This is a genomic window from Amycolatopsis sp. FU40 (assembly GCF_021903635.1).
Lineage (GTDB): Bacteria > Actinomycetota > Actinomycetes > Mycobacteriales > Pseudonocardiaceae > Amycolatopsis > Amycolatopsis dendrobii.
Map to the genome: position 1 here is coordinate 8,919,984 of NZ_CP091381.1, position 56,560 is coordinate 8,976,543.

54 protein-coding genes, 2 tRNA genes and 1 other RNA gene (1 of these 57 running past the window's edge) are annotated in these 56,560 nt (G+C 68.5%); 35 read left to right on the forward strand and 22 right to left on the reverse strand.

The window, feature by feature from the left end; genetic code table 11:
- Positions 1–172 carry the beginning of a sodium:solute symporter gene (locus L3Q65_RS42290; RefSeq protein WP_237598123.1) on the reverse strand. The gene continues 1,334 nt to the left of window position 1, outside the view, so 172 of the gene's 1,506 nt are visible here — the first part of the coding sequence; it begins with the start codon at positions 170–172; the stop codon falls past the left edge of the window.
- A 4-nt stretch (positions 173–176) separates the two neighbouring features.
- Positions 177–395, reverse strand: a complete 219-nt coding sequence (locus L3Q65_RS42295; RefSeq protein ID WP_182895361.1) for a DUF3311 domain-containing protein — start codon at positions 393–395, stop codon at positions 177–179.
- A 173-nt stretch (positions 396–568) separates the two neighbouring features.
- On the opposite strand from L3Q65_RS42295, the gene L3Q65_RS42300 reads away from it, so the two are divergent.
- The 4 genes from L3Q65_RS42300 (at position 569) to L3Q65_RS42315 (ending at position 4,859) form a co-directional block, all read left to right on the forward strand.
- Positions 569–1,705 carry an aminotransferase class V-fold PLP-dependent enzyme gene (locus L3Q65_RS42300; RefSeq protein ID WP_182895360.1) on the forward strand — a complete coding sequence of 379 codons (1,137 nt, stop codon included), beginning with the start codon at positions 569–571 and terminating at the stop codon, positions 1,703–1,705.
- Entirely contained in the window at positions 1,702–2,940 is a 1,239-nt protein-coding gene (locus tag L3Q65_RS42305) for an amidohydrolase family protein (RefSeq protein ID WP_237598124.1), read from the forward strand. The genes L3Q65_RS42300 and L3Q65_RS42305 overlap by 4 nt, the downstream gene beginning before the upstream one ends.
- 34 nt (positions 2,941–2,974) lie before the next feature.
- Entirely contained in the window at positions 2,975–3,646 is a 672-nt protein-coding gene (locus tag L3Q65_RS42310; RefSeq protein ID WP_237598125.1) for an HAD family phosphatase, read from the forward strand.
- Between the two features lie 70 nt (positions 3,647–3,716).
- A complete protein-coding gene (locus tag L3Q65_RS42315; RefSeq protein WP_237598126.1) occupies positions 3,717–4,859 on the forward strand; it encodes a TetR/AcrR family transcriptional regulator in 1,143 nt (380 codons plus the stop codon).
- On the opposite strand, the gene L3Q65_RS42320 is transcribed toward L3Q65_RS42315, so the two are convergent.
- From L3Q65_RS42320 to L3Q65_RS42335, 4 genes are all read right to left on the reverse strand, one after another.
- Entirely contained in the window at positions 4,856–6,067 is a 1,212-nt protein-coding gene (locus L3Q65_RS42320; RefSeq protein WP_237598127.1) for an oxygenase MpaB family protein, read from the reverse strand. The two genes, L3Q65_RS42315 and L3Q65_RS42320, sit on opposite strands and share 4 nt — an antisense overlap.
- A gap of 256 nt (positions 6,068–6,323) precedes the next feature.
- Entirely contained in the window at positions 6,324–8,333 is a 2,010-nt protein-coding gene (locus L3Q65_RS42325; protein ID WP_237601008.1) for a hypothetical protein, read from the reverse strand.
- 66 nt (positions 8,334–8,399) lie between these two features.
- Positions 8,400–8,591, reverse strand: a complete 192-nt coding sequence (locus L3Q65_RS42330) for a hypothetical protein (RefSeq protein ID WP_220508330.1) — start codon at positions 8,589–8,591, stop codon at positions 8,400–8,402.
- Between the two features lie 351 nt (positions 8,592–8,942).
- Positions 8,943–9,407, reverse strand: coding sequence for an ArsI/CadI family heavy metal resistance metalloenzyme (locus tag L3Q65_RS42335; RefSeq protein ID WP_237598128.1), 465 nt, complete (start codon positions 9,405–9,407; stop codon positions 8,943–8,945).
- Between the two features lie 83 nt (positions 9,408–9,490).
- Between L3Q65_RS42335 and L3Q65_RS42340 the strand changes: the two genes are divergently transcribed.
- The 5 genes from L3Q65_RS42340 to L3Q65_RS42360 are packed head-to-tail and all read left to right on the forward strand — an operon-like array spanning position 9,491 to position 12,493.
- Positions 9,491–9,853, forward strand: a complete 363-nt coding sequence (locus L3Q65_RS42340; protein WP_182895353.1) for a metalloregulator ArsR/SmtB family transcription factor — start codon at positions 9,491–9,493, stop codon at positions 9,851–9,853.
- A complete protein-coding gene (gene arsB, locus L3Q65_RS42345) occupies positions 9,850–10,932 on the forward strand; it encodes an ACR3 family arsenite efflux transporter (RefSeq protein ID WP_237598129.1) in 1,083 nt (360 codons plus the stop codon). The genes L3Q65_RS42340 and arsB overlap by 4 nt, the downstream gene beginning before the upstream one ends.
- Positions 10,929–11,327 (forward strand): arsenate reductase ArsC, encoded by a 399-nt coding sequence (locus L3Q65_RS42350; protein WP_237598130.1) that lies wholly within the window; start codon positions 10,929–10,931, stop codon positions 11,325–11,327. The genes arsB and L3Q65_RS42350 overlap by 4 nt, the downstream gene beginning before the upstream one ends.
- A 51-nt stretch (positions 11,328–11,378) precedes the next feature.
- Entirely contained in the window at positions 11,379–11,711 is a 333-nt protein-coding gene (locus tag L3Q65_RS42355) for a helix-turn-helix transcriptional regulator (protein WP_237598131.1), read from the forward strand.
- Positions 11,708–12,493, forward strand: a complete 786-nt coding sequence (locus L3Q65_RS42360) for a methyltransferase domain-containing protein (protein WP_237598132.1) — start codon at positions 11,708–11,710, stop codon at positions 12,491–12,493. Before L3Q65_RS42355 ends, L3Q65_RS42360 begins: the two co-directional genes overlap by 4 nt.
- Before the next feature lie 11 nt (positions 12,494–12,504).
- Here the strand turns inward: L3Q65_RS42360 and glnA are convergent, their stop codons facing one another.
- Positions 12,505–13,929 (reverse strand): type I glutamate--ammonia ligase, encoded by a 1,425-nt coding sequence (gene glnA, locus L3Q65_RS42365; RefSeq protein ID WP_182895348.1) that lies wholly within the window; start codon positions 13,927–13,929, stop codon positions 12,505–12,507.
- Between the two features lie 172 nt (positions 13,930–14,101).
- Here glnA and L3Q65_RS42370 point away from each other — a divergent pair, with 172 nt between their 5' ends.
- Positions 14,102–14,590 (forward strand): RDD family protein, encoded by a 489-nt coding sequence (locus L3Q65_RS42370; RefSeq protein WP_237598133.1) that lies wholly within the window; start codon positions 14,102–14,104, stop codon positions 14,588–14,590.
- Between the two features lie 65 nt (positions 14,591–14,655).
- On the opposite strand, the gene L3Q65_RS42375 is transcribed toward L3Q65_RS42370, so the two are convergent.
- Complete coding sequence (locus L3Q65_RS42375; protein WP_182895346.1) at positions 14,656–15,384, reverse strand: DUF4191 domain-containing protein; 729 nt, start codon at positions 15,382–15,384, stop codon at positions 14,656–14,658.
- Positions 15,385–15,448: 64 nt separating this feature from the next.
- On the opposite strand from L3Q65_RS42375, the gene L3Q65_RS42380 reads away from it, so the two are divergent.
- The 7 genes from L3Q65_RS42380 to L3Q65_RS42410 all read left to right on the forward strand — a co-directional run bounded on the left by L3Q65_RS42380 (position 15,449) and on the right by L3Q65_RS42410 (position 21,314).
- Positions 15,449–17,548: an ATP-dependent DNA helicase UvrD2 gene (locus tag L3Q65_RS42380; RefSeq protein WP_182895345.1), complete on the forward strand. Its 2,100-nt coding sequence runs from the start codon at positions 15,449–15,451 to the stop codon at positions 17,546–17,548.
- A 208-nt stretch (positions 17,549–17,756) separates the two neighbouring features.
- Positions 17,757–18,035: a hypothetical protein gene (locus L3Q65_RS42385; RefSeq protein ID WP_182895344.1), complete on the forward strand. Its 279-nt coding sequence runs from the start codon at positions 17,757–17,759 to the stop codon at positions 18,033–18,035.
- Positions 18,036–18,188: 153 nt separating this feature from the next.
- Positions 18,189–18,536 (forward strand): WhiB family transcriptional regulator, encoded by a 348-nt coding sequence (locus tag L3Q65_RS42390; RefSeq protein WP_067592977.1) that lies wholly within the window; start codon positions 18,189–18,191, stop codon positions 18,534–18,536.
- Positions 18,533–18,796 carry a hypothetical protein gene (locus L3Q65_RS42395; RefSeq protein ID WP_237598134.1) on the forward strand — a complete coding sequence of 88 codons (264 nt, stop codon included), beginning with the start codon at positions 18,533–18,535 and terminating at the stop codon, positions 18,794–18,796. Before L3Q65_RS42390 ends, L3Q65_RS42395 begins: the two co-directional genes overlap by 4 nt.
- A gap of 302 nt (positions 18,797–19,098) precedes the next feature.
- Positions 19,099–20,145, forward strand: a complete 1,047-nt coding sequence (locus L3Q65_RS42400; protein WP_182895343.1) for a class I SAM-dependent methyltransferase — start codon at positions 19,099–19,101, stop codon at positions 20,143–20,145.
- A complete protein-coding gene (locus tag L3Q65_RS42405; protein WP_182895342.1) occupies positions 20,142–20,324 on the forward strand; it encodes a hypothetical protein in 183 nt (60 codons plus the stop codon). The genes L3Q65_RS42400 and L3Q65_RS42405 overlap by 4 nt, the downstream gene beginning before the upstream one ends.
- A gap of 186 nt (positions 20,325–20,510) precedes the next feature.
- Positions 20,511–21,314, forward strand: a complete 804-nt coding sequence (locus L3Q65_RS42410) for a maleylpyruvate isomerase family mycothiol-dependent enzyme (protein WP_237598135.1) — start codon at positions 20,511–20,513, stop codon at positions 21,312–21,314.
- A 251-nt stretch (positions 21,315–21,565) separates the two neighbouring features.
- Here the strand turns inward: L3Q65_RS42410 and L3Q65_RS42415 are convergent, their stop codons facing one another.
- The 3 genes from L3Q65_RS42415 to L3Q65_RS42425 all read right to left on the reverse strand — a co-directional run bounded on the left by L3Q65_RS42415 (position 21,566) and on the right by L3Q65_RS42425 (position 25,085).
- A complete protein-coding gene (locus L3Q65_RS42415) occupies positions 21,566–22,504 on the reverse strand; it encodes a hypothetical protein (protein ID WP_182895340.1) in 939 nt (312 codons plus the stop codon).
- A gap of 90 nt (positions 22,505–22,594) precedes the next feature.
- Positions 22,595–23,896, reverse strand: a complete 1,302-nt coding sequence (locus L3Q65_RS42420) for an ABC1 kinase family protein (protein ID WP_370648240.1) — start codon at positions 23,894–23,896, stop codon at positions 22,595–22,597.
- A gap of 103 nt (positions 23,897–23,999) precedes the next feature.
- On the reverse strand, positions 24,000–25,085 hold the full coding sequence (locus tag L3Q65_RS42425; RefSeq protein ID WP_182895338.1) for a ThiF family adenylyltransferase: 1,086 nt from the start codon (positions 25,083–25,085) through the stop codon (positions 24,000–24,002).
- Positions 25,086–25,301: 216 nt separating this feature from the next.
- Here L3Q65_RS42425 and L3Q65_RS42430 point away from each other — a divergent pair, with 216 nt between their 5' ends.
- Positions 25,302–25,811 (forward strand): M48 family metallopeptidase, encoded by a 510-nt coding sequence (locus L3Q65_RS42430; RefSeq protein WP_237598137.1) that lies wholly within the window; start codon positions 25,302–25,304, stop codon positions 25,809–25,811.
- Positions 25,812–26,218: 407 nt separating this feature from the next.
- Here the strand turns inward: L3Q65_RS42430 and L3Q65_RS42435 are convergent, their stop codons facing one another.
- Positions 26,219–27,655 (reverse strand): zinc-dependent metalloprotease, encoded by a 1,437-nt coding sequence (locus L3Q65_RS42435; protein ID WP_237598138.1) that lies wholly within the window; start codon positions 27,653–27,655, stop codon positions 26,219–26,221.
- A 191-nt stretch (positions 27,656–27,846) separates the two neighbouring features.
- Here L3Q65_RS42435 and L3Q65_RS42440 point away from each other — a divergent pair, with 191 nt between their 5' ends.
- Positions 27,847–28,866, forward strand: a complete 1,020-nt coding sequence (locus tag L3Q65_RS42440; protein WP_182895400.1) for a PDZ domain-containing protein — start codon at positions 27,847–27,849, stop codon at positions 28,864–28,866.
- Between the two features lie 89 nt (positions 28,867–28,955).
- Here L3Q65_RS42440 and L3Q65_RS42445 read toward each other — a convergent pair whose 3' ends face one another.
- Positions 28,956–29,510, reverse strand: coding sequence for a PPA1309 family protein (locus L3Q65_RS42445; protein ID WP_182895336.1), 555 nt, complete (start codon positions 29,508–29,510; stop codon positions 28,956–28,958).
- A 149-nt stretch (positions 29,511–29,659) separates the two neighbouring features.
- On the opposite strand from L3Q65_RS42445, the gene L3Q65_RS42450 reads away from it, so the two are divergent.
- The 9 genes from L3Q65_RS42450 to L3Q65_RS42490 all read left to right on the forward strand — a co-directional run bounded on the left by L3Q65_RS42450 (position 29,660) and on the right by L3Q65_RS42490 (position 38,453).
- Positions 29,660–32,647: a UPF0182 family protein gene (locus L3Q65_RS42450; protein WP_370648154.1), complete on the forward strand. Its 2,988-nt coding sequence runs from the start codon at positions 29,660–29,662 to the stop codon at positions 32,645–32,647.
- Positions 32,648–32,714: 67 nt separating this feature from the next.
- A tRNA-Met gene (locus L3Q65_RS42455) sits at positions 32,715–32,788 on the forward strand.
- A gap of 522 nt (positions 32,789–33,310) precedes the next feature.
- Positions 33,311–33,384, forward strand: a tRNA-Met gene (locus L3Q65_RS42460).
- A gap of 239 nt (positions 33,385–33,623) precedes the next feature.
- Positions 33,624–34,124 carry a PadR family transcriptional regulator gene (locus L3Q65_RS42465; protein ID WP_067592944.1) on the forward strand — a complete coding sequence of 167 codons (501 nt, stop codon included), beginning with the start codon at positions 33,624–33,626 and terminating at the stop codon, positions 34,122–34,124.
- A 64-nt stretch (positions 34,125–34,188) separates the two neighbouring features.
- On the forward strand, positions 34,189–35,292 hold the full coding sequence (gene prfB / locus L3Q65_RS42470; protein WP_182895335.1) for a peptide chain release factor 2: 1,104 nt from the start codon (positions 34,189–34,191) through the stop codon (positions 35,290–35,292).
- Between the two features lie 98 nt (positions 35,293–35,390).
- Positions 35,391–36,080, forward strand: a complete 690-nt coding sequence (gene ftsE, locus L3Q65_RS42475) for a cell division ATP-binding protein FtsE (protein ID WP_009073292.1) — start codon at positions 35,391–35,393, stop codon at positions 36,078–36,080.
- Between the two features lie 51 nt (positions 36,081–36,131).
- Positions 36,132–37,025, forward strand: a complete 894-nt coding sequence (gene ftsX, locus L3Q65_RS42480) for a permease-like cell division protein FtsX (RefSeq protein WP_009073294.1) — start codon at positions 36,132–36,134, stop codon at positions 37,023–37,025.
- Between the two features lie 52 nt (positions 37,026–37,077).
- Positions 37,078–37,560, forward strand: a complete 483-nt coding sequence (gene smpB / locus L3Q65_RS42485) for an SsrA-binding protein SmpB (protein WP_067593092.1) — start codon at positions 37,078–37,080, stop codon at positions 37,558–37,560.
- Positions 37,557–38,453: an amidohydrolase family protein gene (locus tag L3Q65_RS42490; protein ID WP_237598140.1), complete on the forward strand. Its 897-nt coding sequence runs from the start codon at positions 37,557–37,559 to the stop codon at positions 38,451–38,453. Before smpB ends, L3Q65_RS42490 begins: the two co-directional genes overlap by 4 nt.
- Here L3Q65_RS42490 and L3Q65_RS42495 read toward each other — a convergent pair.
- The 5 genes from L3Q65_RS42495 to L3Q65_RS42515 form a co-directional block, all read right to left on the reverse strand.
- Complete coding sequence (locus tag L3Q65_RS42495; protein WP_237598141.1) at positions 38,443–39,744, reverse strand: acyltransferase; 1,302 nt, start codon at positions 39,742–39,744, stop codon at positions 38,443–38,445. The genes L3Q65_RS42490 and L3Q65_RS42495 overlap by 11 nt on opposite strands.
- A 145-nt stretch (positions 39,745–39,889) precedes the next feature.
- Positions 39,890–40,108: a hypothetical protein gene (locus L3Q65_RS42500; protein ID WP_009073301.1), complete on the reverse strand. Its 219-nt coding sequence runs from the start codon at positions 40,106–40,108 to the stop codon at positions 39,890–39,892.
- An 85-nt stretch (positions 40,109–40,193) separates the two neighbouring features.
- Positions 40,194–40,835 (reverse strand): response regulator transcription factor, encoded by a 642-nt coding sequence (locus L3Q65_RS42505; RefSeq protein ID WP_009073303.1) that lies wholly within the window; start codon positions 40,833–40,835, stop codon positions 40,194–40,196.
- Positions 40,836–40,892: 57 nt separating this feature from the next.
- Positions 40,893–42,026: a sensor histidine kinase gene (locus tag L3Q65_RS42510; protein WP_237598142.1), complete on the reverse strand. Its 1,134-nt coding sequence runs from the start codon at positions 42,024–42,026 to the stop codon at positions 40,893–40,895.
- Complete coding sequence (locus tag L3Q65_RS42515) at positions 42,023–42,715, reverse strand: sensor domain-containing protein (RefSeq protein WP_237598143.1); 693 nt, start codon at positions 42,713–42,715, stop codon at positions 42,023–42,025. Before L3Q65_RS42515 ends, L3Q65_RS42510 begins: the two co-directional genes overlap by 4 nt.
- Before the next feature lie 165 nt (positions 42,716–42,880).
- On the opposite strand from L3Q65_RS42515, the gene ssrA reads away from it, so the two are divergent.
- Positions 42,881–43,255, forward strand: a transfer-messenger RNA (tmRNA) gene (gene ssrA, locus L3Q65_RS42520).
- A 406-nt stretch (positions 43,256–43,661) separates the two neighbouring features.
- On the opposite strand, the gene L3Q65_RS42525 is transcribed toward ssrA, so the two are convergent.
- From L3Q65_RS42525 to L3Q65_RS42540, 4 genes are all read right to left on the reverse strand, one after another.
- Positions 43,662–44,402: a class I SAM-dependent methyltransferase gene (locus L3Q65_RS42525; protein ID WP_182895330.1), complete on the reverse strand. Its 741-nt coding sequence runs from the start codon at positions 44,400–44,402 to the stop codon at positions 43,662–43,664.
- 14 nt (positions 44,403–44,416) lie between these two features.
- Positions 44,417–45,094, reverse strand: coding sequence for a tRNA-dependent cyclodipeptide synthase (locus tag L3Q65_RS42530; protein ID WP_182895329.1), 678 nt, complete (start codon positions 45,092–45,094; stop codon positions 44,417–44,419).
- Positions 45,091–46,698, reverse strand: a complete 1,608-nt coding sequence (locus tag L3Q65_RS42535; protein WP_237598144.1) for a class I adenylate-forming enzyme family protein — start codon at positions 46,696–46,698, stop codon at positions 45,091–45,093. Before L3Q65_RS42535 ends, L3Q65_RS42530 begins: the two co-directional genes overlap by 4 nt.
- A 507-nt stretch (positions 46,699–47,205) precedes the next feature.
- On the reverse strand, positions 47,206–47,991 hold the full coding sequence (locus L3Q65_RS42540) for an IclR family transcriptional regulator (RefSeq protein WP_237598145.1): 786 nt from the start codon (positions 47,989–47,991) through the stop codon (positions 47,206–47,208).
- A 180-nt stretch (positions 47,992–48,171) separates the two neighbouring features.
- Here L3Q65_RS42540 and hutH point away from each other — a divergent pair, with 180 nt between their 5' ends.
- The 6 genes from hutH to L3Q65_RS42570 all read left to right on the forward strand — a co-directional run bounded on the left by hutH (position 48,172) and on the right by L3Q65_RS42570 (position 56,367).
- Positions 48,172–49,698 carry a histidine ammonia-lyase gene (gene hutH / locus L3Q65_RS42545; RefSeq protein WP_237598146.1) on the forward strand — a complete coding sequence of 509 codons (1,527 nt, stop codon included), beginning with the start codon at positions 48,172–48,174 and terminating at the stop codon, positions 49,696–49,698.
- Positions 49,699–49,700: 2 nt separating this feature from the next.
- Entirely contained in the window at positions 49,701–51,362 is a 1,662-nt protein-coding gene (hutU, locus tag L3Q65_RS42550; RefSeq protein ID WP_182895326.1) for a urocanate hydratase, read from the forward strand.
- Positions 51,359–52,555 (forward strand): allantoate amidohydrolase, encoded by a 1,197-nt coding sequence (locus L3Q65_RS42555; protein ID WP_237598147.1) that lies wholly within the window; start codon positions 51,359–51,361, stop codon positions 52,553–52,555. The genes hutU and L3Q65_RS42555 overlap by 4 nt, the downstream gene beginning before the upstream one ends.
- Complete coding sequence (locus tag L3Q65_RS42560) at positions 52,552–53,856, forward strand: formimidoylglutamate deiminase (protein ID WP_237598148.1); 1,305 nt, start codon at positions 52,552–52,554, stop codon at positions 53,854–53,856. The genes L3Q65_RS42555 and L3Q65_RS42560 overlap by 4 nt, the downstream gene beginning before the upstream one ends.
- The gene (gene hutI / locus L3Q65_RS42565; RefSeq protein ID WP_237598149.1) at positions 53,844–54,989 is read left to right on the forward strand and encodes an imidazolonepropionase; all 1,146 of its coding nucleotides are present in this window, start codon (positions 53,844–53,846) and stop codon (positions 54,987–54,989) included. Before L3Q65_RS42560 ends, hutI begins: the two co-directional genes overlap by 13 nt.
- Positions 54,990–55,173: 184 nt before the next feature.
- Positions 55,174–56,367, forward strand: coding sequence for an NAD(P)/FAD-dependent oxidoreductase (locus tag L3Q65_RS42570; protein WP_182895322.1), 1,194 nt, complete (start codon positions 55,174–55,176; stop codon positions 56,365–56,367).
- Positions 56,368–56,560: the final 193 nt, after the last annotated feature.

Genomic DNA, 56,560 nt, shown 5'->3' on the forward strand with positions numbered 1-56,560 from the left:
GCGCGAACGTGGTGAACGTTTCGCCGACCAGCAGGAACCAGAACAGCCAGGTGCCGAACCGGCGTCCGCCCACGGACCATTCCTGCAGATTCATCGCCCGGCCGCGCGCGGCGGCGACGGTGCCCCAGACGATCGAACCGACCGCGATGAGAAGAGCGAGCGCCAGTGCCATCGCGCTACACCCGGTCCAGGTCGCCGCGGCGGCGGTCGATCGCGTAGACGAGGCCGATCGCGCCCGAACCGACCAGCACGCCCGCGGTCATCCACACCAGCAGGAAGGGGATCGAGCCGAAGACGTAGCCGATCCGGTTGACCAGCGGGATCGCCGCGACGCACCACGCGAACGGGACGACGAGCAGAAGCCAATGCCAGCGGCGCTTTCTGGGTGGGGCCATGATCGCTCCTCAGCTGCCCGGGTCGCCATGTTCAGCCTGGATGAATTCGCATCAGTGTGAGCGATGAGTTGTGTCGCGTCAATGACGACAATCGGGGCAACGCGAGAGAGGCTTGCGCAGTGGAAGTGCTCGCTGTTCACTGTGGCTGACGGCAGCTCTCGCGGAGGTGACTCGTGGATCCCGACCGGTTCCGTGCCCAGTTCCCCAGTTTGGCCGACACCACGCACCTGGCTTCGTGCAGCCAGGGCGCGGTTTCCGTGCAGGTCGCCGCGGCGTTGGGGGAGCTGGCGTATTCGCTGCGCGACCAGGGCGCGCCGTGGGGCCCGTGGATGGCCGAAGTCGAGCGCTTGCGCACTGCTGCGGCGGGTTTTCTGCACGCGCGACCGGACGAAATCGCTTTGGTGCCCTCCGCGTCGCACGCTGCTTTCCAGGCGGTCAACGCGGTCGGCTTCGACGACGGCGGCGTGATTGTGTCGATGGCGGCGGAATTTCCGAGCGTCGGGCAGGTGCTGCACGCGCAACGTCCGGCGCGCGAGCAGATGCGGTGGGTCAGCCAGGACGCGATGCGTTCGCTTGGCGTGATCGAGGCTTACCGCGCCCAGATCGACTCGTCGACTCGGCTCGTGTCGATCCCCTTTGCCTTGTACACCAACGGTTCCTTGCAACCAGTAAACGAGATCGCCAAGCACGCGCGAGCCGTCGGCGCCCGAGTTCTGGTCGATGCCTACCAGGCCGTCGGCGTCGTCCCCGTCGACGTCGCGCACCTGGACTGCGACTACCTGGTCACCGGCACCCTCAAGTATTTGCTTGGCCTGCCCGGAATCGCGGTGCTGTTCGCCCGCTCCGGAGTCGAAGACCACCAGCCGCCGCGGATGACCGGCTGGTTCGGCCGCGTCGACCCGTTCGACTTCGACCCCGCTCTCCTCGACGTGCCAGCCACTGCCCGTCGCTTCGAGTCCGGCACTCCCGGAATCCCCGCCGCCTACGCCGCCCGAGCAGGCATCGAAGTCCTCAGCCAACTCGACCCCGAGGCGGCTTGGGCGCACGTTGCACGCCTGGTCGCGGAAACGACCGAACGCCTCGCCGCCGCAGGCGAAACCCTGAACGGACCCGCTCCCGACGCTCGTCCCGGTCCACAAGTCGCATTGGCCGACGCCGATCCCGTTGCGCTGGCGGATTTCCTGGCCGCGCGCCGGATCGTCACCGCGCCACGCGGGTCGAACCTCCGGATCTCCTTCCACTGCTACAACACCACCGACGACATCGACCGCCTGTGCACGGCGCTCGCGGAATACCGGAGGCACGCATGATCCTCACCGCCGCACGGCTCTTGACCGATGCGTCCGCCCCGCTGATCCACGATGCCGCTGTCGCCGTCTCGAATGGCGTGATCACCTATGCCGGACCGCGGAATTCCGCTCCGGACGGCCCGGTGACCGCTCTGGGCGACGTCACCCTGATGCCCGGATTGATCGACTGTCACGTCCACCTTTGCCAAGACCCGGGTTCCGGCGAAGTCACCCTGGAAATGTCCAGCGATCACGACGCACTGAGCCGCCGGATGACCGCCAACGCGCAGCGATTGCTGGACGCCGGAGTCACCACCGCACGCGACCTCGGCGCACCCGGCACGCTGGGCACCCGCGTCCGGGACCTGCTCGCCGCGACCCCGAACGCCACCCCGCGAATCCTCGCCGCGAACGCCCCGATCACCGTCACCGGCGGCCACGCCGCGTCCATGGGCGGCATCGCGGACGGCGTCGACCAGGTCCGCGCGATGGTGAAACAACACGCGGAGGACGGCGTCGACCTGATCAAAGTCATGACCACCGGTGGTTTCATGACTCCCGGCAGCCATCCGTCGGAAGCGCGCTACACCGTGGCCGAGCTGACCGCTTTGGTCGCCGAAGCACACGCTCGTTCATTGCCGGTGACGACACACGCGCTGGGCGTCGAAGGCATCGAACGAGCCGTAATCGCCGGAGTCGACTGCATCGAACACTGCGGCTGGGTCACCCGTACTGGCACGGAATTCGATCCGCGAATCGCCGAGATGATCGTTTCACGGGGAATCGCCGTGAGCCCGACCATGAACACCGCCTGCACCGCAGCGGACTACATGTGCCCGTGGGACGAACGCGACGCCGTCGTCGGCAACCTGCGCGCGCTGATCTCCTTGGGAGCCATCATCGTCGCCGGAACCGACGCCGGAATCCCGCTGGTGCACTTCGAACGCTACGCCGACTGCCTGGACACCTTCGCCGAAGCCGGAATGACGCCGCGCCAATCGATCGCCAGCGCCACCTCAGTCGCCGCCGACGTATGCGGCCTGGCAGACGCAACCGGCCGGTTGGCCCCCGGCCTCCGCGCGGACGTCATCGCGGTGGACGGCGATCCGACCGAGTCGCTGGCCTCTCTGCACCACCCGCGTTTCGTTCTGGCCGACGGTCTTCAGCACGAAATCCGCAACACCGACCTGGGCACCGGCGATTCGGCCGCGCGGGAGCGAATCCGCCGGAACCTCGAACAGGGCGCCGGACGATGACAGACTGAGGACACGCTGACCGGGAAGGGATCCGATGCTTTTCGACTGGACACCACAGGCGGTCGTCTTCGACTGCGACGGCCTGCTGATGGACACCGAACCTTGCTGGTCAGTCGCCGAAACGGAGCTTTTCGCCCGCCGCGGCCTCCCGTTCGGGCCGGAGCAGAAGGCGCTGGTCATCGGCAAATCGGTCGCCGCGGCGGCCGACACCATGGCCGACGTGTTCGGCGAACCCGGCAGCGGCCCCGCGATCGCGGACGAGCTGCTGGCCATGGTGACCGACGTGGTGTCCGCCAAAGCCGAAGCGATGCCCGGTGCCCACGAGCTGGTCGATCTGGCCGCGGCCGCGGTGCCGGTCGCCGTGGCCAGCAACTCGCCCCGCGCGCTGCTGGAAGCCGCGTTGGAGCGAGGCGGCTTCGAGTTCTCGATCAGCGTGGCCGGCGACGAGGTCACTGCGCCGAAGCCGGCTCCGGAGATCTACCTGACGTCCTGTGCCCGGCTGGGCGTGGCTCCGGCGTCGGCCCTCGCGTTCGAGGACTCGATGACCGGCCTGCGGTCGGCCCGCGCCGCCGGCGTGCCCGTGGTCGGCGTCCCGACCTTGTCCGGCACCGAATTTCCCGCCGACGTCGTGGTCTCGTCCCTGCGAGACGCGGGTCTCCTCGCCTGGCTCCGGCGCTGGCGACAACCACGCCTCCCGCTCGCGTGAAGACCCGCCCGTCTCGTGATTGACTGGCCGGCATGGCCGTACTTCCGCATCCGAGCGTCCGGGGTCCGCAGTGACCTCCGAATCGGCTGCGGCCACCCGTCCGCGCAATCGCAAGCAGCTCATCGTCGAAGCGGCGGGCCGCGCCTTCAGCGAGCGGGGCTACCACGCGGCGTCCATGGAGGAGATCGCCGCCGCCGTCGGCATCACTGCGGCGGCGCTGTACCGGCATTTCCCGAACAAGTACGCCCTCTTCACCGAGTGCGCCAACGTGATGGCAGACCGCCTCGTCGCCGCCCTCGACGCGGTGCCTTCTGCCGCACCAGCCGAAGCCGTATTCCGTCCACTGGCCCAGGTCACGGTCGCCCACCGCGAGTCCGGCGGCCTGTACCGCTGGGAAGCCCGCTACCTCGACCGAGCGGATCGTCGCGTCCTGAGCGCGAAATTCGCCCAAGTCGTCGCGCGCGTGACCGACATGGTGCAGCCGTCCCCGGACGCGGGCCTCCGCGCCGTAGCCGCACTCGGCGCGATCGGCTCGATCACTATGCACCGCACATCGATCGCCCACCACCGCGCGGAGAACTTGCTGACCGATTCCGCCCTCCGCCTCGCCACCGCAACGACCGCCCCGACCGCGCCCTCGGTGGAGTTGCCCGCCCAGCCCGTCGCCCGAACCCGCCGCGCGCAAATCCTCGCCGCCGCAGTGCCGTTGTTCGAACGCGACGGATTCGCGAACGTCACGAACGCACGTATCGCCGAAGCCGTGGGTTTGGTGCCTTCCGCGCTCTACCGCCATTTCCCGAACAAGGCCGAAATCCTGGCAGCCGCCTGCCTGCAAGCCGCAGGACTCCTGTCGCAAGCCGTAGAACAAAACCTCCACGGCACCACCGGCGCGCAAGCCCTGCCCGTACTGGCCGCGACCTATGTGGCGTACAGCTTCGAACACACCGCTCTGACCAACGTCGCCGCCGCCGAACTGGGCGGCCTTCCCGCCGCGTTGCAACGCCCGCTGATCCTGGCGCAACGCGAGCACATCGCGGTCTGGGAACAACAACTCCGGCTGGCCCGGCCGGAGTTGGACGCGCACCAAGCCCGCGTACTGGTGCACGCGGGCTTCGGCGCGGTAGTCGAAACCGGCCGGCGGCTGCGGTGGGAGGACACCCCCGGCCACCGCACCGCCGTCACCGCCTTCCTGCTGAGCGCGTTGGGACTCTAGGCGCCCGGCCGATTCGCCGCGGGGAGCGTGATCGGCGTCTGCGTGGGCGAGGTCCCGTTGTTGAGGTACAGCATCGAAATGCCGCGCACGAACTGATCGAAAAGGTAGAAACTGCCGGGCATGATCTTGGTCGCCCCTTCCCGGAACGCCACATAGGCAGGCCATTCGAGGCGGACCAACGCCGCCTGCGCGTAGTCGCGGGGGAGTCCGAGCCAATCGCCCATCTGGTCATTGAGCAGATACCGAACCAGTTCGTTGACGAACCCGGAATCGAGTCCGAGCGTCGGATTCTCGATATACCCGAGCAACGTCTTCGCCAGGCTGACCCCTTCCTCGGTCGGCCCGAGCACCGGCCACAACATCTGCTGCGCCTGCGCTTCCGCGTCCGCCCACGTCTGCGGGATGAACTGCTCCTGCACGCCGAGCAGATGCAGTGCGACCTGCCAGGCATGCAGATCCGCTTCCTGCTCCGCCGACGACAACGCGATGTTCCACTTGAGCATGTTGCTGCGCGCGAACGTCGCCACGGAATGGAACGTCCGCAAAATGTCCCCGTTGCTGATCGGCTTGGGCTGATCCGCGCCCGACTGATACTTCGCCGACGTCGGCAGCAAATTCCGCACCGCCGCGTGCACCAGCCGGGTCTTATTGGCCGTCACCACGAAATGCCCGTCCGGCGCCCAAGCTTTGGAATTGTGCAAGTCGTAGCCGAAGGTGAACGTCTTGGCCGCCCGCTGCTTCATGTCCGCGCCGCCAGCCGACCAGTAGACCGCCCGCGCCTCTCGCGGAATAACGGTGCTCATGATCCCGCTGCCGAGCGTCTCCGAGACGAACAGATAACTGCTCAAGCGGGTATAAAGCTTCTCCGACGCGGCAAGCTTCGCCGGATCCGCCCACGACGGCAGCTTGTTGACCTGCTGCAGATACGCCACCAGGTAATCCGGCAGGCCGGCGGGCAACGGCGCGTTGTTGTCGATCCAGCTCTCCCAGGCTGTATTGACCGCCGCCACCTTGCCCTCGGCCAGCAACGCCTTGGCGACCGCGTCCGCGGTGTCGTCCCACACCTGGAACGGATCGGCCCCGGTTCCGCTCCCGGCGATGGACCCCTTGCCCGACCACGCCCACGCGGTGCCGGTGGTGCCCGCCATCCCCGCGATGCCCAACGCCGCGCCGAGGGTCAGCACCTTCCTTCTGCTGAGATTCTCCATGTACTTGTCTGCCTCTCTGGTAGGCGTCGTTGCCATCCCATCACCGGCCAGGGGCTGCTCGCCGCCCCCTGTCGACAGTCTCGGAAGAAGTGATTTCTCATTAACATAACGGCGCCGGTCGGCTGGTGGCAAGAGGTGTCGCCGCTCCGGATCACCGAGCCGGTGCGAGGACCTGCGGTTTCTGCCGAGGCCGAGGAACGGTCCCCGGCGAAGATCGACCGGCACCCGGGGCCGGGGCGGACGGGGCGAGCCGGGCTCAACCCCGCCGCTTCTTGCGGGCGTTCTTCGGAGACCGGGAAACCCCGGCCAGCGGATGCACGGTCGCGTGCCCTGGCCCGCGCCGGGTGAACACTTCCCGCAGCTCCGCGACGCCCGTTTCGTCGGGATGGCCGCAAGCAAGCAGGTTCGCGGTCAACCCGCGAGCTTCGTCGGGAGGAATCGTGGCGAGTGCGGCCGCGACCTCGTCGGGTCCGCCGACTTCGAGCAGGTGAATGAACTGCTCGACCATGCCGCGCAGGGTTTCCTCGTCGCTGAGGCTCTCCATCGCGAGCTCGCCGTTGTCGACGAGCAGTTGCACGGCGAGCGGTCCGAGCCGCTGGTCGTGGCGCAACTCCCGGAGCATCGCGGCACCGTCGGGAACAGCCTGAACGAGTACGTCGAGCATCGCCCGTGCGCGAGTGCGGAACGGGGAACGGCGAACAGCGTCCAGCAGCAGCGGCAGTCCGTGTTCCCGCCCGCCGTGGGCGGCTAGCCAGCCGGCCAGTTCCGTCTCCGCGGTCTCCGTGCTGTAGTGCTCGACGAGCAAGCCGAGCAATCCGTCGGGCTCAGCGCCGGCCAGCTCACCGACCAGCGGTGCGTGGCGACCGGCGGCGATCAGCCGGTCGCGGACCGCCCGGGTCGCCAACGGGGTCAGGGCCACCAGTTCGACGGTTCCGGAGGAAAGCGCGGCCCGCAGGCGGGCATCGGTGTCCGGCGGGAATCCGACAGGTCCGTCCGGGCCGAGATCGGCGCGGAACATCGGATCGGGTACGCCGGTCGTGAGCGTGACCGCGCCGATGTCCGCGAGCGTGGCGAACACCCGGCGCAAGTCCGCGCCGACTCCCTTCCGCCACTCGGTTTCGGTCGTCTCGTCCAGATCCGCGAACCACACGGCTTCGACGAAGGACAGCCAGACGGTTTCCTGAAGCCGGACCACCGGCATCGGTAGCGGAAAGCCGTAAAGGGTGTTGAGAACGTCGGGCAGCACCACGTCGATGATGTCGCCGAACAACACGGTGTGCTCAGGCGCCCAGTGGTTTCCTTCAGTGACGAGTTCCGGGGAGGGAAGCGCGTCGAACGCCGCGGTCCAGAGGGCGAGACTGTCCCGGAGCAACCGCGCGTTCTTCGCGACGCGCACCAGCTTGCCCTTGACCACCCGGACGACGCGGATTTCTTTCGCCAGCTCGACCAGCCCGGCCAGCACATGCAGATCGGCGCTGCTCTGGGTCTGGTAGATCCGGTCGCCGATCGCCGGATCGATCTCGTCGCCGGTGTCCAGCAGATTCACCAGTTCGCGCGCGTCGGCCAGTTTCAGCTGACCGGTCGAGGTCAGCGCCCGGCCGTCGCCGACCCAGTCGACCAGTCCGCGCAACCGGGCGACGACCGGTGTCCGCTCCGCGATCGCCGCGAGTTCCGAGTCCGGGGGCAACGCCACCGGCAGTTGCGGCACCGCACGCTCCGGCTGGCCGCCGTCCAGCAGGTGCCGCGTCGCGATTTCTTCGAGTACCTGCTCGTCGTAGCTCACCTTGCCCGCGCGGACGTCGTCGAGAAAACGCTCCATGACCGCGTTGTCCGTGGGATCGAGGCCGCGCCGGAGCGCGTTCGTCACCCAGAACTTGGCCACGCCGAAATTCCGTTCGTCGGCCATCGCCGCGAGGAAACCAGAACTGGCTTTCGTCACCGCCGCGTCGAGGTCGGTGAGCGGATCGCCCGTGGGATCGGCCAGTCCGTTCGCGTGCAGCCAGCGCAGGAACAGCCGCAGATCCTCCGGGACGTGGCCCGCGTCGTCCGGGTCGGCCGACAGCGTTCGCGGCGTGTAGGACAACAGGAATTCCTCGACCAGGGCGGCGGTCCAGTATCCCAGCCGCCCGTCGATGCTCTGCTGCCGGAAATTCAGCGCGGATTCCGCCACCAGCGGATCGAGGCGCCCGAAATCGGCTGCGCAGCGACGGATCAGCAAGGCCTTGACCGCCTCGAACTCGTCGGCGTCCTCGGGCTCGAAATACATGCGCACGGCGGTTCAGAATCCTTGACGGAAGTCGGGGGCGAGCACGTGAACAGCGTAGGGGACAGCTCAGGCTTGCTGCCGGGGATGCGGCCCCACCCCAGGAACCCGCGTGATCTCCTCCGCGAGAAAGTCCCGCAAAAGCCGTACCCGGGTCAGCTCCGCCCGCTCCGGCACGACGAGCAGATTCAACGGCAACGGCGCACAGCCGTACCCCGGCAGCACCGCCTCCAGCACCCCGTCCCGCAGCAGGTCGTCCACCAGCCACCTCGGCACCGGCGCGATCCCGCGTCCGGCGAATCACGTCGTGCGCCGACAGATCTCCCGGCATCTCAGGCGTCCCACGCTGGGTGAGACAGTCGGGTGACGCGACCAGAATCTGGTGCGCCACCCCGAGCGGCCGCAGGCGCAGTTCGCTGTCCGGATGCCGGTCCTGGAAGGCGAAGATCAGCTGGCTCAGATGCATGACCCCGAAGAAGGCCGAACACGAGATCCGCACTTTCCCGGACGCGCCGGTCTTGGCCTCCTCGACCTCCTGCCTCGCCTGCTCGTGACCGCTGCGTCGCCGCATTCAGCTCGGCTCGTGCCGAAAACGGCTGGCCAACGCTGTGCTCAGGCGCAGCAGCCCTCCGGCCGGGCGTCGTGGCCGGTTTCCGAACTGCAGCACGTTGCCGCGGTGGTGAGTGCGGCGCTGTCAGTGCCGAAGGTCTGCGAATCGGCCTTGACCGTGTAGACCTCCCAGGCTTCCTGGCCAGGGCCGTGCACCCACACCTTGTCCTGGACCGCGTAACAGCAGGTCGTGTCGTCTTCGGTCAGCGTCTCCAGGCCCTCGCCGGTGAGGCGCTTGCTGGCCTCGCTGACCTGGTCGGTCGACTCCACCTCGACTCCGAGATGGTCCATGACCGTCGCCTGGCCCGGCTCGCCTTCCAGGAGCACGAGCTTGAGCGCGGGCTCGGCGATGGCGAAGTTGGCATACCCGGGCCGGAGTTTCGCCGGTTCGGCGCCGAACAGTTTCGAGTAGAAGTCGATCGAGCCCTCGAGGTCCCCGACCCGCAGCGCGAGCTGTACCCGTGACATCCCGTCCTCCTTGAATAGATGTTTGTCGAAACAGTGTCGGGGCTTAGATTGTCCTCTACTTAGAAGTCTGTCAAGATAGACGTATGCCGAAACAGTTGCCGGTCGTCGCGATGGACGCCTGCTGCTCCCCGCTGGCTCGTGAACCGCTGAGCGAGGACCAGGCCGTCGAGTTGTCCAAGCTGTTCAAAGCGATGGCCGACCCGGTCCGGCTGCGGCTGCTTTCGCTGATCGCCTCCCATGCCGGCGGCGAAGCGTGCGTGTGCGACCTGACCGACGCGTTCGACCTGACCGGCCCGACCATCTCCCATCACCTCAAGGTGCTGCGCGAGTCCGGCCTGATCACCGGCGAACGGCGGGGCACTTGGGTGTACTACCGCGTTCATCCCGAGGTGCTGGCCCGGTTGTCGGCAGTGCTGGTCCCCGGCGACGCTCCGGTCCCGGCATGACCGGCACGCGCACCGAGGTGGTCGGCAAGCTGTCCACTTTGGACCGTCTGCTGCCCGTGTGGATCGCGGCCGCGATGCTCGCCGGGCTTCTCGCCGGCCGATGGATTCCCGGCCTGAACACCGTGTTGTCCGCGGTGGAAGTCGACGGGATTTCGTTGCCGATCGCGCTCGGGCTGCTGGTGATGATGTACCCGGTGCTGGCGAAGGTCCGCTACGACCGGCTCGGCGCCGTGACGGCCGACCGGCGGCTGCTGTGGCCGTCGCTGGTGCTGAACTGGCTGATCGGCCCGGCGCTGATGTTCGCGCTCGCCTGGCTGCTGCTGCCCGACCTGCCGGAGTACCGCACCGGGCTGATCATCGTCGGCCTCGCCCGCTGTATCGCGATGGTGATCATCTGGAACGACCTGGCCTGCGGGGATCGGGAAGCCGCCGCCGTGCTCGTCGCGCTGAACTCGGTGTTCCAGGTCGTCATGTTCGGCGTCCTCGGCTGGTTCTACCTGACTGTGCTGCCCGGCTGGCTCGGCCTGCCGCAAGCGGACCTCAGCGTTTCCGCCTGGCAAATCGCCAAGAGCGTGCTGGTGTTCCTGGGCATCCCGCTGCTCGCGGGCTACCTTTCGCGGAAGCTGGGCGAACGCGCGAAGGGCCGCACCTGGTACGAATCCCGGTTCCTGCCGAAGATCGGCCCGGTCGCGCTGTACGGACTGCTGTTCACCATCGTGGTCCTGTTCGCCTTGCAGGGCGACCAGATCACCAGCCGCCCGCTCGACGTCGCCCGGATCGCACTGCCGCTGCTGGTCTACTTCGGACTCATGTGGGCCGGTTCCTACGCCCTCGGCAAGGCGGTCGGCCTGTCGTACGAACGAACCACGACCCTCGCGTTCACCGCCGCCGGCAACAACTTCGAACTCGCCATCGCGGTCGCGATCGCCACTTTCGGCGCGACCAGCGGCCAGGCTCTCGCCGGGGTGGTCGGCCCGCTCATCGAAGTCCCGGTCTTGGTCGCCCTGGTTTACGTGTCTCTCGCGCTTCGGCGCCGATTCACCGCCGGCTCCCCTGCGACCGCGGAGGCCGCATCGTGACCAGACCCGAAGTTCTCTTCGTCTGCGTCCACAATGCCGGACGCTCGCAAATGGCGGCAGCTCTCCTGCAGTACCACGCGCGGGGCCGGGTCGTCGTCCGCTCCGCCGGATCCGCCCCGGCTGACACCGTCAATCCCGCCGTCGTGGCGGTCATGGACGAACTCGGCATCGATCTCTCCCGAGAGTTTCCCAAGCCCTTGACCACCGAGGGCGTCCGATCGGCCGACGTCGTGATCACCATGGGCTGCGGTGACGCCTGCCCCGTGTTCCCCGGCAAGCGCTACCTCGACTGGAAACTCGACGACCCAGCGGGCCTTCCCCCTGAGCGGATTCGCCCGATCCGCGACGAGATAGACCGGCGGGTCCGCGCTCTGCTGGCCGAACTCGTCGCCTAGCTTCTCCTCTCTTCATCGTCTATCGTCGATGGACGATGAAGGAGGTTCGCCGTGCTGGATCGCACTACCGCGGAGACCTACGCCAGCTGGTTCCGGGCGCTCGCGGATCCGACCCGCGTCCAGATCCTGCACCTGATCGCCTCGGCGGGCCGCCCGCTGGCGGTCGGCGAGATCGTCGAGCAGGTAAGCGTCAGCCAGTCCACCGTCTCGGCGCATCTCAAGGTCCTCACCGAATCCCGGTTCGTCCTCGTACAGCCTCAAGGCACCGCACGGTTGTACCGGGTCAACGAGCAGTGCTTGTCCTGCTTCCCCAGCGCGGCCGACGTCGTCATGGGCCGCGCCGCTGTCGAGTTCGCCGACGTCGCCTGCGAGGTAACGCGATGAGACCAGACCAAGACGCGATCCGCGACCGCTACGCCGGCGCGGCTCGGCGAGCGTTGGCAGGCGAAGCGACCGGCTTGCTGTCCGGAGCAGGGGACACCGAGCGGCTCGGAGCCGTGCACTACGCGGACGACGACGTCCCCGAAGCAGTGGCCTCCACTAGTCTGGGCTGCGGAAACCCGCTCGCCGTCGCTGATGTGCGTCCAGGCGAGACCGTCCTCGACCTCGGCTCTGGCGGCGGCCTCGACGTGCTGCTTTCCGCCCGTCGCGTCGGACCCTCCGGCCGCGCCATCGGCCTCGACATGACCGACGAGATGCTCGCTCTCGCCCGTCGGCATGCCGCGGAGGCGGAGCTCGGCAATGCCGAGTTCGTCAAAGGCACGATCGAAGCTATTCCCTTGCCGGACAACACCGTCGACGTCGTGATCTCCAACTGCGTCATCGCCTTGTCACCAGACAAACCGGCTGTGTTCGCGGGAATCGCGCGCGTCCTGCGCCCTGGCGGCCGGTTAGGCGTGACGGACATCCTCGCCGACGAAACCCTGACCGACGCGGAGCGCGCTACCGCTGACGGAGCCGTCGAATGCCTCGGCGGAGCACTGACGGCGGACGATTACCGCGGCTTGCTTCACGCTGCGGGGCTCGTGAACGTGGAGGTCCGGCGTACCCATGAAGTCGGGCCGAAGCTGTATTCGGCGATCATTCGCGCCGAGAAGCCGGCAAAAAACGGGACGGCGGCCGAGGATTTCCCTCGACCGCCGTCCCGTGTCCAGCAGGGGATGTAGCCCCGCGCCGATCACACGTCGTAGTAAAGCGAGAACTCGTACGGGTGCGGGCGAAGCCGCAGCGGGTCGATCTCGTTCTCGCGCTTGTACTGGATCCACGTCTCGATCACGTCGGGCGTGAAGACGCCGCCCTCGAGCAGGTAGTCGTGGTCCTGCTCCAGGGTGTCCAGCACGGTGCCCAGGTCGCCCGGGACCAGCTTGACGTTCTTGGCCTCCTCGGGCGGCAGCTCGTAGAGGTCCTTGTCGATCGGCTCCGGCGGCTCGATCTTGTTCTTGATGCCGTCGAGCCCGGCCATCATCATCGCGGAGAACGCCAGGTACGGGTTGCCCGACGAGTCCGGGCAGCGGAACTCGGCGCGCTTGGCCTTCGCGTTGTTGCCGGTGATCGGGATGCGGACGCACGCGGAGCGGTTGCGCTGCGAGTACACCAGCGAAACCGGGGCCTCGAAGCCCGGCACCAGGCGGTGGTAGGAGTTCACCGTCGGGTTGGTGAAGGCCAGCAGGCTCGGCGCGTGCTTGAGCAGGCCGCCGATGTAGTGCCGCGCCGTGTCCGACAGGCCCGCGTAGCCGGACTCGTCGTGGAACAGCGGCTGGCCGTCCTTCCACAGCGACTGGTGGCAGTGCATGCCCGAGCCGTTGTCGCCGGCGAGCGGCTTCGGCATGAACGTCGCGGTCTTGCCCGCGGCGAACACGGTGTTCTTCACGATGTACTTGAACAGCTGCAGGTCGTCGGCAGCGTGCAGCAGCGTGTTGAACTTGTAGTTGATCTCCGTCTGGCCGGCGGTGCCCACCTCGTGGTGCGCGCGCTCGATCTCGAAGCCGGAGTTCGTCAGCGCGCGGACGATGTCGTCGCGCAGGTCGGCGAAGTGGTCGACCGGCGGGACAGGGAAGTAGCCGCCCTTGAACTTCGTCTTGTAGCCCTGGTTCCCGCCCTCGGTGTCGGCGCCGGTGTTCCACCAGCCCTCGACCGAGTCGATCTCGTGGAACGACAGGTGCTCGGCGTCCTCGAAGCGGACCGAGTCGAAGATGTAGAACTCCGCCTCGGGGCCGAAGAAGACGTTGTCGGCGACGCCGTACTCCGCGATGTACTGCTCGGCCTTGCGCGCGATGTTGCGCGGGTCGCGGCTGTAGGCCTCGCGGGTGAACGGGTCGTGCACGAAGAAGTTCAGCGAGAGCGTCTTCGCCTTGCGGAACGGGTCGATCCGCGCCGTCTCGGGGTCCGGCAGCAGCAGCATGTCGGACTCGTGGATCGACTGGAAGCCGCGCACCGAGGAGCCGTCGAAGGCGAGACCCTCTTCGTACGCCTCCAGGTCGAACGCCTTGGCGGGCACCGTGAAGTGCTGCATGACGCCCGGCAGGTCGCAGAACCTGACGTCGATCGACTCGACCTTCTCGTCGGCGATGAGGCGCTGAATGTCGTCTGGAGTAGTGGGCACCCTCGGTGACTCCTTCTCGTTCGTTACCGGCGGCTGTACTCTCTTCGGCTCACGCTAAGAGGGCGGTGTTGCCCGACCGTCACCCGAATGTTTCGCCGGTGTTAACGGGCCGCCGTCACTGCCCAGTCGACCAGGCCGGATGTGGTCCGCGCCACCGGCATACCCTGGACGGGTGGCGAGATGGACGGGTGAATGGCTGCCGGGCACGGGCGACGGCTCCACCGCGGCGGGCCCGCGCGAGGCCCCGAACTGGCGCGGCGAGTCGATGGGCCTGCCCGAATCGGGCGTCGGCGCGGTGGCGAGCGGCGGCCCGCGCTTCCTCGCGCTCGTGCTCGACCTGGTGCTCGCCTCCCTGATCACGGCCCTGTTCGTGCGCTATGACCTGCAGAACGCCGCCGCGATGCAGACGTTCAACCTCTGGGCGGGCGCGGTCTGGGCGGTCATCACGGTCATTCCGGTCACGTTCTTCGGCTTCACCCCCGGCATGGCAGCCCTCGGCATCCGGGTGGCGCGCCTGGACGGGGCGACGATGGTCGGCGCGTGGCGTGCGCTGGTGCGGATGGTGCTCACGGCGCTGCTGCTCCCGCCGCTGGTGCGCAACGCCGACGGCCGCAACTGGCTCGACCGCGCCACCAACACCGTCGTCATCCGGATGCGCTGAAGTCCGCTTCCCCGAATGCGAAGAACCCCCGGCCGTGGCGGACCGGGGGTTCTCGGTAGCAAGCGTCAGCGACGGCGGATGGTGCGCTGCACGTTCCGCATCTTCGCGCCCGCGGGCATCGGGCCCTTCGGCATCGCCGCGCCGCGCGAGCCGAGGGCGGCCAGCTTCGCTTCGAGGGCGTCGATCTGGGCCGGCTTGAGGTTGCGCGGCAGCTTCGTCAGGTGCGACTGCAGCTTCTTGAGCGGGACCTGCTTGTCCTCGTGCCCGATCGTCACGTCGTAGATCGGAGTGTCGCCGACCAGCCGCGACACGCGCTTCTTCTCCTGCGCGAGCAGGCTCTTCACCCGGTGTGGCGCGCCTTCGGCCACGAGGATCACGCCGGGGTGGCCGAGCACGCGGTGGACGGCGTCGAGCTGGGTCGTCGCGGCGACGGTCGGCGTGACCTTCCACTTGCCGCGCATGTTCTCCAGGGCCCAGGCCCCAGCGCCGGGCTGGCCGTCGGCCTTCCCGTAGACCGTGCGCTGCACGCGCCTGCCGAAGATGATCACGGCGAGCAGGATGCCGAGCACGATGCCCAGCGGCAGCAGCGTCCACTGGATGTCGAAGAGGAACCCGATGCCGAACAGCACGCCGGCGACGACCACGATCGAACCGACCATCCAGGGGATGAGCATCGGGTCTTCGCGGCGCTGCATCTTGAACGCCTCGAACAGCTGCCCGCGCCGGGCCTTGCTCGCAGCGCGCTTTTCCCGCTTGGCCTGCTTGGCCGCTTCCTTGTCCTGCTTGCCCGCCATATGACCAGGATACGGCCGCGTGCCCGGCCGGGAATCCGTCGGCCCCCTCTGCGAGGATCGCGGGGTGGCCATCGCATCGTCTCCCCAGAGCCGGCAGAGCCGCGCGAGCCTGCTCGACGGGCTTGATCCCGAGCAGCGCGCCGCCGCGGCGGCCCCCCGCGGCCCGGTGTGCGTCCTCGCGGGCGCGGGCACCGGAAAGACCCGGACGATCACGCACCGCATCGCCCACCTGGTCCAATCGGGCCACGTCGCGGCCGGGCAGGTACTGGCAGTCACCTTCACGACGCGCGCCGCGGGGGAGATGCGCACCCGGCTGCGCGGCCTCGGGGTCGACGCGGCGCAGGCGCTGACCTTCCACGCCGCCGCCCGCCGTCAGCTCCGCTACTTCTGGCCGCGGGTCGTCGGCGACCGGCCGTGGGACCTGATCGACAACAAGTTCCGGCTCGTCGCACAGGCCGCCCAGCGCGTCCGGCTGAGCACCGAGACAGAGGTGCTGCGCGACCTGGCGAGCGAGATCGAGTGGAGCAAAGCGTCGCTGGTCTCGCCGGACGACTACCCCTCGGTCGCCGCGCGAACGCAGCGCGACACTCCCGCGCCGGTCGCACAGGTCGCCGAGGTCTACCGCTGGTACGAGGAGCTGAAGACGAACGCGCAGGTCCTCGACTTCGACGACCTGCTCCTGCAGACCACCGCCGTGCTGGAAAGGCACGAGGCGGTCGCGGCCGAGTTCCGCGACCGGTACCGCTGCTTCGTGGTCGACGAGTACCAGGACGTCACGCCGTTGCAGCAGCGGCTGCTCGACGCGTGGCTCGGCGGCCGCGACGACCTCACCGTCGTCGGCGACGCCAACCAGACCATCTACTCCTTCGGCGGCGCCTCGCCGAAGTCGCTGCTGGAGTTCACGCGGCGGTTCCCGGAGGCGACGGTCGTGCGCCTCGAACGCGACTACCGGTCCACACCGCAGGTCGTCGCGCTGGCGAACCGCGTGATCGGCGCCGCGCGCGGACGCCCGGCCGGGTCGCGGCTGAAGCTCGTCGGGCAGCGTCCGGAGGGGCCGGACCCGCGGTTCGCCGAGTACGAGGACGAGGCCGCCGAGGCCGGCGCGGTCGCGCGGCGGGTCCGCGAACTGCTCGACGCGGACGTGCCGGCGAGCGAGATCGCGGTCCTGTTCCGGGTGAACGCGCAGTCGGAGGCGTACGAGCAGGCGCTCACCGAAGCCGGGATCCCGTACCTGGTCCGCGGCGGCGAGCGGTTCTTCCAGCGCACCGAGGTGCGGCAGGCGATGGCGGCGCTGCGCACGGCGTCGATGGAACCGACCTCGTTGGAGCTGGTCACGGCGGTGCGCTCGGTGCTCGCGCGGGTCGGGCTCACCGAACAGCCGCCGTCCGGCGGAGCGGCGAAGGAGCGGTGGGACGCACTGCTCGCGCTGGTCGAGCTGGCCGAGGAACTGGCGGCGGCGGTCGAGGACGCGGATCTGCCGCGCTTCGTCGCGGAGCTCGAGCAGCGCGCGGCGGCGCAGCACCCGCCGACCGTTGAAGGCGTCACGCTCGCGTCGCTGCACGCGGCGAAGGGACTCGAGTGGGACGCGGTGTTCCTCGTCGGCCTGTCCGAGGGCACGATGCCGATCTTGCACGCGGACGGCGACGACGCCGCGATCGAAGAGGAACGGCGGCTGTTCTACGTCGGCGTCACGCGGGCCAGGGAGCACCTGTCGCTGTCGTGGTCGCTGTCGCGCGGGCAGGGCAGGGGACGCAACCGGCGCCGCTCGCGGTTCCTGTACGGGCTGATCCCGGAGGACCACCCGGCGGCGCGCATCGCCCGATCGCAGCAGGCGGCGAAGCCGGGGTCGAACGTCGCCCGCTGCCGGCTGTGCGGCGGTCCGCTGGTGCAGACCATGGAGGTCAAGCTGGGCCGGTGCGGGAAGTGCCCGTCCACAGTGGACGAGGATCTGCTGGAGAAGCTGAAGACGTGGCGCGGGGAGCGTTCGCGGGAGTTGAAGGTCCCGGCGTTCGTCGTGTTCACTGACGCGACGCTGATGGCGATCGCCGAGCAACGGCCGACCGACGACGGCGCGCTGGTGTCGATCTCCGGGATCGGCGCGACGAAGCTGGAGCGGTTCGGCGCCGAGGTGCTCGACGTGGTCCGGTCGTCGATGCGATCTTGACCGCGTCTTCGCGGTGATCGATGCGGCGAACCTGCAGCTCGGAGGCGATCTTCGGCTTTTCGGCAGAGATTTGGGAAAATAAGTTGCCCCGGTTGCGCCGGGGCGCATAACCTGCGTAGGCACCCGGGCGAGAGCCCGGTCTGGGGATGAACACGACGGCTGCCGCCTCGAGCGGCGCAGTCCGACAGAGAAAGGCGGTGCCGGTGAAATGATCAGCAATCTGATGCAAACGAACCCTGGCACCGGTCTGTCTCTCTGCATGACCGTTGACGCCCCGCGCCAGGGCACCGGTGTGTCCACGTTCGCGCACATCGACGGAACGCGTCGTCACATCGACGGATTGCGTCGCATCGAGCGCAACGGGGCCCCGGCCGGCATCACTCTCGCGAGCGCCGCCGTTGTTGCCGCGTACCCGCAGGTTGATGTCGATCTGCCGACCATCAAGCAGTTCCGTGTTCCGTTGTCGATACGGGAGCGAAGTTCCTGACCTGACGTCAGGACTCAAGGCTCACGAAGGCCGCGGAACCGGTAACCGGATCCGCGGCCTTCGTGTTTTTTTGGCTGCACAACAAGAAGGAACAAGTTGTCCAGTTCGATCGCCCACCGCCACACCACCACCGCATCGCAAAGGAGCACGGAAATGTCATCCGCCATCGCCCTCGCCGAGGGCCCCTTAGCCGAAGGGTTCGACATCGGCGACCTGCTCGACGGGGTCGCCGAGCCGGAACTCCCCTGCCGCTCGCGCGACGCGGACCTCTGGTTCGCCGAGTCGCCCGCGGAACTCGAGCGGGCCAAGGCGTTCTGCGCCGGCTGCCCGGTCCGCGAGGCCTGCCTCGCGGGTGCACTCGCCCGGCGTGAGCCGTGGGGTGTCTGGGGAGGGGAGATCTTCGAGCGCGGTGCGGTGATCGCGCGCAAGCGGCCCCGCGGCCGTCCGCGCAAGAACGCCGCCCTCGAACCCGCCGCAGCAGCCCGGAGCGCAGCCGCATGACCGTCAACCTCATCACCACGCGCGATTTCGAGGCCCGCACCGGAAAACCGGTCCGCGTTCAGCCGAAACCCAAGCAGAACAAGTCTCAGGAGACCACGAAGATGTTGCTTCACGAAGAACTGTCCCGAGCGCGAATACGCGACCTGATAACCGAACACGAAGCCCAACGCCCGTGGCGCCAGGCGCGAGCCGCGCGCCGCTGGTCACGGGTAGCCCGCTGGGCGGCCAGCCGAGCGGAGCGGTACCAACCACCCAACTAATGCGGTACGGCCTTGGTCAGGCAGGCGCCGGGTCTCGGCCCCGCTGCTTGCCCTGACCGGCCGCTTTGTTCCGGAAGCCAGGTGCCCCGCAGGCCAGGATTGCCTCCAGTCCTGGCCTGCGGGAACCGGTTCGTCCGGACGTTGATCCGGCGCAGGTTCTTGCCGCCTGATCACCCAGTCGCTGGGTGATCAGGCGACCGGTTCCGTCCGATCCCTTCGCTGAAACGAGCCTGGAAGGTCCGTCGGGGGACAGTCCAGGCTCGTTCTCGTGCGGAAACCGCGGACAGGTGTTCAATGAGTCCGTGTCCGGACATACGCACGACCACATCGACTGGGCTGACCGGCTGGTTCTCCTCCACGCAGCCGATACCTTCGACGCTCCTGCCCACTCCGCCATCGCCGCCCGTCTGGTGGCGAAGCTCCCGGCGAACCCCACGGTGATCGACCTTGGCTGCGGAGCAGGCGGGATGAGCACCCACTTCGCCCAAGCCCTGGCCGCTCAATCCGGCGGCACGATCATCCTGGTCGACGCGACCCCCGAACTGCTCCGCGAGGCCGAACGCGCCGTACGAGCCGCCGCCAATGTCGCGCAGGCCAACCGTGCGGACGGCTCACCGCAGACGCACAACGGTCGCGCGCCCGAGAGCCGCGCCGAGCCACCGGGCGGCAATCGCGCAGCAGTCGAGGACGACGCCCGGGCTGCCGACGGCACCGCCCGAACAGCCGAAGGCATCACCCCGACAACTGATGGCATCGCGCAAACAGTCGAGGTTCGCGCGGTAGTCGCCGACCTAGCCGATGGTTCCCTGCCCGACTTGCTACCCGCCGCGGATCTCGTATGGGCATCACGCGTCGTGCATCACCTTCCGGATCAGCAGGCCGCGATCAGCTCGCTTACCGCGGTCGCGCGGACTGGCGGCGTCGTCGCGCTGGCTGAGGGCGGGTTGTCTTTTTCTTGCCTCCCTTGGGATCTAGGACTCGGACGGCCCGGTCTAGAGGACCGGTTGCAGGCCGCGCAGGCCGAATGGTTCGTCGGGATGCGCGCGGGCATCGACGGAACCGTGCCGATGCCCTACGGCTGGCCACTCGCGCTCGAACGCGCCGGACTCGCCGACGTCAGCTCGTTCAGCGCATTGGTGGACCACCCCGCACCTGGCCCGGACGGTCTCGCCGACTACGTGCACCACCACCTTTCCCGTCTCGCAACGCACGGTGCCGACCACCTGTCGGACGAAGACCGCGCGACGCTGGCTGCCTTGCTCGACCCGGACAGCGCCCACTACCTCGGCAACCGCCGCGACCTCTTCCTGCTCGGCGCCCGCACCGTGCACCACGGACGCCGACCATGACCGCGCCCGACCCCACGTGCTCACGGTGCGGCCGCGCACGTGCCACCGAAACCGACCCGCTCGCGACCCTGGCCTGGGTGAGCACCAAGGAAAACGGCCACCAGCGCTGGCTCTGCCCGGACTGCGCGCGCAACCACGTCCGGGACATCGAAGGCAAGCTGCCCGACGAGTACTGGTGACCGGCCCGCGACCAGATGCGATGAGTGTTCCGGACCACGGCACCGGGACGCTCCAAGACGCGGTCAGCTTGAAACTCGGAAAGTTCTGCGAGTCGTGTCGATTCCCGTCACCGTCGTTCGACGCGTAGTCGAAGGCGCCCGCAGGGGGCCTAGGGAACTATCACCGGCTATCGCAAAGGACCTCCCATGACTGAGCTGGACTCGGAACGCACCCGGCGCGCGATCGTCGAGCACACCCGGCGCCTCGCGGAAGCGGCCGCCGCGGCCGGACCCGGCGCCGCCGTGCCGACAGCCCCGAAGTGGAGCGTCTCTGACCTGGTCGCGCACGTCGGGCAGACCCAGCACTGGGTCGCGGAGATCATCGAGCGGCGCATCACCGACCCCACCCGATTGCCCACCGAGATGGCCACGCCGCCTGCCGACTCCCGTGACTGGCAGGACTGGCTGTCGGAGTCCGCACAGCGAGTCGCCAGCGCGTGTTCTCCCGGCGCGCTGGACGCGCCGGTCTTCAACGCCTCGGGGGACACCAGATCGGGGACGCAGTTCTGGATGTCCAGCATGCTCAACGAGGCGGTCGTCCACGGTTTCGACGCCGCCAAAGCCGCGGACCGGCCAGCCGACATCGACGCCGACATCGCCGCTGCACTCATCACCAACCACCTCACCATGCTCACCTCGCCCACCTGGCAGATGCAGCGGCCCGCATCCGCACACGCCCTCCGGGGCACCGGGCAGACCCTGCAGTGGCTCGCCACCGACGTCGCCGACGGCGCGGGCGCGTGGTTCGCCGAACGGCGTCCGGATGGGGCGGCCTGGCAGCCCGTCACCCGCGAGGCGGGCGTGACGGTGACCGGCCCGGCGCGATCACTGCTGTTGCTCTTGACCCGACGACTCCCTCTCGCCGACCGCGCTTCCGCCGGCGTCACCGTCGAAGGCGACACCGCCCTCGTCCAGCACTGGCTGGACAACACCGCCCACGCCAGCGACTGACTCCGATCGCCACAACGGCTATGGGAACACTGCGGACAGGCCAAGGAGAAACACGACCACTGCTAGGAGCCGAGACGGAATTCGCGGCGGATTTCGTCGACGCACCTCGCCGCAGTTGGTCAACTACGGTGGCGAACCACGGACGCGCACGGTTCAACCGCACCTCACGGCCATGCCAGAGGCCGTCCGGATGCATTGAGCACTAGTGCCAGCCGAGTTCCGCTCGGAGAAGCATCTCCATCAAGTTCGCGTCATGCGGCATTTCCTGTCTTGTAGACGGCGCGCACTTTGGGACGGGGCGTGCGCGTCGCGTGGCGGTAGGCGTTGAGGAGTTCTGTGCTCATCTCCTCCGGTGATTCCCGGAGTTGGCGTGGGGTGCACCGAAACAGCACGGTGCCGGTCGCGGCCAACGCCAGGTGGCTGAAGTCTTCCGGGCCCGCTGCGGTGCGGTAGCGCCATGCAAGGCCGATCTCGTCCCACCAAGCGTCGGCGGTACCGAGCCGGCGGCCGCGGCGGTCGCAGACCGCGACGTTCCATTGCGGGGTGGGCAGCGGGGTTCGTTGGAGGACCCGGAGTGCTTGCCCGTGCGCGAAGGTTTCTTGGTCGTCGAGGTTGCGCAGGACAGTGCGTACCGCGGCTGAACCGCGCTGGTTTCCGGTGTTCAGTTCGGTCGTCAGTTCGGCGCGGTCGGCCAGGCCCCAATACAGCGGCAGCGAGACCAGTCTTGCGATCTCGTCCGGATCGTTTTCGCGCCGGGCCAGGTCGAGGGCGGCGCGGGCGGCGCTCGTGTAGGGCAGGCCGTCGATCTGGATCGCCTTGGGCATCCGGGCGGTGCGGTAGGTGATGACGCTCGGTTCGTTGGACGGCCTTCGGTTGTGTGGCACCAAAAGGTGGATCTCCGGAGTCCGCGGATGGCTGATTCCGTGTGCGCACAACGCATCCGTGCCGGTGATGATGGTTCCGCGTCCGTACCGGGCGACGGCTGCGTGCAGGAGTTCTTCTCGGCTCGGGGGTTTGTCGTGCACGAGATACACGCCGGAGTAGACCTGTCGCCACGGTCCGCCCGGGCCGGAGAGCTGTGCGGCTCTTCGGTCGGAAATTCCTGCGACTCGCAGGTGCCGTCTGTGGAGTACGCCGTGGGAAACGAGATCACCGAAAGCGAGCGAGTCAGTGCTTGTCGTAGTCGTCATACATCGAGAATGACGCCTTGATCAACTGTGCGAAACCACCCTGCGCAATCTGTGGACAACTCGGTGTGGTCGCCCCGTCTTGTGGATAACTCAGGCCGCGAACCCGGGCTGCCACCGTTCCACGATGCCGCGAGCGGGGATCTCGGCGTCGAGCTGGCACAGGATGCCCGTCGAGCCCGCGGTGACCCGGTGGATCATCAGGTACTCCGGCGGCAGGTTCAGGGAGCGGCCGACGTGGAAGTCGTTGCTGCGCGAATCGCCGACACGCCCTGCCTGTCGTTGCATCCAGCGGCGTGTGAAGTGGAACGTCGGCTCGGCCAGCGGCTCGGTGAACGGCGCGAGGTAGGCCAGGACTTCGTCCGCTTCCAGGGACGAGTCCGCTCGGACGAAACGGTTCTCGCGCAGCAGCCGCATCAGCTCGTCGGAATGGCCGTCCAGGGCGAGTCGCGTGATTTCGCCCAGATGACGCGGAATTCCGTGCGGCAGCTTCGCGACGCCGCCGAAGTCGATCACGCACAGCCTGCCGTCGCTGGTGAGCATGAAGTTGCCGGGGTGCGGGTCGGAGTGCAGCAGATGCGCGCGCGCCGGCGACGAGTAGTGGAACTCCGCGAGCAGTCGCCCAGCCAGGTTGCGGGTGGCCGGGTCGCCGTCCGAGATGATCTTGGCCAGCGGCGTGCCAGTGGCCCACTCGCTGACCACGACCTTCGGCGCGCTCGCCACGACGCGCGGGATCAGGAACTCGGGATCGCCTTCGAACGCCTTCGCGAACGCGCGCTGGTTGTCGGCTTCGGCGAGGTAGTCGAGTTCCTCGTCCATCCGCTCGGCCAGCTCCGTGAGCAGCGGTTTCACGTCGGTGCCCGGGACGAAAGCCTGGAACAGCCTGCCGAAGCGCTGAAGCTGGCGCAGGTCGCTGCGCAGCGCCTCGTCCGCACCCGGGTACTGGACCTTGACCGCGACCTCGCGACCGTCGTGCCAGGTCGCGCGATGCACCTGGCCGATGCTCGCCGCGGCGGCGGGCTCGTCGTCGAAGTGCGCGAACCGTCCGACCCACGACCGGCCCAGCTGCTCGGCGAGCACGCGGTGGGTCTGCCTGGCCGGCATCGGCGGAGCAGCTGACTGCAGCTTCGTGAGCGCTTCCCGGTACGGCTGCGCCATGTCGTCCGGCACCGCGGCCTCGAACACGCTCAGTGCCTGCCCGAACTTCATCGCGCCGCCCTTGAGCGTGCCCAGCACCTCGAACAGCTGCTCAGCGGCCTTGGCCGAGAGCGTTGCACTCACCTGCTCAGCGCTCTGCCCCGCCAGCCGCTTGCCCCAGCCGCCCACCGCTCGTCCGGCGATGCCGAGCGGAAGGCTCGCCAGCTTCGCGGTACGGGCAGCGCCGCGGCGCGGCATGGCGGAATCGCGGTCTCCGGTGCGGTCGCGAAAGTCGGTCACTCTGCGATTCTGCCTTGACGAGCACGACGCCCGCAGCCCGCTGACGGCACCCAGGTGTGGCCTACGTCTCTTGCAGCACCTCCTCGGAAGGCCTTTCCACCGCTTCGGGAGCGTCTTCGACGGGAACAGGCGCTCCGCAGCCGCAGTCCGGGTGCGGCTCCCAGCTGCGGCGGTGGAGCTTTCCGTCGAAGCTGTCGATCTCGAGCGTGGCGTTCCAAGCCGGTGGCGGGGTTTCGCTCGGCGAGAGCAGCCGCATCGCTTGGGCGACGGCGAGCGACGCGCATGCGTGCACCGCACCGAGATCAGTCCTGGGCACCCGGCCTACCAGCTGCGTCGCGACCCTCGGCCACGACGGATCCGCATCCGTCCGGTGCAGGTCGCAGCAGCGGAGGCAGGCGCTGCGGCCAGGCACCACGAGCGGCCCGACGATGCCCGTGCCCTCGCAAACCCGGACCGGCAGGTGCGTGGTGGCCGAGTCGGCCAGTTCGGCCACCTCCTCCGGCGGCGGGACAAGGGTGTCGGTGAGCATCACGAGGTCGGGGAGGCGGCGCTGGTTGCGGGCGGTGGTGACATCGGGCGAGATCCGGGCGACGACGTTCCGGATCGCGCGTTGCCTGGGCTGGCCCAGCTCAGCGGTCGTGAACCCGGAGCCGAGATCGGCTTCGGCGACCGTGCCGGACGCGCGGATGTCGAGGTGCCCGACTCCGGACGTCGCGAGCAGCGCGGCGACTGCCACGGCGATCCGCCCGCTGCCGTGGACCGCGATGAGGCTCTGCCAGCGACGATCCGTGAGCGCTGGCTGATAGTGCCGGGCACGCAGCGACCACAAGCCGGTTTCGACCCGTTTCACGTTCTTCTTCGCCGCTTCGGTGACCAGACCGAGCGCGGTCAGCTGTTTCAGCAGCAGATGGAACTGATCCCGGTGTTCGCCTACAGCGAGCAGGACGTCCTCGAGCCCACGCCGTCCGTCGAGCCTGCGGACGCTGTCGACGATCGCCGGGGGCAGGCCGTTGGCGATGATGCCGTAGCGGCGGTCGAGGCCGAACTGGATCTCGTTGTCGTCGCGTTCGAGCACGTGGATGCCCGGAAGCAACGTCGGATACGCCGGAAGGAGCACGTCCGGCGGCGGAACACTGGACAGGGTCATGCGGTCAGCTTGGCAGCTCCGAAACGCCACTCGTGGGTGAGAAGCTGAGTTGTCCACAGGGAAATCTTGTTGTGGACAAGTCAGGGCTGTGACCTTTCGGCGCTCCAAGTTGTCGGTGCTGAGCCTTACCGTTGTCGAGTGGTCGAAGCACGGATGCCCTCCCTGAGAGGCAGGGGCGAGAACGCCCCGTCGGACACTTCTCAACACAAGGTCGAGGTGCGGCGCAGCCAGCGCCGGCACCGGACGGTCACTGCGTACTGGAATGACGACACCCTGGTCGTCCAGATCCCGGCACGGATGACGCGCGAAGAAGAGAAACACTGGGTCGCGGAGATGGAGCGCAGGTTGCTGCGCTCGGGAGGACGGAAGGCGACGCCGCCCAAGGCGTCGGATGCGGCGCTGCTGGCGCGCTGCGCGCTGCTCGGGGCGAAGTACCTGGACGGGAAGGCATTGCCGGCCAGCGTCCGGTGGGTGCCGCCGATGCGCACCAGATGGGCGTCGTGCACGCCGGTGGACGCCACCATCCGGGTCAGCGACCGGCTCCAGCGGGTGCCGCAATGGGTGCTGGATTACGTGCTGGTCCACGAGCTGGCGCACCTGCGGGAGCCGGGGCATGACCCGGCGTTCTGGGAGCTGGTCAACCGGTATCCGAAGACGGAACGGGCGATCGGGTATCTGGAGGGGCTTTCGGCGGCGGCCGGGTGGGGGATTTCAGAGGAGGACTGAGGCGATGGTCAGGCGTGGCTGGGTCTTGGAGGGCGGGGGGCGGCTGGGCTGCGGCTGAGGATCGCGTGCTTGACGGTGTGGCAGAACGCGTGACCGGACCGGGCAGCGGAACACGCGGCGAGACAGCGCGGCGGAACCCGTGGCGAGGCGGAGTGGCAGGACCCGCGACCAGACGGCGTGAAGAAACCGGTGGCGGGGTGGGGAGGCGCGGCCAGATGGCGTGGCGGAACCGGTGGCGAGATGGCGTGGCGGAATCCGACTAGGCGGCGTCACGGAGTCTGCAACACGAGGCGGAGGTTGCGGCCAGCGCGGAACACCGGCGGTACAAACGCCGCGCGGACCGCCTCAACCAGGTGAGACGGTCCGCGTTCAACGGCAGTGCTGCTAGGTAAGGCGGCTAGGAAGCCTCAGGACGACGAGTTCCCCTCGTCGTCCTTCTTCCCCTCCTCCTTCGGAGACTCTTCACTCTTGTCGGCGGAGCCGGAGCCTGAGTCAGAGGCAGACCCGGCATCGGAACCGAAAGCCTCGCGGGCCTCCCGCTCGGCCTTCTCCGTGCGCTCCAGCTCCGCGATCGGGTCCAGGTCAGCCGCGAGAGCTGCTGGTTCGGACATCCGGTCGGCGAAGTCCAGGGGCTCGTCCAGGTCGTCGGCGGTCGGCATGAGGTCGGGGTGGGACCAGAGGCCGTCGCGTTTTTCGAGGCCGTGGCGGTCTCCGACGAGCTTCCACAGGGACGACGCGGCGCGCATCCGGCGCGGGCGCAGTTCGAGGCCCACCAGGGTCGCGAAAGTCTGCTCGGCGGGGCCGCCGGTCGCGCGGCGGCGGCGCAGCGTTTCGCGCAGGGCCTCCGCGCCGGGGAGACGGTCGCCGATGGCCTCGGCCACCACTACGTCCACCCAGCCTTCCACCAGGGCCAGCAGGGTTTCCAGGCGCTTCAGGGCCGCCTGCTGCTCGGGCGTGGTTTGCGGTTCCAGCAGACCCGACGACATCGCTTCCTCGATGCTCGCCGGGTTCGCCGGGTCGATGCTTCCGGCGAGCGATTCGAGCGCGGAGGTGTCGACGGTGATCCCGCGGGCGAACTCCTCGACCGTCGCCAGCAGGCGCTGCCGCAGCCACGGGACGTGTGCGAACAGGCGCTGGTGCGCGGCCTCGCGCGCGGCCAGGAACACCAGCACCTCGCTGGCGGGCAGCTCGAGACCCTCAGTGAACTTCTCGATGTTCGCCGGGAGCAAGGCCGACGTGGTCGCCTCGCCGAGCGGCAGGCCGACCTCGGTCGAGGTGAGCACTTCCTGCGCGAGCTGCGCCAGTGCGTTGCCGAGTTGGGAGCCGAACGCCATGCCGCCCATCTGGCCCATCATCGACAGCAACGGACCCGCTGCCTGCTTGGCTTCCTCGGGCAGCGCCTGCATCCACGCGCCGGACACCTGCTGCGCCACCGGATCGCACAGTCGCTGCCAGGTCGGCAACGTCTTCTCGACCCAGGTGCGCGCGGACCACGACACCGTCGAGGTCGCGCCCGCGGGGAGGATCGTCGCCGCGTCGAGCCACAGTTCCGCCAGGTGCGCGGCGTCGCGCACGGCAGTGGCGGAGTCGCCGCCCTCGGACGTGAAGCCGATCTTGGCGTCGTCCCGTCCGCTCAGGTTCTGGAGTGCGATCTGCTTCGCCAGGTCGTAGTTGACCGGCCCGCTCGACGAGCCCGCCTGGCTCAGCATCTGGCCCAGCTGGCTCAGCATCTGCCCGAGCTGGTTGAACGCCTCGGCTCCGCCGGGCTGGCCCGGGTTCGAGGGGTCGTTGTCGCCTCGCTTGTCGGGATCGGGCGGTCCGAAGCCGAACGGGGGATTGCTCATAGCTCCACCGTACGCGGGTGCGACCCGGCTCAGCGCGTCAACCGTGGCCTTCACCGGGAAGCGAACACAGTCACCGTACGCTGTCGCTCGTGACAAAACCGGACGAGGACACCGCGAACCAGTCCCGCCGCGCCGAGCCGTCGCGCGCGCCGGGCCGCAGCGACCGGCGGCTGACCCGCCGCGGATGGACGATGCTGGTCAGCGGCGTGCTGTTCCTGGTGTTCGTCGTGGCCGGGTTCCTGGTCCAGGTGCCGTATGTCGCGATCAGCCCCGGGCCCACCTACGACACCCTCGGCCGCGACGCCGCGGGCAATCCGGTGATCCAGGTCAAAGGGCAACAGACCTACGGCACCAGCGGCGAACTGCGGATGACCACCGTCTCGCTCAACGACGGCATCAACCTCTTCACCGCGCTCGGCCTCTGGGCCAGCGGCCGCTACGCGCTCGCGCCGCGCGAGGAGTACTACAAGCCGGGCGAGACGAACGAGCAGGTCAAGCAGGAGAACATCCAGCAGCTGCAGAACTCGCAAAGCAACGCGCAGGTCGCCGCGCTGCGCCACCTCGGCTACCCGGTGCAGGTCGTCGCGAAGCAGATCGTGTCCGGCAGCCCGGCCGACCACATCCTCGCCCCCGGCGACAAGCTCATCGCGGTCAACGGCAAGCAGGTGCGCGAGGCGGGCGAGGTCGCCGCCTCGATCGCCAACACCAAGCCGGGCGACACCGTCCAGGTCACCTTCCAGCACCTCGGCCAGCCGGAACGCACCGTGCCGGTCACCCTCGCCCAGCGCGACGACCGCACCCAGGGCTTCCTCGGCCTGACCGCCGTCGACCGCGCGGTCGCGCCGTTCTCCGTCGACATCTCGCTGCAGGACGTCGGCGGACCGTCGGCGGGGCTGATGTTCACCCTCGCGATCATCGACCGGCTCACTCCGCCCGGGAAGCCGGGCAGCGACCTCGCGGGCGGCAGGCACATCGCGGGCACCGGCGAGATCAGCGAAACCGGCCAGGTCGGGCCGATCGGCGGGATCTCGTTCAAGGTCGTCGGCGCGAAGGAAGCGGGCGCGACCGACTTCCTCGTCCCCGAGCACAACTGCGCCGAGGCGAAATCGGCCGCGCCGGAAGGGCTCAACCTCATCAAGGTGGCCAACCTCGACGACGCGCTCAAGCAGTTGGACAACCTGAAGGCCGGTCGCCCGACGGCGCACTGCTGACGGGCGCTCAAGCTAAGTCCGTGAAGGGGCCCTCGAAGGAATCTGACTCCTTCAAGGGCCCCTTCACGGACAAAGCGGCAGCCGGTGAATCAGGGCTGCAGGGTCGTCTTCAACGCGTCGACAAGATTCGGCGCGAGGTCCGGGCTTTCCACCAGTTCGTCGACCGCGTTCTCGTCCTCGTTGCCCGGCTGGACGCCGCGCAGCCGCATCACGCAAGCCGCGTCGCCTTCGCGCAGGACGGCCGCGACCAGGCGGGCCTCGGTGCGGCGCGGGTGGTCCGCGGCGGCGCGGCGGAGGCTTTCGGCGTCCGCCTCGGCGATTCCTTCGAGTTCGGCCTCCACGTCCGGCGGAAGCACGATGATCTCCTGCGCCAGCGCGCAGCCGACCACGATGTCCGGCCACGCGATCCGGCCGAGCGATTCGGCGAGGTCGCCGTCCGGCAGCGCCTCCTGGGCCACCGGGGTCAGCGGGTTCGCGCGGTCGAGCTGACCAGCCAGTTCGGGCTGTTCGTCCAGCAGTGCCGCGGTCGGCACCAGCGCGAACAACTGCGGCGGCTGGTTCCAGCCCGCGGCCGCGACGAACTCTTCGACTTCCCGGGCCAGCCCGGCGACAGGGTGGGCGGCAGACGGCTCACTCGGTGGCATGGCGACCATCGTGTCAGGCGTCCCCGCGACGCGCCGCGCGTGCCCGGTTTGGGCGGTCCCGGGAACTCGCGGCACCATCCGTAGAGTTAGAGGTCACGGGGGACACCGCCGTCCCCGGAGAACGTGTTCACGAAGACAGGAGCATTGCCGTGGCGACTCGGCCCCCGGTGAGCCTGAAGCTGTCCCGGCGCAGCCGGATCCTTCTCATCATCGCCGCGGTGATCGTGCTGGCCCTGCTGGCCGGCGTCCGGTTGCTCGACACTTACGTGGACTGGCTGTGGTTCGGCGAACTGCAGGCGCGTTCGGTGTTCACCACGCAGCTGGTCACCCGCATCGTGCTCTTCCTCGCGGTCGGGCTGCTGGTCGGCGGCGCGCTGGCGGTCAGCCTGCTGATCGCCTACCGCACGCGCCCGGTGTTCGTGCCGGTCTCCGGCCGCGACGACCCGCTGTCGCGCTACCGCTCGGTGATCGTCAGCCGGATCCGGCTGTTCGGCATCGGCATCCCGGTGCTCACCGGCGTCATCGCCGGCGCATCGGCGAGCGGCGACTGGCAGACGATCCAGCTGTTCCTCAACGGCACCTCGTTCGGGCAGAAAGATCCCGAGTTCGGCATCGACCTCGGTTTCTACGCCTTCTCCCTGCCGTTCGTGAACTGGCTGCTCGGCTGGCTGTTCGTCACCGTCGTCGTCTCGTTCTTCGGCGCGCTGATCGCGCACTACATCTTCGGCGGCATCCGGCTCGCCGGCCGCGGTGGCCAGCTGGCCGGGCCGACGCGCGCGCAGCTCGCCATCACCGTCGGGCTTTTCGTGCTGCTGAAGGCGGTCGAGTACTTCTTCGACCGGTACAACCTGCTGCTGTCCGACCGGAACATGCCGCTGTTCAACGGCGCCACCTACACCGACCTCAACGCGGTGCTCCCGGCGAAGCTGATCCTGCTGTGCATTTCGGTGATCTGCGCGATCGCCTTCTTCGCGGGCGCGTTCCTGCGGAATCTGCAGCTGCCGGCGATTTCGCTGGTGCTGCTCATCCTCTCCGGCGTGCTGGTCGGCGTCGCCTGGCCGGCGATTCTCGACCAGTTCTCGGTCAAGCCGAACGCCAACGAGAAGGAAGCGACGTCGATCCAGCGCAACATGGACGCGACGCGCGCGGCGTACGGCCTCACCAACGTGAAGTACGAGCAGTACCCGGGCAAGACCGAAACCACCGCGGACGCGGTGAAGGCCGACACCGGCACGGTCTCCAACATCCGGCTGCTCGACCCGAACATCCTCAGCGACACCTTCACCCAGCGCGTCGGCCGCGAGAACTTCTACGGCTTCCCGTCCAAGCTGGACATCGACCGGTACACCATCGGCGGCACCACGCAGGACTACATCGTGGCCGCCAAGGAAATGAAGACCGACGGGCTCACCGGTAACCAGAACAACTGGATCAACAAGCACATGGTCTACACGCACGGCAACGGCTTCGTGGCCGCGCCCGCGAACACGATCGACCGTGCGGTGAAGGATTCGAACTCCGACGGCGGTTACCCGATCGCCACCACGAGCGACACGAGCAACCCCACCGGCGCGGGTTCGGTCAACGGCCAGCCGGGCATCAAGGTCGACCAGCCGCGGATCTACTACGGCGAGCTCACCAACCAGTCCGATTACGCGATCGTCGGCGGCACGCCGGGCAAGGCCCCCGGCGAGTACGACACCGACGCCCAGCGCGGCTACCTCTACCAGGGCAAGGGCGGCGTCTCGCTCGACAACTGGTTCAACCGGCTGATGTTCGCCGCCGAATACCGCGAACCGAAGATCCTCTTCTCCGACGCCATCGGCGACGGCTCGAAGATCATGTACAACCGCGAACCGCGCGATCGCGTCGCGAAGGTCGCCCCGTGGCTCACCCTCGACGGCGACCCGTACCCCGCGGTGGTCAACGGCCGCATCCAGTGGATCGTCGACGGCTACACCACGCTCGACAACTACCCGTACGCCCAGCAGACGCAGCTCGGCGAAGCGACCAACGACTCGCTCAACGGCGTCACCAAACAGGCGAACAACTCGATCAACTACATCCGCAACTCGGTGAAGGCGACCGTCGACGCGTTCGACGGCACCGTCAACCTGTATTCGATCGACGACAACGAACCCGTCCTCAAGGCGTGGGAGAACGTCTTCCCCGGCACGGTCAAGCCCAGCTCGGAGATCTCGCCGGAACTGCGCTCGCACTTCCGCTACCCCGAGGACCTGTTCAAGATCCAGCGCGAACTGCTCGCCCGCTACCACGTGGACAGCCCGCAGGAGTTCTACGCGCAGCAGGCGTTCTGGAGCGTCCCGCAGGACCCGACCGAGGACGGCAGCTCCACCACGGCGGGTGCGAACGTCGCCAACCAGCCGGGGTACTACGTCCTCGCCAACGCGGCGGGCGAAGGCAGGCCGACGTTCCAGCTGACGAGCGCGCTCACCGGTCTGCAGCGGCAGTACCTGTCCGCCTGGATGTCCATCTCGTCCGATCCGCAGGACTACGGCACCATTCGCGTCCTGCGACTACCGCCGGCCAGCGGCGCGAACCAGGTCGACGGACCCGTCCAGGTGCAAAACCGGTTCCAGAGCGACCCCCGCGTCGCCCAAGACCGGACATTGCTGAACAACCCCAACGTCATTCCCATTTACGGCAACCTGATCACCCTGCCGGTCGCCGACGGATTCCTGTACGTCGAACCCGTCTACATCCGCCAGCGAAACCAGCTGAGCTACCCGCAGCTGGCACGCGTGCTCGTCTCCTACGGAGCCAAGATCGGCTTCGCGTCCACCCTCAACGAGGCGCTCGACCAAGTCTTCGGCAAGGGCACCGGCGCGGCGGCGACCACGCCTAAGGAAGGCGAACCCGGCACCACGACGACCCCGCCCACGTCCAGCACCACCGCACCGCCGCCCAGCACCGGCGGCAGCAACCCGGCCATGGACAAGGCCGTCGCCGACATCCAAGCCGCGCTCGCCAAACTCAAGGCGGCACAGCAATCCGGCAACTTCGCCGACCAAGGCGCGGCGCTCTCCGCGCTCGACGCGGCCACCAAGGAGTACAACTCCGCCAAACCCACGACGCCGCCGCCCTCCAACGGGCCGACGTCCCAGCCCGGCGGGTGACCTCGGTTACGTAATAGGCACCTGCTTTGCGCCCGCCGGAAACCAGGGCGTAAGGTAGGTCCTACGACGCGGGGTGGAGCAGCTCGGTAGCTCGCTGGGCTCATAACCCAGAGGTCGCAGGTTCAAATCCTGTCCCCGCTACAGAGATGAGAGACCCGTCTTCGCGCAAAGCGCGAAGGCGGGTCTCTTTCGTTGTTGCTCTGGGGGTCGAACCCCCAGGCCTCCGCCAGGGGGCGAGCCCCCTGGACCCCCGTGTGGGGCTGCGTTGGGGGAGGGGGCTCGCTTTCGTTTGTGGTGGCGGGTGGCGGGTGGTGAATCCGGAGAAAAGTCAATGCTCGCCGGGAGAAATACCATGGCTGTTCCGTTGGCCGAGGCTGGAATATTCCAGTGATGGCAACGACTTCTGACTCTCTACACGAGACAGAAGCAGAGGTCTAAACCTGTCAAAATTGCTAGCTGTGAATCCCGGGTCGCGGGTTTGCGGTCCGACTTTGCCCTCCGGGCGAATTTCGCCTCGCGGGAGCTGGAGGTTGGGCCGCTTCTTCGGGTGGACGGCGCGGTCGGGGCGGGCGGTGGGGGTGGGGTGTTTTTGCTGGTGGAGGGGCGTTTGTGGGGGTGGTGTGAGAGGGGGATCCGGGGGGTGTAAAGTTGTTTTCACAACGACGCGGGGTGGAGCAGCTCGGTAGCTCGCTGGGCTCATAACCCAGAGGTCGCAGGTTCAAATCCTGTCCCCGCTACTTGGAAACAGGCCGGGGCTCGTGCAGATGCACGGGCCCCGGCTTTTTTGTGCGCCATTTGGCCGTCGCTCGGCTGGTGGTTGCGGCGCGGTGATCGTTTCGGCGGTGGTTGCGCAGAGTGGCAGAGTCTATTGTGGACATACCTGCGGACTGGGCTGTTAGAGGGGTTGCCGCAGGCCACAATGGACTGATTCGTGACCACTGTGGACACAGCGGCGGATAAGTGGGACCGTAGAGGGGTGTCCGAATTGAATGCAACCGCCGCCGCTCTGCTCGGTCTGCTCCACGACGGCCCCGCCACCGGCGGGCAGCTCGTCTCGGGCGCCGACGAGCGCTTCGGCGCCTTCTTCAGTGTCACCCGCAGCCAGGTCTACCGCGAGCTCCCGGCGCTCTCGAAAGAGGGTCTCGTCCGGCTCGGCAAGCAAGGACCCCGTTCGAGCCAGCAGTACGTGCTCACCGCGGCAGGCAAGAAGGCCTTCAAGACGTGGCTCACGTCCGAGGCCGGACCCGACCACCTGCGCAGCCCGCTCATCCTGCGGCTCGTGCACGCCGGCTCCCTCACGGCCAAACAGCGCGGCGCCCTGCTCGACAGCGCCCGCACTACCTACCAGGCACAGCTCGAAGAGGCCAAGAACGCCACCAAGACCGCCGACGGCCCCTACGCCAAGGCAGTCGCCGAGTTCGCCCAGGCGCAGGCCAAGGCCGCCCTGAAGCTGCTCGACTCGATCCCGCAGGCCTGAGCTCCGCCCCGGCCCCACGACCGGTTCGCGACCGGTCGTGGGTTTTGCCGTAACCTTGTCCGACGTGAGCGATGAGTTCGATGCGGCACTGAAGGACCTGACCGGCAAGCTGACGCAGATCGAGTCGGTGATGGACCTCGAAGCGCTGCGCGCGCAGGTCGCCGAACTCGAGGAGCAGGCGTCCAGCCCGACCCTCTGGGACAACGTCGAGGAAGCCCAGCAGGTCACCAGCCAGCTCTCCCACCGGCAGGCCGAGCTGCGCCGCGTCTCCGAACTGCGCCAGCGCCTCGACGACCTCGGCGTCCTCTACGAGCTCGCCGCCGACGAAGGCGACACCGGCAGCATGACCGAGGCCGAGAGCGACCTCGCCGACCTCGCCAAGGACATCGACGCGCTCGAGGTCCGCACCCTGCTGTCCGGCGAATACGACGCCCGCAACGCGGTCGTCAACATCCGCTCCGAAGCGGGCGGCGTCGACGCGGCCGACTTCGCCGAAATGCTGCTCCGGATGTACCTCCGCTGGGCGGAACGGCACGGCTACCCGACGGACGTCTTCGACATCTCCTACGCCGAAGAGGCGGGCATCAAGTCCGCCACGTTCAAGGTGACCGCCCCTTACGTCTACGGCACCCTCTCGGTCGAACAGGGCACCCACCGCCTCGTGCGGATCTCGCCGTTCGACAACCAGAGCCGCCGCCAGACGTCCTTCGCGCACGTCGAGGTCCTGCCCGAGGTCGAGGAAGTCGACCACGTCGACATCCCGGAAAAGGACATCCGCGTCGACGTGTACCGCTCGTCCGGCCCCGGCGGGCAGAGCGTCAACACGACCGACTCCGCGGTCCGCCTCACCCACATCCCGACCGGCATCGTCGTTTCGTGTCAGAACGAGAAATCGCAGCTGCAGAACAAGGCGGCCGCGATGAAGGTCCTCCAGGCGCGCCTGCTGCAGCGCAAAAAGGAGGAGGAACGGGCCGAAATGGACGCGCTCAAGGACGGCGGCTCCAGCTGGGGCAACCAGATGCGCTCCTACGTGCTGCACCCGTACCAGATGGTCAAGGACCTGCGCACCGAATTCGAGGTCGGCAACCCCACCGCGGTCCTCGACGGAGACATCGACGGCTTCCTCGAAGCCGGGATCCGCTGGCGCAAGCAGGCGAACGCGGCCTGATCCGCACTGCCGCGGCGACCCGCGCCAGGACGAGGCGCGGGTCACCCAAGGCACCGGCAACCCGGGCTTAACGGGGCCCATGGGTAGGATGCCGAACCGTGATCCGGCTCGAAGAGGTTTCCAAGGTCTACAAGACCTCGACCCGTCCCGCCCTCGAACGGGTGTCGGTCGAGATCGACAAGGGTGAGTTCGTCTTCCTCATCGGCCCGTCCGGTTCCGGGAAGTCGACGTTCCTGCGGCTGCTGCTGCGCGAAGAGGTGCCTTCCAAGGGCCGGGTCATGGTGTCGAACTTCGACGTCGCCAAGCTCGCCCGGCGCAGGGTCCCCCGCCTGCGCCAGACCATCGGCTGCGTGTTCCAGGACTTCCGGCTGCTGGCCAACAAAACCGTCGCGGAAAACGTGGCGTTCGCCCTCGAGGTCATCGGGAAACCGCGGCCCACGATCCGCAAGGTCGTGCCCGAGGTGCTCGAACTCGTCGGCCTCGACGGCAAAGCCGACCGGCTGCCCAACGAGCTCTCCGGCGGCGAGCAGCAGCGCGTCGCGATCGCCCGCGCGTTCGTGAACCGCCCGCTCGTGCTGCTGGCCGACGAGCCCACCGGGAACCTCGACCCGGACACCAGCCAGGACATCATGCTGCTGCTGGAGCGGATCAACCGCACCGGCACCACCGTGCTGATGGCCACGCACGACCATTCCATCGTGGACTCGATGCGGCGGCGGGTCGTCGAGCTGCAGCTCGGTCGCGTGATCCGCGACGACGCCAGGGGCGTCTACGGCATCGGCCGCTGACGCCCACCGCCCCCGCCCCTTCCCGCCCCGAACCAAGGAATCACGAGAGCGATGCGTGCCAGTTTCGTCTTCAGCGAGGTCGTCACCGGTTTGCGCCGGAACGTCACGATGACCATCGCGATGATCCTCACCACCGCGGTCTCGCTCGCCATGCTCGGCGGCGGTCTGCTCGCCGTGCGCACGATCGACAAGATGAAGGCGAACTTCCTCGCCGAAGTCGAAGTTTCGGTCGCGCTGGTCGACGACGTGAGCGCGAACGACAAGAACTGCACGCAGGCGCTCTGCAACGGGCTCCGCCAGTCGCTGCAGAACAACCCCGGCGTCGAATCGGTCGTGTACGAGAACCGCGACCAGGCCTACGACCGGTTCAAGAAGATCTTCGCGAGCCAGCCCGAACTGCTCGAGCTGACCGGCCCCGAGGCGCTGCCCGCGTCGCTGCAGGTGAAGCTGAAGGACCCGGACCGGTCCGACGCGATCATCAAGCAGTACACCGGCCAGCCCGGCGTCAAGAAGGTCGACGACCAGAAGAAGTTCCTCGACCGCGTGTTCAACGTCTTCAACGGCGTCCGGAACATCGCGTTCGTGATGGCACTCATCATGGCCGTCGCTGCCCTGCTGCTGATCGCGAACACCATTCAGGTTTCGGCGTTCACGAGGCGGACGGAAGTCGGCATCATGCGCCTGGTGGGCGCGACGCGGTGGTATACCCAGTTGCCGTTCCTCTTGGAGGCGGTGGTCGCCGGCACGGTCGGCGCCGTGCTCGGGGTGGTGTTCCTGCTTCTGACGAAGCTGTCCTTCCTCGACACGGTCTTCACCGGCGAAGTGTTCCCGCAGATCACCACGCTTGAGGTGCTGTTCCCGGTCGCGCCGATCCTGCTGGCGGTGTCGATCGTGATCTCGGCGATCACCGGGTACGTCACGCTGCGCCTGTACGTGCGGCACTAGCGGAGAAGAAATCGGCTGCTCGCCGTCGGACACATCACGTAAAGTGGTCGGTATGCCCAAGGAACGTGGACAGAAGGTCATCGCGTCGAACCGCAAGGCTCGGCACGATTACTCCATCCTGGACACCTATGAGGCCGGGATGGTGCTGCAGGGCACCGAGGTGAAGAGCCTGCGGGCGGGCAAAGCCTCCCTTGTGGACGCGTTCGCGACGGTGGACGACGGCGAGGTGTGGCTGCGCAACGTCCACATCCCCGAGTACACCCAGGGCACCTGGACCAACCACATGCCGCGGCGCACGCGGAAGCTGCTGCTGCACCGGCGCGAGATCGAACGGCTCATCGGCAAGACCAAGGAAAGCGGTCTGTCGCTCGTGCCGCTGTCGATGTACTTCAAGGACGGCAAGGTCAAGGTCGAGATCGCGCTGGCCCGAGGCAAGAAGGCCTACGACAAGCGGCAGTCGCTCGCCAAACGCGACGCGCAGAAGGACATCAGCCGCGCGATGGGGCGGGCGTTGAAGGGCCGGTTCACGGAGTGACGGCTGGTCCGGCCACCGACGCCGACGTCCCGGGCTGGATCGCCGGGCTCGGCCTCGACGGGATCGTCGACCTGCACGTCCACTTCCTGCCGAAGCCCGTGCTGGACAAGGTGTGGGCGTATTTCGACCGCGCCGAGCAGCATTACGGCACACCGTGGCCGATCCACTACCGCACGCCCGAGCCGGAGCGGATCGACACGCTGCGCGCGCTGGGCGTGAAAGCCTTCGCGCCGCTGGTGTACCCGCACAAGCCGGGCATGGCGGAGTGGCTCACCTCGTGGGTGCTGGACTTCGCCGACCAGGTGCCGGAAGCGGTGCCCACCGGCACGTTCTACCCGGAGCCGAGCGCGGCGTCCTCAGTGGACAGTGCGTTGCGCGCGGGAGCCCGGTGTTTCAAGGCGCACGTGCAGGTCGGGGCTTACGACCCGCGGGACGAGCTGCTCGACCCGGTGTGGGGCTCGCTGTCCGAAGCGGGCGTGCCGGTGGTGATCCACTGTGGACACGGACCGTTGCGCGGCGACTTCACCGGGCTTGAGGTGTTCGAGGAAGTCCTGCAACGGCATCCGCGGCTCACCGCCGTCCTCGCGCACGCGGCGATGCCGCAGTTCACCACTGCGTTCGAGCTGATGGCCCGCTACCCGCGAGTGCATCTCGACACCACCATGGTCGGCGTGCCGTTCGCGGAGGCGATGTCGCCGCTGCCGCCGGACTGGACGGTCCGGCTGGCGGAGGTGGCCGATCGCGTCGTCCTCGGCACCGACTTCCCGAACATCCCGTACTCCTACGCCACACAGCTGCGGGCGATCGCCGGCTGGGCAGCCGACAATCGCCTTGGCGAGCCGTTCCTGCGGGCGGTGCTGCACGACACCCCCGCGAAGCTCCTCAGCGTTTGACCGCCACGAGAGCCCGGCTCCGCGGCATCGACACCTGACGTCCGGCCAGCGCGTACCCGGCCGCGACCAGCGCCACCCACGGCAGCGGACCGGTCAGCAGGTTGTCGTTGAGCGGCGCGAACCCGTGCGCGGCCAGCCCCAGGAGACCGCCGGAGGCGAGCAGGCCCGCCAGCACCAGCTGCGGCGTCCGAGCGGTCACGACCAGGCCGTCCGGCTGCATTTCGAAGCGCTGGAACAGGCGCAGCAGCCCCAGCAGCACCGCGCCGCACACGGCGAACCAGGCGGGTGCCATCAGGAACCACATCGACGAACCCGGGGTCGGCGTCGAGTAGCCGAGGCCGAAGACGGTCACGCCGGACACCACGACCAGTGCGGGCATGTGCCAGAGATAGACCGACATGAACCGCGGGCTGAGCCAGCTGAGCGCCGCGGTGACGCGTGGGAGCGAGACAAGCTTCTCGCGGAAGGCCAGCAGGAACCCGATCTGGCCGAGCGCCAGGAACAGCAGCAGGACGGTGGGCGGGCTCATGTTGGACACCGGCGCGCCCGGCATGCCGATCATGCTCGCCGGGTACGGACCGAACGCGACCAGCAGCGCCGTCACCCCGAAACCGGCGGCGGACACGGCGAGCGCCGCGCGGCGGCTGAGCGCGCCGAGACGGCCTTCGACGTAGTGGAAACCAAGCTGGTGCACGGCGACCCAGACGATGACGGCGTTGGCGTATCCGATCATCCCGAGGTCGGAGAACCGCGCCACGTCAACGAGAACGCCCAGTCCGGCCAGTACCGCCGGAACCGCGAGACCCCAGCGGCGGTGCGCGGCGACCATCAACGGCGTGAGCAGCACGGTGAGCAGGTAGACCGAGAGGAACCAGAGCAGTTGCGCCGCGATCGCGCTGGCCACCTGGACCGGTTGCGGCGGAACTCCCATGCCCTGCAACAGATCCGGTACGACGAGCCACACCGCCATCAGCGGCAGAACCGGAACGAGCAGGCGACGGACGCGTCCGGCGAACCAGGCGCGCGTGGATTCCGCGCGGCGCAACGAGATCAGGTTCGCCGCGCCGCCGGCGAAGAAGACGAGGGGCATGACTTGCGAGGCCCAGGTGATGATCCACCAGCCGGGGGTCGCGAGGGCGTTGCCGGTGGCGAGAGTGGTGCCGGAGAAGGAAAGCACCGGCATCGTCCAGTGCTGCGCGACCACCGCGAGGATCGCTCCGGCGCGTACCACGTCGAGAAATTTGTCCCGGGTTGCCCTTGCGCCGCGGGTCTGCAGCTGGCTCGTCGTCATGCTGAAGAGCCTGTCGCGTTCCGGGTGCGGAAACAGCGGTGCTGACCACCGAAAACGGGGTCGGGTCAGCAGGAGGCGAAAGGTGGGGTTTGCCCTACCGCGGGTTCTCGTGAACGGCAATGCCGGTTCCAACCGGCATAAACACTCACGAGAGGGTGTCCGGCTCCGGCTCGGACTCGTGCGCCTGCACCCGGTAGGCCCAGCCGTTCTCGGTCAGGCCGAGTTCGTACCGCGTCTCGATTTTCGGGCCGCCGTGCAGGTGGATGTGGCGCACTACGGTGCCCGGAACCGGTTCCTCGTCGGCGAGTTCCTGCACCCGGCCGTCGAGCGGGCCGCCGAAGAAGCGGACGCTGCGGTCGGACATCGGACTCTCCTCGCTCGGCTCGGACATCAGTCCATGGTAGGCGAGGAACCGCCGTCGATGCTGCCGTCAGTTCGAGTGAGGGGTATCAACGGCCGAGGTAGGTCAGCACCGCGCGAACCCGGCGATGTTCTTCGGAACTGGCCTCGAGACCGAGCTTCGAGAAGATGTTGCCGATGTGCTTTTCGACCGCTCCGTGCGACACCACCAGCGAGTTCGCGATGGCGTTGTTGGACAGTCCCTGCGCCATCAGGCCGAGCACCTCGGACTCGCGCGCGGTGAGCGAATCGAGCGGATTGCGGCGGCCGCGGGCCATCAGCTGGGCGATGACGTCGGGGTCGATGGCGGTGCCGCCGTCCGCGACGCGCCGGACCGCGTCCAGGAACTCGTCCACGTCGGCGACGCGCTCTTTCAGCAGGTAGCCGACGCCTCCGGCGCCTCCGGACAGCAACTCGACCGCGTAGCTTTCCTCGACGTACTGCGAGAGCACGAGCACCGGCAGGCCGGCGATCTCCTTGCGGGCCGCCAGCGCCGCGCGCAGGCCCTCGTCGGTGAACGTCGGCGGCATCCGGACGTCGACAATCGCCAGGTCAGGACGGTGTTCGGTGATCGCGCCGAGCAGATCGTCCCCGTTGTCGACCGCGGCGACGGTCTCAATGCCCTCGTCGGCGAGCAATCGGGTGACCCCGGCCCGAAGCAACACGGCGTCTTCGGCGATCACTACCCGCATCAAGGCCCCCAGGTCCGTGAGTGAAAAGCTCCCGCAGGCTATTCACTCACGGACGGGTCACCATTGACACGGCAGGTCCGCTCTGATGACCGTCGGCCCGCCGACCGGGCTCACGACGGTGATCACGCCGTCGATGGTCGCCGCTCGGTCGGCCAGCCCGGCGAGCCCACTGCCAGGGCGCACCTCGGCGCCGCCGTGCCCGTTGTCGGTGATTTCGGTGATGACGTGCGTTTCCGAGCGCCAGACCTTCACCATCGCCTCGGTCGCGCCGGAGTGCTTGGCGATGTTGGTGAGGGTCTCGCCGACGATGAAGTACGCGGTGGTCTCGACCGCGGCCGGCGGCCGGGGCTCGACGTTGACGTGCACGTCCACCGGGATCGGTGACTTCGCGGCCTGCGCGGACAGGGCCGCGTCGAGACCGCGGTCGCCGAGCACGGCGGGGTAGATGCCGCGGGCGAGGTCGCGCAGCTCGGAGACGGCGAGCTTGGCGTCCGAATGGGCCTCGTCGATCAGGTCGCGCACCGCGTTCGGGTCGTTGTCGAACTTCGACTTCGCCCGGCCGAGGCTCATCGCGACCGCCACGAGCCGCTGCTGAGCGCCGTCGTGCAGGTCGCGCTCGATCCGGCGGCGCTCGGCCTCCGCGGCGTCCACGCCACGAGCCCGCGACGCCTGGAGGTGTTCGGCCTTCTTTTCGAGCTTCTTCGTGCGGTTCGGGCCTAGCAGCGACAGCGCCAGGTTGCCGTGCAACCAGCCGAGCCACGGCGTCACCCAGATCGCCATCGGCAGCAGCACGATCGACGCGAGCGCGATCGGCAGCTCGACGATCGCCAGCGGGAACGCGACCATCAGGTAAGCCAGGTCACGCCAGGTCGTCGGGTCGGACAGCCGGGTCAGCCAGCGGCGGGTCATCGGCTGCCCGTCCAGCGGCAGCCGCTCGACCGGGCCGAGCGGGGTGCCGAGCATCCGGCGGGCCCAGCGCCGCTCCAGGTCGCCCGACCAGCGGATGAAGCCGGTGACGGCCAGCAGGATCGGGAAGCCGATCCAGATGATGAGCGTCGCCGTGCCGGCGGTCGCGCCGACCACGATGAGGATGAACTGCAGCAGGCGCAGCACGAACGACGGGATCATGTACGCGATCGTGCGTGCCGGATGCGGACGAGGGTGCTCCGGAGGCGGGTCTTGCGCAGTCATCCGGCCACCGTGATCCCGTCGATCTCGTTCCACGAGCGCTCCATGCGCCGCCGCTGGGCGACCGTGGGCCGCAGGAACCCGGCCGCGAACGCGGCGTGCAGGGCCGCCAGCCCCTTGGTGAGGGCCACGGCGATCGCGGCGAACAGCACCCCCAGCGCCGCCCAAGGCAGCGCGGTCACCGTCGAGTCGACGACGAACCACTGCACATCGTAGCTCGGGAAGGCGTAGACGCCGTCCGGAAGGAAGCGGTAGTAGACGGGCAGGCCGACCAGGCCCAAGCTGACCGCCCACACCGTCACGACCAGCACGAACTCCACCAGGCCGAGCGGGAAGAGCAAGAACAGGTAGGACAGGTCACGCCAGGTCGCCGGGTCCTTCAGCCGGGTCAGCCAGCGCTGCTTCTGCCCTGACGGCGGCAACGGCAGATACGGATCGTCGATGTACACGTCGAGCAGCGCGAACACCCGCCCCCGCTCGACCCGCCCCGCGGTCCGCGCGAACAGGACGAGCAGCGCGAGCAGCGGAACCCCCAGCCACACGATGAGCGTCCCCAGCCCGGCCGACCCGAGCGTCACGATGAGCGTGAACGAGAGGATCCCGACAGGCAGGTTGAGCAGGAGATACGCCAACGCCCCGCCCAACGGCGGAGTGCGGCGCCCAAAAGTGCGACCGGCGGGCACGGTGACCATGGCGGGGCTCCCTCACTGCGGAAACTGACCTGCTCAGCATGGCCGGAGCGGCACCGGGCAACCAGGGGGCGAGCGGGCATCTTCGGGGTGGGGCCAGCCCTACCCCATGCCGGAATTATCGGGTTGCCGCGCGGGTTATGATGGTGAGGTTACAAGCACCTACAAGGGGGTGAACGGTTTCGACTCTGGACGTTGAATCAAGGGAAGCGTGCCGGTGCAGGCGAGAGACCACCGCAAGCGTCATCGCAACCTAATAAGCGCCAAGGCCAATAGCCAGCGCGACTTCGCTCTCGCTGCCTGATCGCAGTAGAGCAAGTCTGTCGGCCCGGGGTCGCCTCCGACCCGGTCGCCGGCATCAGCTAGGAGGCTTACCGCCGGTCCCGGCCACGGGGCCCGGTAGGGAAGCAAACAGTGGCTGGGCCCGTCACTTCAGCTTGTTCGCGTGACTGAAGGGGCCAAGCAGAGACACAGCGGACTGCGCACGGAGAAGCCTTGAGGAGGCGCTAGAGGACCCGGGTTCAATTCCCGGCACCTCCACTCGATTCGCGGGAGAGCCCTGCCCACGCTGTACGCGTGGGCTAGGGCTCTTCTTCGTCATTCCCCTTGGGGGTCGGACCCCCAAACCCCCGCCAGGGGGCGCAGCCCCCTGGACCCCCATCGCGGTGGGTGCGTTTGGTTGGTGGGGTTCTGCAAGAGGGGGCGGCGGGGTTGCCGTTTTTCTGTGGCTTCGATCCCGCCGCTGCTTGGTGCGCTCTTCGTTGACACCGGTTGCTCCCGAACCGGATTGGGGGCGCACGGTTTCGCAGCGGGCCTGGCGTCCTGCGAGGACAACACCACTGCGGTGATCGCGGCGGCCGCGACTGCTACGAGTGCCGCTTGTCCTGAGAATGCGCAACGCAGCCGGTTCGTGCTGGACGCGCGAACCGGCTGCGTTGGGGGCGTGCTGCTACGGCTTTGTTGCGGTGATAGTCAGGCTGGTCGGGTTCTTTGCGCAGCGAGCGGCACGGTCCTGGTCAGCTGGGGCGACAGTCTCGGAGGGCTTCACCAAATCCCACGAGACGTTCGTGAACCCGGCGGTTTCCAGGACTTCGACGATCGTCTCCGTGGGCCAGTGGTGTACTTCGATTTCCGTGGGCGGCGTCGTCAGGACGGCTACCTTGAACTTGTCGCCTTCCTTGGGGTTCGCCGGGCGGTAGGTGCGGAAGCCCGCTGCGGTTTCGGATTCTTCGCTGGAGTTGGCGTTCGCGCTCAGGATTGCCAGCTTGCCGCCCGGTTTGAGGTTGGCGTGCATGGTGTTCGCCATGGTTTGCATGGTCTTCCGGGTGTCCGCGTAGTGCAGGACATGGATGGCTGTCACTACGTCGAACTCGCCTTGGGGCGGCATTGCCGCCAGGTCTTGGACCTCGTAGGTGATGCCTTGCGGGTTTCGCGCTTCCGCCTGCTGGGCCAGCGCGATCATGCCGGGCGAGAGGTCGGTGCCGACTACTTGCGCGGCGCCCAACTGCTTGATGCGGCGGGTGAAGCTGCCTTCGCCGCAGCCTACGTCCAGTACTCGCAGGCCGCGCAGATCGCCTAGCAAATCCTTGAACGAGGGCCATTCCAAGTTTTCCCGGACGAAGCTGATTATCGCTTCCACGTCGGCGAAAGCAGTGGCTACCTGGTCGTACTGGTCGACGGATTCCGTCATCGAAATCTCCGGTTTCAGGCGGGGCGGATGGTGGCGTAGCCCTGGCCTGGTTCTGGTTTCAGGGCTGCGGCGTCCGAGAAGATTACGTTCGCCAGGGGGAGGGGTTGATGGTAGAAGTTCAGGGAGGCGTCTACCTCGAAGATTCTGCAGGAAGATACGAAGAAAGGCAGTTCGGCGATGAGGTAGTTTTTCGCTTCGGCGATTTGCGCGGGCGTGGCATCGCCGGTCAGTCCTTTGGCAGCCAGCACTTCTTTGGTCATTTCTGTGCTGGCTGAAGCCAGAGTGGGGTCCGCCGCGGTCAGGTGGGTGCAGTGCTCCAGAACCTCGGTGTAGGTGAGGTTTTCCGAGAGTTCGGACATGCGGTGCAGGCCGTCGGCTGGTCTTGGGCCGCCCAGGTCCGTCCATGCTCGGAGGACTCGGTTGCGCAGGACGTTGGTTTCCGACCGGGCCTTCTTCGCTGCCTTGGCCTCGTCGTAGCCCAGGGCGGTGAAGGTGTGTTTCAGTGCGCTGTCGGGGATGACGACGTCGATTTGCTTGAATTCCGTTTGCAGCCAGTCCAAAGTGGAACGCAGGCGGTCGACGTTGAAGTAGCTGTTGCCCGGGCTGACACCGAAAACCGCGTGGCGGCGGGATTCCCAGACCTCTCGGCAGGACGTGGTCAAGGGTTCCACGCTGAAGCCGTTGCTGATCATGTCCAGCGTCCCGTGCCGGGGGTGGCGACGGTGTCCAGGTGGGTGCGGCGCAGTTCTTCCCGCACGATTTTGCCGGTCGCGGTTCTCGGCATGTCCGTCGCGGCGATGACGACGGGGTCGGCCAGTGCGGGGAGGCCGGTGCGGGCCCGGGACCAGTCGATGTCGTCCAGGCGGCCGTCCCGGGTGGCGACGACGGGGAGGGGCAGGTCGTTGTCACGGGGGAGGATGGCGACGTCCGATCCTTCCGGCAGGCGGTCTACCAGGGTGTCTTCGAATTCCAGGTAGCCGATGCCGGACGCGAAGTTGACCTCGCGGTCGACGATCTTCAATGCCCCGGTCGGGGTGAGGATGCCGATGTCGCCGGTGTTCCACCAGTCGCCCACCAGTTTTTCCTTCCAGCGTTCGGGTTCGCCGTAGTAGCCGGCGCAGCGGGCCTTTGTTTTGGCCAGAACCAGGCCGGGGCGGCCGCGGTCGACGGGTTCGAAGGTGTCCGGATCGACGATCTTGAGGGTGACGAAACCGGGCATCGGGCGGCCTACGACGCGCGGGCCGGGTTTGTGGTCGCGCGGGCGGTTCGCGGAGCGGCGCGAGAGCACGGTCATGCCCATGCCGCCGGTTTCCGACTGGCCGTAGCCGTCGCGCCAGAGCGGGAACGGGTGCCGGGACGCGTTCAGGAAGCGGCGGATGACCGGCCAGCGGATCGCGTCGAAGTTTCCGGCGAACAAGCGGATACGAGCGAACGGGTTGTTCGCGCCGGTGCGGATCAGCGGGGCCATGGCCGAATAGTCGATCGGCAAGGCTTCCATGAACGTCGGCTGGTAGCGGCGGAAAACGCGGTCGACTACGTCCGGGGAGCTGTCGTCCATGGCCAGCACGGTGGCCGGGGACAGCGTCAGCACCGAATAGATCCAGGTGAAGGCCCGGGCATGCACGTAGGGCGTGAACATGGCCACGACGTCGTTGCGGCGGAACGTCAGGGGCGGGAAATGGCGGCATTCCAGCCTGGCCATTTGTTTTTGGATCGTGGCTGGCGGGAAGATGATCAATTTGGGGATGCCGGTGGTGCCGGAGGTGTGGGTGAGCATGAGGAGTTCGTCGTCCCGGCGGGGGACGGGGTGCAGGTGCGGTTCCGCTTTGAGGTCCGCGTAGGTCTGCGCGTGCGGGGAGTCGCCGTTGACGCTGAAGATCTTTCCGGCGAGATCCGGGAACGCCTCGGGGGTGATTTCCGCGCGTTCGATGCGTTCGGCGTCGGTGACGACCGCTGACGGTTCCACCCGGCGGATCAGGCTTTGTGCGGCTTCCTTTCCCAGCAAACCGGACAGTATCACGGCGACCGCGCCGAGCCGGGAGATCGCGGCGGCCAGCAGAATGCAGTCGAAATGATTGGCTTTGTAGACGACCACCCGGTCGCCGGGTTTCACGCCCGCTTTACTCAGCACGCCCGCGGAATCCCGGACCAAGGCCGCGATCGCGGGCAGGTCGAGGCTCGAGCGGTCTTCCCGGTCGATGTCCAGCGGCCGGGACAGGTGGAATGTCATGGGCTTGCCGGAACTGCTTCGGTGATCGAACAGTTCGCCCAGGCTGAAGGCCCAGTTCGGTTTCATGGATGAAGTGCTCCTATGCGGTGCTGTCCGGCAGCACAAGGTCGGTTGCCGCCCTCGCCCGAATGCGGGCAAGGGTGAGCGCAGCGAGTCGAATTGCGCGCGAATCGCTGTGCGGGAATGTTCGAAAGGCAGAGCAATGCCGATCCGGGCACCGCCCCCGCGGCACCCGGATCAGTGAAGGTGGCCTACCGGTTGCCGGTAAGCAAACAAGCAGGAACGTACTGAAGCGAATCCACTCAAGCCCCCTGATGTTTTGAGTTTCGCTTTAAACCCATTAGAGCTATACCTGAGCGGATAGTGACTGTCAATCGTCCGTTGGCGGTGGTCAATGCGGGTATTACGGCAAGTGGGGGACGCCGTGCGGTGGCGCCGCAGTGCGGTCGTGTCGGTTTTGTCGTAGCTTGAATGAAGCGCTTGCGCAGTTGAACACTTCGGTTAAGGTATGCTCGTTCGCGGGGACGTTCTGGGGGTTAGTGTTTTATTTCTGGGGGAATTGACGGGAGGGTGTCACGCTGGGCGGGTGCCGCCGATGTGCGTGGTGAGTGTCGCGGCTGTCGCGGCGACGGCTTCGGCCAAGTCGGGGAAGGTTTCTTCGCAGGGGCCGTCGTCCGGGCAAAGGTGGCGCAGTGTCACGCTGATCGCGGCCATCGGCCTGGAACCGTGGTCGAATACTGGGGCGGCGACAGAGGCGAAGCCCGCTGTCACGTGACCGTCTTCCACTGACCAGCCGAGGCGGCGTTCGGTCGCCAAGGTGCGGCGTAGCGCGGCCAGCGAATTGGGGCCGCGCGGAGTGCGCAAGACGAATGACGCGGCGGCCGGGAACAGGGCGCGGACGTGTGCGGCTGGCAGATGCTGGAGCATCGCGCGGCCGGACGCGGTCAGATGCGCGGGCAGTCGCACACCGACATCGGTGACCAGGGTTTCCGGGCGGGCCGGGCGTTCCTTGATCAGGTACAGCGATTCGTTGCCGTGCAGGACGCCGAGGTGCGCGGTGTGGCCGATGCGGTCGACCAGTTTGCGCAGCAGCGGCCCGGCCAGCCGCTCCAGTGGGTCGTGGCGCAGGTAGGCCGAGCCGAGTTCGAAGGCGGCGATGCCGAGGCCGTAGCGGCGTTCGGCGGGCAGATGGGTGACGAAACCGGCCGCGGTCAGTTCGTTGAGCAGGTGATATGTCGTCGACCGGGGCAGTTCGAGGTCGCGCGCGATGGCCGCGGCCGAGACCGGGCCCGCGTGGCCGGCGAGCAGGCGCAGCACGGAGAGGCCGTTGCGCAGGGCGGGAACGTCGGAACTGCTCACTGGGGGCTCCTCTGCCTCCTCCGGAAACGGCGCGAGGGGACCCCTCGCACTGCCCGAACGGAGTATGAGGGGTCCCTTCGCACCGGTGGTCGAGGCTCTCGCCACGTGTTGTCTTGGATACCAGACACTACCGCGAACTCCGCCCTGTCGCCGCGGCCCGCCGGGAGGTGCAATGGCGGCATGCCGGAACCAGTCCTCCTGAGCTCGAAGCCGATGACCGCGGCGCAGGTCGTCGACATCGTCCGCGGGCACGCGCACGTCGGGCTCGCCGAGACGGTCGAGAAGAACCTCGCCGCCACCCGCCAGCACATCGAAGACCTCGCCGACGCCACGTCGCCGACCTACGGGGTCTCGACCGGATTCGGCGCGCTCGCCACGCGCCACATCCCGGTCGAGAGCCGCACCGCGCTGCAGCGCAGCCTGATCCGGTCGCACGCCGCGGGCGCCGGGCCGGCGGTGGAGCCGGAGGTGGTGCGCGCATTGATGCTGCTGCGCCTGCGCACGCTGGCCAGCGGCTACACCGGCGTCCGCCCGCAGACGGCGCAAACGCTTGCGGCGCTGCTCAACGCGGACATCACGCCGGTCGTGCACGAGTACGGCTCGCTCGGCTGCTCCGGCGACCTCGCACCGCTGGCCGCGGTAGCGCTCGCGTTGATGGGCGAGGGCGAGGTGTTCCACGCGGGCGAGCGGAAGCCCGCCGCGGACGCTCTGCGGGCGGCCGGGATCACGCCGCTCGTGCTGGCCGAGAAGGAGGGCCTCGCGCTCACCAACGGCACCGACGGCATGCTCGGCATGCTGTTGCTCGCCGCCGCCGACCTGCACCGGCTGCTGGACGTCGCGGACCTCACCGCGGCGATGAGCGTCGAGGCGCTGCTGGGCACCGACCGCGCGTTCGCCGCCGATTTGCAGGCGCTGCGCCCGCATCCCGGCCAGGCGACCAGCGCGGCGCGGATGTTCGCGGCGTTGCAGGGGTCGAAGATCGTGGAAAGCCACCGCGGTCCGGACTGCAACCGCGTGCAGGACGCGTACTCGCTGCGGTGCGCGCCGCAGGTGCACGGCGCCGCGCGGGACACGCTGACGCACGCGGAACTGGTTGCCGAGCGGGAACTCTGGTCCGCGGTGGACAACCCGGTGGTGCTGGCCGACGGCCGGGTGGAGTCGAACGGCAACTTCCACGGCGCGCCGGTCGCGTACGTGCTCGACTTCCTCGCGGTGCCGGTGGCGGACGTGGCGAGCATCGCCGAACGCCGCACCGACCGGATGCTCGACCAGGCGCGCTCGCACGGCCTGCCGCCGTTCCTCGCGCACGACCCTGGCGTCGATTCCGGGCACATGATCGCGCAGTACACGCAGGCCGCCGTGGTCAGCGAGCTGAAGCGGCTCGCGGTGCCCGCCTCGGTCGACTCGATCCCGAGCAGCGCGATGCAGGAGGACCACGTGTCCATGGGCTGGTCCGCCGCGCGCAAGCTGCGCAAGGCGGTCGACGGCCTGACCACCGTGCTCGCCGTCGAACTGCTCACCGCGGCCCGCGCGCTCGACTTCCGCGCGCCGCTGCGGCCCTCGCCGGTCACCGGACGCGTCCGGGACCTGCTGCGCACCAAGGTCGAGGGCCCCGGCCCCGACCGTCACCTGGCGCCCGAGATCGCGGCCGCCGAAGAACTCGTGCGGTCGGGCGCTGTCCTGGCCGCGGCCGAACTGGAGGCCTGAGCATGACTAGCACCGCCCGTACCGTCCGCGCCGCCCGCGGCACGTCGCTGACCGCGAAGAACTGGCAGACCGAGGCCGCCCTGCGGATGTTCCACAACAACCTCGACCCCGAGGTCGCCGAACGGCCCGACGACCTGGTCGTCTACGGCGGCACCGGCCGCGCCGCGCGCAACTGGGCGAGCTTCGACGCGATCACCCGCGAGCTGACCGCGCTGGAACAGGACGAGACGCTGCTGGTCCAGTCCGGCAAGCCGGTCGGCGTGTTCCGCACGCACGAATGGGCGCCGCGGGTGCTGATCGCGAACTCGAACCTGGTAGGCGACTGGGCGACGTGGCCGGAGTTCCGCCGGCTGGAGCAGCAGGGCCTCACCATGTACGGGCAGATGACCGCCGGTTCGTGGATTTACATTGGCACGCAAGGCATTCTGCAGGGCACGTACGAGACGTTCGCCGCGGTCGCGAAGAAGCGGTTCGGCGGAACGCTGCGCGGCACGCTCACCGTCACCGCCGGGCTCGGCGGCATGGGCGGCGCGCAGCCGCTCGCGGTCACGATGAACGACGGCGTGGCGTTGTGCATCGAGGTCGACGCCCAGCGCGCGCACCGGCGCGTCGAGCACCGCTACCTCGACGAGGTGGCCGACGACCTGGACGACGCGATCCGGCGGGTCACCGCGGCGAAGAAGGAGCGGCGTCCGCTGTCGGTAGGCGTGGTCGGCAACGCCGCCGAGGTGCTGCCGGAGCTGTTGCGCCGCGACGTCGAGGTGGACATCGTCACCGACCAGACGTCGGCGCACGATCCGCTGTCCTACCTGCCCAAGGGCATCAGCGTGGACGACTGGCAGGACTACGCGGCGAAGAAACCGGACGAGTTCACCGACCGGGCGCGCGAGTCGATGGCTGACCACGTCGACGCGATGCTCGGGTTCCTCGACCGCGGCGCCGAGGTCTTCGACTACGGCAACTCCCTGCGCGGCGAGGCGAAACTCGGCGGTTGCGAGCGCGCGTTCGACTTCCCCGGCTTCGTGCCCGCCTACATCCGGCCGTTGTTCTGCGAGGGCAACGGTCCGTTCCGCTGGGCCGCGCTGTCCGGCGACCCCGACGACATCGCCGCGACCGACCGCGCGATGCTCGAGCTGTTCCCGGAGAACGAATCGCTGGCCCGCTGGATCAAGATGGCCGGCGAGCGCGTCGCCTTCCAGGGCCTGCCCGCGCGGATCTGCTGGCTCGGCTACGGCGAACGGCACCTGGCCGGCCTTCGCTTCAACGAGATGGTCGCCAGCGGCGAGCTGAAGGCCCCGGTCGTGATCGGCCGCGACCACCTCGACTCGGGCAGCGTCGCCTCGCCGTACCGCGAGACCGAGGGCATGGCCGACGGCTCGGACGCGATCGCCGACTGGCCGCTGCTCAACGCACTGGTCAACACCTCGTCCGGGGCGAGCTGGGTGTCCATCCACCACGGCGGCGGGGTCGGCATGGGCCGGTCCATCCACGCCGGGCAGGTGAGCGTCGCGGACGGCACGCCGCTGGCGGCGCAGAAGCTGGAGCGGGTGCTCACGAACGACCCGGGCATGGGCGTCATCCGGCACGTCGACGCCGGATACGACCGCGCGGCCGAGGTCGCCGACGAGCGCGGTGTGCGGGTGCCGATGAGGGAGCAGGCGTGACCGCATCCGGGCTGCTCGGCGAGATCGCCGACGTCGGGCGCGATGCCCGGCGCGGCGGTTACTCACGGCACGCGTTCGATGCGCCGGAGCACGACCTGCGCACGTGGTTCGTCGAACGGGCGCAGCAACTGGGCCTTGACGTCGAGACCGATCGCAACGGCAACCTGTGGGCGTGGTGGGGTGCTCCCGGCGCGGACGCGGTCGTCACCGGCAGCCACCTGGACTCGGTGCCGGGCGGCGGCGCGTTCGACGGGCCGCTTGGCGTCGTAAGCGCGCTGGCGGCGGTGGAAGCCTTGCAGGCCAAGGAATTCCGTCCGGCCAAGCCGTTCGCGGTGGTGGTCTTCGCCGAGGAGGAGGGCGGGCGTTTCGGCGTGCCGTGTCTCGGTTCGCGGCTGCTCACCGGGACGATTGACGCGGACCGGGCGCGGGCGCTGCGGGATCCGTCCGGCGTCACGTTCGCCGAGGCCGCGGCGAAGTCCGGGCTGGACGTGGACCGCGTCGGCGCGGATCCGGACCGGCTCGGGCTGATCGGGCGATTCCTGGAACTGCACGTCGAACAGGGCAGGGGGCTGATCGACCTCGGGTCGCCGGTGGCGGTCGGCAACACGGTGATCGCGCACGGGCGGTGGCGATTCTCCTTTGCCGGGCAGGGAAACCACGCGGGTGCGACGTTGCTCGCGGACCGGGTCGATCCGATGCTGCCCGCCGCCGAGACCGTGGTCGCGGTGCGGCGGCTGGCGCGGAAGACGCCGGACGCGCGGGCGACCGTGGGTCGGCTGGTGCCCACGCCGGGCGGGACGAACGTGATCGCGTCCACTGTGGACCTGTGGCTGGACGCGCGCGTGCCGGGTGCTTCGACTCCTGCGCTGGTCGAGGAGATCACTCAAGCAGCGCGGGCCGCGGCCGAGGCGGAAGGGTGCGAGCTGGCGGTCACGCGCGAGTCGTACTCCGACGACGTGGTGTTCGACGAGTCGCTGCGGCGGTCGCTGGGGGAGTGGCTGGGCACTCCGCCCGAGTTGCCCACGGGTGCCGGACATGACGCGGCGATCCTGTCGGGATTCGTGCCGTCCGGGATGCTCTACGTCCGCAATCCGACCGGGATCAGCCACGCGCCGGAGGAATTCGCTGAGGCGGACGACGTCGAGGCCGGCGTTCGGGCGCTGGCCGAGGTGCTGGAGCGGCTCGCGAGATGACCACGTACTGGTGCGAACGGGCCTGGCTGCCCGACGGGATCGCGGAAGCGGTCCGGATCGAGATCGCGGGCGGCCGGATCGTTTCGGTGACCGCTGACACGGACACCACCGGGACTGTCCTTAACGGACTGACACTTCCCGGCTTCGCCAACGGGCATTCGCATGCGTTCCACCGCGCGCTGCGGGGCCGGACGCACCACGAGCGGGGCACGTTCTGGACGTGGCGGGAGCGGATGTACTCGCTCGCCGCCCGGCTCGATCCGGATGCGTACTACCGGCTCGCTCGGGGCGTCTACGCGGAGATGGTGCTGGCGGGGTACACGAGCGTCGCCGAGTTCCACTATCTGCACCACGGCCCGGGCGGCAAGCCGTACGCGTCGCCTAACGCGATGGGCGACGCGTTGCGACAGGCCGCGCGGGACGCCGGAATCCGGATGACCCTGCTCGACACCTGCTACCTCGCGGGCGGGATCGGCGTGCCGCCGGACGAGGTGCAGCAGCGGTTTTCGGACGGTTCCGCCGAGAAATGGGCGGAACGCGTCGCGTTGTTGAAGGAAGACGACCTGTTCCGTGTCGGCGGGGCGATCCACTCGGTGCGTGCGGTGCCGGAGTACGAGCTGCCGAAGGTGGACAACGCGGTGCCGAAGGACCGGCCACTGCACATCCACCTGTCCGAGCAGCGCGCGGAGAACGAGCAATGCGAGGCCGCGTACCGCTGGACGCCGACCGGGTTGCTCTGGGATTACGGCGTGCTCGGCGAGCGGCTCACCGCGGTGCATGCGACGCACTTGACCGAGCAGGACATCAAGTGGCTGGGCGATTCCCGGAGCGGCGCGTGCTTCTGCCCGACCACCGAACGGGACCTCGGGGACGGCATCGGCCCGGCCCGGAGCCTGCTCGACGCGGGCGCGCGGCTCGGCATCGGGAGCGACAGCAACGCGGTGGTCGACGCGTTCGAGGAGACCCGGGCGCTGGAACTGGACGATCGGCTCGCCAGCGAGGAACGCGGCAGGTTCACCGCGGAAGAACTGCTCTCCGCTGGGACCGAGCACATTTCCGCAGGTTGGCCGGAGACCGGCACGCTCGCGCCTGGTGCCGGGGCGGACCTGGTCACGGTCGCGACGGACACGGTGCGCACGGCCGGGATCGAACCGTCCGGCGTGCTGTTCGCCGCCGCGGCCGCGGACGTCCGTACCGTGGTGGTGGCCGGGCGGGAAGTGGTGCGCGACGGTGCGCACATGCTGATCGAACGACCGGAAACCTTACTGGCCAAGGAGATCGAGGCGCTGTGGCAGTACTGATCACCGGAATCGGCGAGCTCACCACGAACGACCCGGAGCTGGGCAAGCTTCGCGACGCCGCGCTGGTGCTCGATGGCGAGACCGTCGTGTGGGCGGGTCCGGCCGCGCAGGCTCCGGACGCCGACGAGCGTGTCGACGTCGAAGGTCGCGCGGTGCTGCCCGGGTGGGTCGACAGCCACACCCATCTCGTGTTCGCGGGGGACCGCACCGCCGAGTTCGAGGCGCGGATGGCCGGACAGGCTTACGCGGCAGGCGGAATCGCGGTCACCGTCGACGCGACGCGGGCGGCTTCGGACGAGCAGCTGGCGGCGAACCTGCGTCGACATGTCGAGGAAGCGGCTGCGCAGGGCACGACCTGTCTGGAGACGAAGACCGGGTACGGCCTCAATGTCGTTGACGAGACTCGGTCGGCGCGAATCGCTGGCGAGGTCGCGGACGAGGTGACCTTCCTCGGAGCGCACCTCGTGCCGCCGGGTGCCGACGCGGAATCCTATGTGGACCTGGTCTGCGGCGAGATGCTGGACGCCGTCGCACCGCACGTGCGCTGGGCCGATGTGTTCTGCGAGACCGGTGCGTTCGACGAGGCACAGTCGGCGCGCGTGCTCAAAGCGGCGGCGGAGCGCGGGCTTGGGCTGCGGGTGCACGGCAATCAGCTCGGCGAGGGTCCGGGCGTGCGGCTGGCGGTGGAGCTGGACGCGGCGAGCGTGGACCACTGCACGTACCTGAGCGATGCCGACGTCGAGGCGCTCGCGTCGTCCAACACGGTCGCGACAGCGTTGCCCGCGTGCGATTTGTCCACGAGGCAATCGCTCGCTCCGGCACGGCGGCTGCTCGACGCCGGCGCGACGGTCGCGTTGGCGAGCAACGCGAACCCGGGCAGTTCGTACACCACGTCGATGGCGTTCTGCGTGACGACGGCCGTGCTGCAGATGCGGATGACCGTGGACGAGGCCGTGTGGTCGGCAACGGCCGGCGGTGCGCGGGCACTGCGCCGGGACGACGTCGGGTATCTGCGGCCGGGCGCGCGGGCCGATGTGCATGTACTCGACGCGCCGTCCACCACGCATCTCGCTTATCGGCCCGGGGTCCCGTTGACCCACGCGGTGTGGCGGAAAGGGGCAAAGCTCCGTTGATCAGGTGGCGACGGCGTCCGCGGCTGCGCTAACGTGAAAGGGAACAGGACGCGCGAAAGACCATTGTCCGGTATGGGTTAGGCTGGACGACCCATTCGCTCTGTTTCCGAGCGCCCGGCTTGCGCGGGCCGAGCCCAGTGCGTCCCTCTCGAACCAGAACGTTGGTACGGAAGGGACTTCGCTGATGGCGAATGACGTGAACGACACCGTGCTCGTGATCGGGGCCGGGCTCGGCGGGCTGTGCCTCGCGCAAGGACTGCGCAAAGCCGGGATCCCGTGCGAGGTCTACGAACGCGATTCCGCGCTGGACGCGCGCAGGCAGGGTTATCGGCTGCACATCGATTCCCGCGGTGACCAGGCGCTGCGGCAAGTCCTGCCGCCGCACCTGCACGAGCTGTTCCTGGCCACCTCGGGACAGCCGCGCAACGCCACCACGATCTACGACAGCCAGTTGGTGCCGCGCACCGAGTTCGTGCTGGACGACGGCGAGACCCAGCGCAACGTCAACCGGTTCACGCTGCGGCAGATTCTGTTCGAGGGCCTCGGCAACGTCCGCTTCGGCAAAGAGTTCGTCCGGTACGAAAAGCACGAGAACGGCGTGGTCGCGCACTTCGCTGACGGAACCCAGGCGCGCGGCGCGGTTCTTGTCGGCGCGGACGGGGTCAATTCGCCGGTGCGGCGCCAATATCTCCCGCACGCACAGGTCGTCGACACCGGATTGCGTCAACTGTACGCGAAGATCCCGCTCACCGAGGAGACCCGGAAGCTGTTCGACCCGGAGATGTTCGCCGTGTTCAGCATCGTTTCCGGGCCGCGCAAGCAGATGATCGGCTTCGCGCCGGTCGACTATCCGGAGCCGATCGCCGACGCGTGTGCGCGGCTCGCGCCCGAGGTTCGCCTCAACCCCGACGAGCCGTACATGACCTGCGCTTTCGGCGCGCGCCAGGAAGTCTTCGGGCGGACCGACGACGAACTCCGCGCGCTGTCCGGGGACGAGATGCAGAAGCTCGTGCTCGACCGCGTCGCGGACTGGAACCCGCGCGTGCGCCGGATGGTCGAAAGCTGGCTCCCGGACTCGCCGTTCCTCGTTTCGATCCGGACCAGCGTGCCGATCGGGCCGTGGGAATCGTCGCGGGTGTGCCTGGTCGGCGACGCGATCCACGCGATGAGCCCGGCCGCCGGGGCCGGAGCGAACACCGCGATGCGCGACGGGGCCGCGCTCGCCGCCGCGTTGAGCAGCGGCACGCCGGACGCGATCGGGGAATACGAGGCGGAAATGCGCCGGTACGGTTTCGCCGCGGTCCGCGAGTCCGCCGCGAACGGGGCGCGGCATCTAGGGCAGAACCCTCTGCCGGAAATGTCTAACACGTCCGTTTAATGTCATTTTCGGAAGGGTGCGGGGGCAGAGTTCCTGCCCCCGCGCCCGACCCTGCGCGCGGTCCGGAAGCGCCCGGGTGACGCTGTAAAAGGACCAGCAGGTGAACGGCGGAAAACCGGCGGCACCGGCAAGATCTCGTTCATTCAGAGTTCAACTACTGGCCACTCGCTGAGGGATCTGGAGACCCCGCCCG

Bases quoted from the DNA above. Each gene is read 5' to 3' on its own strand.
- L3Q65_RS42440 (WP_182895400.1), top strand. From the start codon at position 27,847: ATGCTGGTCAGCGGCGTGCTGTTCCTGGTGTTCGTCGTGGCCGGGTTC.
- L3Q65_RS42310 (WP_237598125.1), top strand. From the start codon at position 2,975: ATGCTTTTCGACTGGACACCACAGGCGGTCGTCTTCGACTGCGACGGC.
- L3Q65_RS42340 (WP_182895353.1), top strand. From the start codon at position 9,491: ATGCCGAAACAGTTGCCGGTCGTCGCGATGGACGCCTGCTGCTCCCCG.
- L3Q65_RS42295 (WP_182895361.1), bottom strand. From the start codon at position 395: ATGGCCCCACCCAGAAAGCGCCGCTGGCATTGGCTTCTGCTCGTCGTC.
- L3Q65_RS42385 (WP_182895344.1), top strand. From the start codon at position 17,757: ATGATCAGCAATCTGATGCAAACGAACCCTGGCACCGGTCTGTCTCTC.
- L3Q65_RS42420 (WP_370648240.1), bottom strand. From the start codon at position 23,896: ATGCCGCGCCGCGGCGCTGCCCGTACCGCGAAGCTGGCGAGCCTTCCG.
- L3Q65_RS42395 (WP_237598134.1), top strand. From the start codon at position 18,533: ATGACCGTCAACCTCATCACCACGCGCGATTTCGAGGCCCGCACCGGA.
- L3Q65_RS42410 (WP_237598135.1), top strand. From the start codon at position 20,511: ATGACTGAGCTGGACTCGGAACGCACCCGGCGCGCGATCGTCGAGCAC.
- L3Q65_RS42425 (WP_182895338.1), bottom strand. From the start codon at position 25,085: ATGACCCTGTCCAGTGTTCCGCCGCCGGACGTGCTCCTTCCGGCGTAT.
- L3Q65_RS42500 (WP_009073301.1), bottom strand. From the start codon at position 40,108: ATGTCCGACCGCAGCGTCCGCTTCTTCGGCGGCCCGCTCGACGGCCGG.
- L3Q65_RS42445 (WP_182895336.1), bottom strand. From the start codon at position 29,510: ATGCCACCGAGTGAGCCGTCTGCCGCCCACCCTGTCGCCGGGCTGGCC.
- L3Q65_RS42415 (WP_182895340.1), bottom strand. From the start codon at position 22,504: ATGACGACTACGACAAGCACTGACTCGCTCGCTTTCGGTGATCTCGTT.
- L3Q65_RS42390 (WP_067592977.1), top strand. From the start codon at position 18,189: ATGTCATCCGCCATCGCCCTCGCCGAGGGCCCCTTAGCCGAAGGGTTC.
- hutH (WP_237598146.1), top strand. From the start codon at position 48,172: ATGCCGGAACCAGTCCTCCTGAGCTCGAAGCCGATGACCGCGGCGCAG.
- L3Q65_RS42325 (WP_237601008.1), bottom strand. From the start codon at position 8,333: ATGTATTTCGAGCCCGAGGACGCCGACGAGTTCGAGGCGGTCAAGGCC.
- L3Q65_RS42375 (WP_182895346.1), bottom strand. From the start codon at position 15,384: ATGGCGGGCAAGCAGGACAAGGAAGCGGCCAAGCAGGCCAAGCGGGAA.
- L3Q65_RS42435 (WP_237598138.1), bottom strand. From the start codon at position 27,655: ATGAGCAATCCCCCGTTCGGCTTCGGACCGCCCGATCCCGACAAGCGA.
- L3Q65_RS42360 (WP_237598132.1), top strand. From the start codon at position 11,708: ATGAGACCAGACCAAGACGCGATCCGCGACCGCTACGCCGGCGCGGCT.
- L3Q65_RS42335 (WP_237598128.1), bottom strand. From the start codon at position 9,407: ATGTCACGGGTACAGCTCGCGCTGCGGGTCGGGGACCTCGAGGGCTCG.
- L3Q65_RS42560 (WP_237598148.1), top strand. From the start codon at position 52,552: ATGACCACGTACTGGTGCGAACGGGCCTGGCTGCCCGACGGGATCGCG.
- L3Q65_RS42535 (WP_237598144.1), bottom strand. From the start codon at position 46,698: ATGAAACCGAACTGGGCCTTCAGCCTGGGCGAACTGTTCGATCACCGA.
- smpB (WP_067593092.1), top strand. From the start codon at position 37,078: ATGCCCAAGGAACGTGGACAGAAGGTCATCGCGTCGAACCGCAAGGCT.
- arsB (WP_237598129.1), top strand. From the start codon at position 9,850: ATGACCGGCACGCGCACCGAGGTGGTCGGCAAGCTGTCCACTTTGGAC.
- L3Q65_RS42515 (WP_237598143.1), bottom strand. From the start codon at position 42,715: ATGGTCACCGTGCCCGCCGGTCGCACTTTTGGGCGCCGCACTCCGCCG.
- ftsX (WP_009073294.1), top strand. From the start codon at position 36,132: ATGCGTGCCAGTTTCGTCTTCAGCGAGGTCGTCACCGGTTTGCGCCGG.
- L3Q65_RS42510 (WP_237598142.1), bottom strand. From the start codon at position 42,026: ATGACTGCGCAAGACCCGCCTCCGGAGCACCCTCGTCCGCATCCGGCA.
- L3Q65_RS42305 (WP_237598124.1), top strand. From the start codon at position 1,702: ATGATCCTCACCGCCGCACGGCTCTTGACCGATGCGTCCGCCCCGCTG.
- L3Q65_RS42405 (WP_182895342.1), top strand. From the start codon at position 20,142: ATGACCGCGCCCGACCCCACGTGCTCACGGTGCGGCCGCGCACGTGCC.
- L3Q65_RS42530 (WP_182895329.1), bottom strand. From the start codon at position 45,094: ATGATCAGCAACGGCTTCAGCGTGGAACCCTTGACCACGTCCTGCCGA.
- L3Q65_RS42495 (WP_237598141.1), bottom strand. From the start codon at position 39,744: ATGACGACGAGCCAGCTGCAGACCCGCGGCGCAAGGGCAACCCGGGAC.
- L3Q65_RS42320 (WP_237598127.1), bottom strand. From the start codon at position 6,067: ATGGAGAATCTCAGCAGAAGGAAGGTGCTGACCCTCGGCGCGGCGTTG.
- L3Q65_RS42570 (WP_182895322.1), top strand. From the start codon at position 55,174: ATGGCGAATGACGTGAACGACACCGTGCTCGTGATCGGGGCCGGGCTC.
- L3Q65_RS42505 (WP_009073303.1), bottom strand. From the start codon at position 40,835: ATGCGGGTAGTGATCGCCGAAGACGCCGTGTTGCTTCGGGCCGGGGTC.
- hutU (WP_182895326.1), top strand. From the start codon at position 49,701: ATGACTAGCACCGCCCGTACCGTCCGCGCCGCCCGCGGCACGTCGCTG.
- L3Q65_RS42525 (WP_182895330.1), bottom strand. From the start codon at position 44,402: ATGACGGAATCCGTCGACCAGTACGACCAGGTAGCCACTGCTTTCGCC.